We start from the raw sequence: 56,765 nt of genomic DNA on the forward strand, positions 1-56,765 counted from the left end.
CACCTTACGGAGATGAAATTTCAGGCAAGATCATGCAGAAGCAGATGGAAGCTACAGACATTCTGCTGGGCAGGAAAACCTATGATATTTTTGCGTCTTACTGGCCCCAACATGCAGATTACTGGCCGGGCATCAATGATGTTAAAAAGTACGTGCTCTCCAATACCATTAAAAAGTCCGACTGGAATAATACAGAATTTCTTACAAGCGTAGCCGATATTGAAAAACTCAAAAACTCGGAAGGTGGCGACATCAAAGTTTGGGGCAGTGGCGAACTTGTTCAATTGCTGCTGAAACACGACCTGGTAGACGAGCTTTGGCTCAAAACTTACCCGGTACTGCTTGGTAAAGGAAAAAAACTGTTTAACGATGAAGCTACTCCCGCAGCATTTGAATTAACAGAAAGCACCGTTACACCAGATGGGGTGATCTTTGCCAATTACAAACGGGCAGGTGAAGTTAAGACCGGCACTATTGGAGCTTAACATTATAGTTGCTTTCCCTTGTAATGAACAATTATTCGCCAAAAAGGATTCGCGTCATTTCCGCATAGTTGTTTAGGAAATGTTTGGTAACCATGTAGTGTTCGGTTTCTTCGTAGCGCACCTGTTTGATGCCAGAATCATCCAACTGGTAAATGGTAGCGCCCGGATAAGCTAATAAAATGGGGGAGTGGGTAGCGATTATAAATTGCGAATTTTCATTTACCAATGTATTGATAAGCGAGAGTGCCGCCATTTGTCGGTTTGGCGATAAGGCGGCCTCCGGTTCGTCAAATATATAAAGTCCGTTGCCGGTAAGCCTGTTAGTTAGCGTAGCCATGAACGATTCACCATGCGAGCATTCATGAAGTGATCTTACACCGTATTGTCTTTCAAATGTATCCCGATCTTTTTCGCTTTCATAGGCATTTTCCATATAGGTAGCCAGGTTGTAATAACTTTCGGCGCGCAGAAAGAAATAATCGGTTGGCTTTTTGAAGCTTTTAATCCCGGTTAAATAGTTGAAAAGCTCCGATGAATTATTATGTGTTTGAAACTGTGCGTTTTTTGAGCCGCCCTCGGTACTGAAACCCATCTGCAAAGCGATAGCCTCTATCAACGTTGATTTTCCCGAACCATTTTCGCCGATGATAAAAGTAATATCGGGATGGAACTTCAATGAGTTTAAATTCCTGATAGCCGGGATCTGAAATGGATAGGTATTGAAAGATGGCACCATCTCACGTTTCAGTTGGATTTCTTTAAGGAAAGGTTTGGCTTCCATGGTAGGGTAAAGATAGGGATTCGGACTCGATGCTGTAAGGACGATACTTCAGGCTGTTTTTAAAATGACATTTTCAACTAAATCCTCTATGAAAGAAATTGCTTTTGTTTCTTTTATAGTTATCGTATTTGGATGGGCAGCGGTATTTCTAAAATTGAGTTTTTCATCTAAGATTTTTCTAATATCGTTTGAGATGATTTTACCAACTCTTAAAAGTTCAATGAAATCTGATTCTTTTATATCCGAGAAGTCTTCCTTTTTTGCTACAACTATTTTTTTGTATTTACCATGAGATTGGATAGCGCTGTTGAACATAGTTAATTTTCCATTCAGAACTACTTCATATATTGCATCCATTGTTAAGAGCCAAGTCATGACTATTGAAGCCCTATAACATTTTGTTTCGAAGCAAATCACAGCTTCCTCTAAAAACTGTTTTTGTTCTGAGCTTGTTAACTTGGGCAGTAGGTTGCGTAACGCTGTGGATATGTTTTGCGAATGTTGGTTTTCTAAATAAAGATTATCGAGTTCTTTCTTGATTGTCCTATGAAAAGTATATGAAGTGTCTTTTTTGAGAAAAATGGGATTTCTTCCTTCGGAGAGTTTTATAAAATAGTGAGCGACATTTGCTGGGACTTTTAAGTTTTCCTCAATAAAGCAGTTTTTTATCTCTGTTGAGGTAAAAACATTTTTGTTATTTACAACATTGTAAAAGTAAGAAACCAACTTGGTTTGTTCTATTTGCGAAAGTGAATCAAATGAATCAGTTCTATCTATAAAATTACTTATTGTCATTTACGTTTTGATTTTTCTTCATTTTATGCTCTATCTGATTTTCTCCCAGAATGGTGATTTTAAGGTTGTTACGATCTGATGTGTCAACATATTGGTCTTTTCGACTTATATTTCCTAAAGCAGAATGTATATCAGGAACAGGTAATCCGATTTCTTTGTAACAAGTATATATAGTATTGATGCCTATATTGGAGACTTGTAAATGCTTTTCCAAATAATACACAATTATTAAAATAACCTTTGAAGAAGTGGTGACATTATATTGGTTATAAAAGTTTTTTAAACTTTCCTTTCCCGATGGATATAGATTTAGATCATTTACTAAAGTATAACTTGGCAAGCTTGAAGGTTTCCCCTTTGTCTTAGCTGGCACATCTTTAGAATTTTTTTGTTCAATTTCAGATACTCCAGATTGAGTTTTAATGTTCTTTTTTTTGGAAATATGCCTTGCTGATCCCTTTTCTTTATTATTTATGAGATTTTGTAAATAGGTTAGATTTTCTCCTCTAAATTTAATCTCAGAGTCGTTTATAGTCACAAAATAGTTTTTAAATAAACTTCTCCAATTTTTAGAAAAATTAGAAACATGTGAATCAGTTTTTCTTTTGGACATATATCTTTCGTACACTTTTTCTTTTGTAAATGTTTTTTTGGAAAAATCGCTTTCGTAAAAAGCGTAAATTAAAATCCATTMCGACTCCGAACAGTTAACATTCATTTCGACATCATTCAGATGTGGGAATTGTGATGAGTTTTCGTCAATAAGCATTTTTTTATGGCCAATCTCATTCACTTGAGTAGGTTCAGATTCATTTAAATTGGGGACGTCAAATTGTTCTGTATCTGAAATGTCTATGCTTCCTAACTGATTGTAGATGACGTTTTGATTACCTGTTAAATTTTGAATTAACCCTTTAATTCCTTCTTTGCCCACTTCATTTGTCAATGAGACTTCACAGAAAAGCTCATCTTTTGTACGCTTATAAACAACAGTATTTTTATCTGTTTCCTTTTCTTTCGTTTCAATTCTTACAGGAGTTCCGCACTGAAAGCAAAACTTAGAATCTTTTATCACTAAAGAATTGCAAGAGGAACATTTTACTCGTGTCCCACAGTTAAAACAGAAATTGATTCGTTAGGAATAAGCGTCGTACAAGTTGAACAGTTTATGAAGCTCATATTAATGATATTATGATTATGAACGAATATACTTTGAAATAATAACAATTACAATGTCAGTGTTTTATCCTCGCATCTAACGCCCATAATCGTGAGACTACAGGCATAGATTTAATCCTCTGGCTTTTCCTTAGCATCAGCCATCCTTACAATCCTTGGCTGAAAACTTGCCAGTACATCAACCAAATCATGCTGGGCGGCCATTACGGTATGGATATCTTTGTATACCATCGGTGCCTCGTCAAGGTCGCTTCCTATTAAGGTGATGCGTTTAGCTACAAGATTGGCGGCAACTGCTGCCGGATCTACAGTTTTAAAAGCAGCGCTTCGGCTCATTAAACGGCCTGCACCATGCGATGCCGAGTTGATAGAAGCTGCATCTCCTTTACCGCGCACCACAAAGCCGGGTGTACTCATACTGCCGGGAATAATACCCAATACGCCTTCGCCGGCAGGGGTTGCACCTTTTCGGTGTACCATTACTTCGGTACCATCGGCAAGCTGTTCTTTCCAGGCAAAATTGTGATGGTTTTCAATCATCATTACCGGTTTAAGGTTAAGCGCACGTGCTATCTTGTTATGGATCTCGTGGTGGTTGGCGCTGGCATAATCGCCGGCCAGGTTCATGGCAATCCAGTATTCCTGCCCTTCGTCATTATCTAAATTTAACCATGCCAAATGTTTGGCTTCCTGCGGAAGTTTGGTTTTGCTCATGGCAATTTTTGAGTAATGGTCGGCAATGTTACCCCCAAACCCGCGAGAGCCTGAATGCGACAACAATGCCAAATAACTACCCGCCGGGATACCTTCAAGCGCGCCTTCGGCAACGGTGAGCTCACCCCATTCCACAAAGTGGTTACCGGTTCCTGATGTTCCCAACTGGGCATAGGCTTTATCCTTCAGGTTACGGATCACCTTGGTTTCGCTCCATGTCGGCCTGTCGAATAGCGAGGTGTCAAAATGCGTTTTGGTAACCCCGCCAATACCAAAGTTGGTATGGTTAAGCAAAAGACCTTTAAGCATATCGGTTTCGGTATCAACCACACCGGCAGGCAAATCAAAAATGCTCAGGCACATACGGCAGGCAATATCCACCCCAACCGCAAAAGGGATAATGGTATTGGCAGTTGTAGCCAATACACCACCAATCGGTAGCCCGTAACCCTGGTGCGCATCGGGCATTAAGGCACCTGCAATAGCTATGGGTAATTTAACAGCTGTTTTCATCTGCGCCAATGCACCAACCTCAATATGTTCAATACCATAAACCGGGAAATCGGCTATCTCCTGTTTCAGGGCGAAGTTGGTTCGTGGCTGTTTCATGAATTTGCCTTCTTTACGCAGATCAATCACAGCTTCGGCCAGGTTCTTGAACTTACCGCCTTTTTTAAGGGCGTAGGGCATCGGATCGTCAATAAGGGCTTCCAGATTGGCCAGAATCTGTTCTTTATCCATTACGCCATGTTTTAACAGGCCATTGGCCACACGGCTAAAGTTCTCTAATATTTTTACGTCGTTAATACCTAATGAGGTTAGTTCGTTGTTGCTTATTTTTATCTTTTCCATAGCGCTCCTGAACCTCCGCCAATTGGCGGAGGAGTTTCTTGATTAGCTGCTTTTGTTATTTAATGATACAAAGTAAAATTGCAACTGCGCAATGTATTTGCGTAGTGAAAAATAATTTAATAATATTATAAAAAAAATGGTCGTTGTTTATGCCGTCATCGTCAGTGAGCATCAGGGAAATCCGGAAAATAAACGTGATGACCTATAAAATATATTTTAACGATAGTGCGCGGGGGCCGCGTTAGTGATAGGAGCGGATACCGGCCTTGTGGCTAATGCCTGTGCAGTATGAGCGGATAGCACGGCCGCAGGCAACGCCCATATTTCTAAAATGACCAAAAAATATACTTAATAATCAATGATTTACAATTATGTTATTATTGGGTACGAAGCAATCCCCAGCAAGCAGAGCAGCTATGCAAATCTCCCTGTACAGTTCGCGATTGCTTCGTACCTCGCAATGACGGGTGGTAAACATCCGAAATCCCAAATCAAAATATGCCCGTAAACCGCAACGCCCTTATCCGCTACCGAACTATCGACAGCTGCCTGCAAAACCGCCGCAAACAATGGACACTTGACGACCTGATTGAAGCCTGCTCCGAAGCCTTGTACGAGTACCAGGGTATCGACAGCGGGGTAAGCCGCCGCACCGTACAGGCTGATATTGAGATGATGCGCAGTAATAAGCTGGGGTATGAAGCGCCCATTGTGGTGGTTGAAAAAAAATACTATACCTATTCGGATAAAAGTTACAGTATCAATAACATCCCGCTCAATAACCAGGATATGCAGGTGCTTAGCGAGGTGGCCGGTTTGCTGGGCCAGTTTAAAGGCCTGGGCCATTTTGCCGATCTTAATGAAATGGTAACCAAACTGGAAGATAAGATCTACAGCCAGAAAACACACAGGACGCCCGTGGTCGATTTTGAAAAGAATGACAACCTGAAGGGTTTGGAGTGGATAGAGATCATCCGCAAGGCTATTGTGGCTAAGAATACGCTGTGCGTTACTTACCAATCATTTAAGGCCCGGGAGGCCAGTACGTTTTGCTTCAGCGCTTATTTGTTGAAGGAGTACCGGAACCGCTGGTTTGCACTGGGGGTATCACATATCAGGAATAAGCCGCTGCTTACATTGGCACTTGACAGGATCCAGACCGTTGAGGTGCATGCCGACGAATACATTGAAAATACCCGGATCAACCTTGCCACCTATTATAACGATGTGCTGGGCGTAACCAAATCGCCGGGGCAGCGCGACGGTGAAGTTATTTTTTGGGTAGATGATAAAAACGCTCCGTATGTTGTTACTAAGCCATTGCACCACACGCAAAAAATACTGAAGATTACGGCAGATGGAACTATATTCAGTATCAAGGTGATCATGAATTTTGAGCTGGAACGTGAGTTGCTTGGTTTTGGGCCTAAATTGAAGGTGCTTGGTCCGCGGATATTGGTTAAGCAAATGAGGGACTTGCTTCGCAAATCATTGGATCAGTATTCGGGTGATAGCCCTATCCCGCATGGAAGGAATTTGAGTAGCCTGCTGAATTCATAAATTCGAGAGTTTATTTATCTTGGTTCTATTATGTTAACTGAAAAAGAAACCACCAGGCTAAGCAAGTTTTTAAGCCTGGTATTACGCCACCAACCCGAACTGATAGGCGTTAAGCTTGATGAACAGGGATGGATTGCTGTTGATGAATTGCTGCAGAAAGCAGGTGCACATGGTAACATTATTACGCCAGAAGTATTAAACCATATAGTTGAAACCAATGCTAAAAGGCGTTTCGCGTTTGATGATACGCGGCAAAAGATCCGCGCCAGCCAGGGCCATTCGGTTGAAGTAGAGCTTGGTTATGAACCACAAACGCCTCCTGATGTGCTGTATCACGGCACTGGAAGCCAATCGGTTGAAGCCATTTTTCAAGCAGGGATCGAAAAGCAGAGCCGGCAACATGTACACTTGAGCAGCGATCTGGAAACAGCAGTAAAGGTTGGTCAGCGGCATGGTAAGCCTGTAGTGTTAACGGTTGCGGCAGGGGAGATGCACCACTTGGGATACAAGTTTTATCTGTCGGAAAATAAGGTGTGGCTTACTGACTTTGTACCGACAGATTTTATCAGAAAATACTGATTTAAGCCTGCGCAATCCGAAATCGAACATCCGAATTTCGAAATTTGAAAATGACATTGTCTTGACTTTTGTACCAAAATAGTCGAAACTTTATTTTTAAAAACGCTTGCAGTTTATGTAGCAAAGCTGTTACATTTAGGAAATTGTAAACTGAAATGCCAAAACACATCCTGATTATTTACGTATTGGTTGCCTGCTGTATCATGGGCATTATGATCAACTCATTTGTAAAATGCTGGTTAAGCAAAAGGGCTGAGCAAAGGCGGATGCTGAAGCCTGTTAACCGTTCTTAACCGTTTACCCTTTTTTAGAGCAGGCTCCGTGATCAAAACAGAGCCTGCTGAAAAGTATCCTTTATGTTTTTCCATTGATGTGCACAAGAGGGCTTACCAGGCTTATAATATCCGCATTTAAAACTCCCGCGATTAAAATAAGCCGCTCGAGTGTAAGGCCAGTATAACCGAGTTCAAGCTTGCTGTAAGTGTTTTGGGAGATGAAAAGTCGCCCCGCCATATATTCCTGCGAATAATTCCTGTTTTCCCTTAACGTTCTGATATTATCTGTTATCTGCTTAACTCTAATCCTGATCTCCTCATGAGGTATGCTAATTTTTTTCATATATTATATTAATAATATAAATTATATCAAATTACGAAATTTTTATAACGTTGGATTTTACGAAGTTTCATTAATACCTATACCTATAAAACAGTAACGCGGGCGATCTTAAAAAAAACATGAGGCTGAATCATATATCAAATTGACAACCCTTGGTGTGTGTTACCTGTAAATTGAAATTTAGCCGATAATATTTATACAAAAATGGGTTAACATGATTTTTGAAAAAAAAACATGTAATTAATTGATTGTTAGATATATAAATAAATATTAACCCTGAATTGTGTTAACCCTGTTAACCCCCCTTTGTTAATAGAGTCAATCTAACCCAAAACTATATATCGCTTAAGTATCTGGATAAGTCAAAAAAAACGAGGCTGATCATGATTTATGTTACAGACTCGCTTTTGTTCTTAAGGTACACCGGAGCTGTTTTCTAAAATTCATCAAAAGCAAAGGTTTCGGTTTCAATTTCAATAGGTTTCCTTGACAGCATTTCTGGGCGGATACTGGCCAGGTACACAAATGGGGCTACAATAATAGCCGCTTGTTTCAGATCGTCTATCATCAGGTGATCGTAATTGCCTATATTACTGTATTGTGTGGTGGGGACGATCAATAAAGCATTGATAACGGCGATGATATCCATAAATAGCGTAAAAACCGCATTCCGAAAGCGTATAAACACTACACTATCAGGGTGTTTTTATTGTCAATTTTATTTTCTCTAATTAAAGCCGGTTAACAGGGTTATCATATTATAGTTTATTAAACTAATGGACAAGCCCTATTTCGGAGCATCCGTGTGAACTAATCAATATCAATTTATATAAACCTTAAATTACAACCTATGTCTTTTTTAAAAAACCTGTGGGACCATGTAAAATCCCTGTTCCACAACGCTTCAGACGTTGTGCATGAAATCATTACTGTAGCCGACAAAGTTGCTAACACACTTAAAAATATAGAGGCAAGCGAAGCCGGACAATTTTTGGAAACAACACTCGAAACCCTGGTGCCGGCGTCAGCAGTAATTGTGGATGGTATTAAAACATGGTTACCCAAAGTGGTTACCGAATTGAATTGGGCCGTACAGGAAGACGGCAAGACAGATAAGGAAAAGATAGCCGACGCTGTAACTTATTTAGCAAAGTTGAAAGGTGCAAATCCCGATGCTTACGCAAGTCAGCTAAACACTTTAAATGCCCTCATCCAAAAATGGATGTCAGATCAGCAAGGTGCCGGACTTAATATTCAGCAGGCACTTACTATTAGCCAGGTAAACCATAACCCTGATCTGGTTTCGTCCTAACAAAATTGAAACCTTAATCACAACACTACGATTAACACTTACGAGGTTTGGAAAACTTCGTAAGTGTTCACTATTCTGATTTTTTGATAATTTCTCTTACTATGTCATCAAGTTCAAGGGCCGACATGGTAATGAATTTTGCCAATTCGGTCGCATCAGGATTGTGATCAAGGTGATCTCCCAACAGGTCAGCAAGCCCCATGATACGGGCAACGGGAGCGCGTACAATATGGGCCTGGGTCCAGGCAATTTCCTTTAACTGGATGTTTTGCTTTTCAACAGCGCTTACGTGATCTTTTAATTGGGTAACATCCCGTTCAATCGAGATCCAATGGGTTGTTTTGCCTGTATTATCCCTAACCGGCGACACTGATTTACTGCTCCAGTATCGTTCGCCATTCTTTTTGTAGTTAATAACTTCAACTTCAAAAGGCCCGTTGTGCTCAAAGGTGTCAATCATCTCGCCCGTATCAGGCAAGGGATTGTTAGCGCCCCATAAAATATCGATGAAGGTATCTGTAACCTCCCATTGGCTGTAGCCGGTGATATATGTAAAGGCTTCATTTACATATACAATTTTTCGTTGTAGATTGCTATTTGGGTCGGCCTCAACAATTACTACTGCATCCGTAGCATACCGCAATGCCGACTCGGTAAGTCTGAGCCATTGCTCCTCTTCTTTTTGGCGGGTGGTATCCTGCATCGCCCCGATAACCCTTATTGGGGTACCTGTAGTGGAGTCCCTGACAATAAACGCCCGGTCAAACACGTGCTTATATTTTCCATCTGCGCATAAAAAGCGGTAGCTCAACTGTAATAGGGTGTCACCGTTTTTTAATGCTTTGTTTATTTGTTTGTTAATTAAGTCAAGATCGGCGGGGTGAAGTTTGTTTTTCAGCCATTTATTTACATCCCTGGTCTCATTCAATTGATGTCCAAATACATGGCTCATGCCGTAGTTATATACAATGGTATCGTTTGCTATATCCCAATCCCAAATGGTATCACTGGTAGCCTGCGCAACGGTTTCAAAGCGATTATTGCTTTGCTGCAGGCCGTTAAACAGCATGGGCAGTAATATGGCAATAACAGTGCATAGTATGATCAGGTTGCTTGATACAGCTATCCACGAACCAAGTGTGTATTGCAAGCTAATGCCGTTTTTTAATAGATTGAAATGGATACAAATCCCTACTGATACGCATATAACTGCATTGGCGTACACCGTACAAAATGGATGCTCGCCATGAAAAACCAGCAGGCAAAAAAAGGTCAGTGCCAGTAAATACAATAGCCCTGGCCCATACCAGCCAAGGTAATAGAGTAAGCCAACTGCTAAAAGGTATAGCAAACCAATAAACCATGACTTGCGCGCCTTAATACTCATGCCCGGTAACAATACTGAAGCGGTAATGCTAACTACAATAAATATATCAAAAGCAGCCAGCATATACAGGTGACTAATAATACTCATATACACACCCGGCACCAGCGCTATCAGGAACAGCGGGAACAGGTATATCATCATGGTGGCAAATAATTTGTTGCTCCAATAGGGAAGGCCGTGTAACTGGGCCGAATCGCCCGAACAGTTTTGGGTAATAGTACTTTTGTGGGCCTGCCAGATGCGCATCAGTTTTTTCTTCTTACTGAAATGTCAATTAATCTACTACTTTGTTGTTGGACGGGCCGTACGGTATATAACGCAAGGGCAATGTAAGGCAAAAGGTAAGGCATAGATGTAGTACCGTCAGTTTACTAATATATTGAATAAACACATAGGTTGTACGGGCTTTGATGTTGTTATGTAACAATGTGCTATAATGTTTAATTTAATTCTTGTTATTTATGCTCATAATGAGATATTTATGAGGTTTAACTGTCTGTGTTTTTCTGTTTGCCTGACATTAATACTGCTTTTAATCATGTAAAATTATGAAAAGGATACTCATATTAGCTTTTATTCTTATTGGTAGCGCTTTTGTTAGAGGTGTATCGGCTCAGCAAACCGGTAATAAGCTTCCGCGTTTATTGATCAGGCTGGATGATATCGGTATGAACCATTCTGTAAATATGGCCATGCTCAAGGCTGCACAAACGGGTATGCCGCTTTCGGCTTCGGTGCAGTTTGCATGTCCCTGGTACCAGGAGGCCGTTGAAATATTGAAGCAATATCCTAATGTTACGGTCGGGGTTCATCTTACGCTCACATCCGAATGGAAAAATTACCGCTGGGGACCGGTAACCGGTCGTACGGCTGTTCCAAGCCTGGTTGATTCAAACGGGTATTTTCCGCAATCAACAAGGGCGTTTGCTAAAAGCGGGTATAAGCTCAGCGAAATCGAAACCGAATTATCGGCACAAATAGAAAGGGCGCAGGCATCAGGATTAAAAATAACCTATATCGATCCGCATATGGGTATAGCACTTTCCACTCCCGAATTACGGGCCCTTACCGAAAAGCTGGCGCACAAATATAAACTTGCCATATCAACCTTAAGCAGCGTAACTTACTTCGGCGAAACTTATAAGGAAATGTGGGGCGAGCCTATCGCCACGAAAAAGGAAGCATTTTTGGCATACATAACCAAATTAAACCCTGATAAGCCTAATATGATGGTGCTGCATACTGCTACTCCAAGCCCCGAAATGGATGTATTGGTGGATATGAACAGTAACATGATGAACTCAAAAGAAGGTAAGCCGCTTACCAGTCTGCACCGCCAAACTGAACTCAGCGCTTTGCTCTCGCCGGAGTTTGCAGCCATGATCGGCAAAAAGTTTCAACTTATTAATTATGATCAGTTGCTTGCAGGTAAGGATATCAGCGTACTTAAACCTGTCGACAATAAATAGATACTTTATTTTTTTGAAACGGCGATTACAACAATGCCGCCAATAACAAATAATCCGCCAAGGTAAGGTGGCCAGTTAACAGTTTTTTCCCTGTCTGCCGATACCTGTATTGGGCCGGCATCAATGATCTTTTCTTTTTTGGTGTAAGTAAAGCCAGTCCAGATGAGCATGGCCGCGCCAACGATGATAAGCAGGATCCCTATAGTTTTGTTCATGGTTTTATGATTGGGCTACTTTACATGAATGAATTTTACGGCCATTTGTTTTAATTTATCGCCTTGGCTGCTATATAAAGTTTTTTAGCTTTCAACTTTTCTTTAGATTAGAAGCCTGAATCCGGAACGGTTAACCTTTGGCCGGATTTTTCGCTAACAGCCTGAAAATTAGTTACCATAGATGCAAGATGATTTGATACTGGAAACCATATCGGTTACCAAAAACTTTTTTGGAGATAAGTCTTCGGGTGTTAATAACGTTACCATTTTCATTCCGAAGGGAAAGGTAACGGCTATAGTTGGCGAAAGCGGCAGCGGGAAAACTACATTGTTAAATCTATTATACGGTACGTTGGAACCCGATCATGGCGAGGTGTTTTTTAAGGAAGAACAGGTGTTAAGCAGGGAGAAAGGATTACAGCAGGCCCACAAAGTTATGCGGATGGTAACCCAGCATGACAACGACCTTGACCCGCGCGTATCAGTATGGGATACCATAAGTGAGGGGCTGCCCGCCGAAGATCAAAGCCACGCCATACGCCACGTTACCGAAGCATTGAACCTTTTAAATATTTATCCGCTTAGGGAAATGCCATTTGGTAAACTAAGCGGGGGCGAGAAGCAACGGGTAACTATCGCCAGGGCATTGATCAGTCGCCCCGAAGTTTTGCTCCTTGATGAACCCTTTAACCAGGTTGATGCTACCTATCGTGAAGGATTACAGCATGATATCAGGTACATAGTAAAGGAATGGAAAGTTACTGTAGTATTGGTGTCGCATGATCCTGCCGAGATCCTTTCTATGGCCGATGAGCTGATCGTGCTCAAAGAAGGCGAGATAGTGGAAAATGGAAGCCCCGAGCAGTTATATCATTCGCCTAAGCTGATGTACACGGCGCAGATCCTTGCCAGTTGTACCCGGCTAACATCGGCCCAGGCAAAAGTTTGTGGCATAAAAAGTAAACGTAGTGTTGTTGTTGTTTATGCAGAACATATTAAAATAAGTAGTTTAGGTAGCAAGTGGCTGGTGAAAATGGTATTGTTCAAAGGTTTTTTTGAGGAACTCATAGTTGAAAAAGATGACCTGACATTACGGGTGCTCAATTACGACAGGCGTAAATACCCCGTTGGGAGTAAAGTGGGTATCAGCATCAGTAAATATTTTGAGTTTGGGAAGTGGGAGAGTTGATTTATACTCTTGTTTCTTTGGAATTTTTAAATAAACATGTCATCGAGGACGAACGATGAAGCAATCGCACGGAAGCTAGGCCGTTCTGTATAGTATGCGATTGCCACGCTATCGCTCGCAATGACATGGTTTTTATTTTTTGTTCCAGCACTTGTTGTCACTTCGCCACCGCTAATTCTTCTGTTTTCGCCTTCCTGTATTTCGATAGATTGATCAGTAACACACTGCTCAATATTACAACCAGCCCTAAAACCTGTATTAAATTCACGTGTTCGCCTGCAAAAATCACGCCCAGCAATACAGCTATCACTGGGTTAACGTATGCGTATGTACCAACCTGGGTAGCAGGTCTCACCTGTAAAAGCCATACATATGCGCTAAATGCTGCTATCGACCCAAATACAATCAAATAGGCTAAAGCATACCAGCTGTGCGCCGGTATGGCGTTCCATTGAACTTTGCCCATCTCGTTATTTAAAAAGCTTGATGGCAGGAAGAACATACCCGCTGCAAGCATTTGCCATGCAGTATTCACCGATACAGAACCTTTGGTGTTATAATGTTTGGAATATAATGAACCCGAAGCCCAACCCAACGTACCAAATAATAGTAATATCATTCCCGGTAGTTTTGATGGTCCTGCTGATGAACCAAATACGTCGGCAATCTGGTCCCGGAATAAGAGGATCACACCTATAAAGCCAATGATCAGGCCGGCGATGGTGCTTTTGCTTTTAAAGTTGGTGGCCCAGTTTGGCTTATCAAGCAATACGAACCAAATTGGTGGCGAGGTTACCATAATGGCTACCATAGCGCTCGGTAAAGTTTGTTCGGCCCATATTACTGCGCCGTTACCAATTACTAATAGCAGGAAACCGCTTACTGCCGCATGCAATATGTTTTGCTTTACAAAGATCTTTTCGCCCTTAATTACGCACCACACCATTAATAGCAAACCGGCCGTGACAAACCGTAACGCACCCAGCAACAGCGGCGGGAAACCGGCTACGGCCATTTTTATAAAAAAATAAGTAGAGCCCCATACTATATAAACAGTAGCGAAAGCTATAACAACTAATAGGGGTGATGCGGGTTTTGCGGTTGTGGGTGTCATGGTGTATTTATTTTTCGGGTATTACCAATTGTTGTTGTTCTTTTTTGGTTTCGAGTACTATGGTGGTACGGGTACTCAAAATGTTGGGTATTTTGCTGAAGTTGGTGCGCATTAAATGCATCAGCGATGCCGAATCATAAGTGCGCACTTTTATCAGGTAGCAATCGTCACCGGCTATATGGTGTACTTCCTGTACTTCGGGTATTTTTGCAAGTTCGCTTGATGTAGCGTCGCTTCCGGGGCCATCTGCGGCACGCATAAAAATAAAAGCCAGCAGTTTTTGTTGCAGCGCTATCGGGTTAATGCGTGTGGTGTATTGTTGGATCACGTTTTTCTGTTCCAGCTTTTTTACACGCTCCAGTATGCCTGAAGGCGCCATGCCAAGCTCGCGGGCAAGGTCGGCATTGGAGATCCGGGCATTTTCCTGCATCAATCGTAAGATGTGCAGGTCGGTTTTATCTAAAATGATTTCTGGTTCGTTAATCATACAGTAATATTCGTTATTAATTGAATAAAATTCAAGTATTTTTAATTAAAATGAATTTAATTCGACAAAAGTGTCTTTATGGTGTTTAAACATCGTTGTTTAAGTTGGGGGCCTGATTAAATAAAATGCCGTTTTTACTGTCAGAAATGGCTTTTATGTACTAAATAGATTTTTTTGAAAAAAATTAAAATGTTTTTAAATCACAATCGTCTTTATCTTTAAATAGGATAAAGAAATTGACAACAGCGATAATGCCCCAGGACAAAAACAGCCACATCATACAAACAATTGCTTCGTATGGTAAAAGCCTGTTGGGATTTATTCGCCGGAGGGTAAAAAACGATGCCGATGCCGAGGATATACTCCAGGACGTTTGGTACCAGTTTAGCGCTGTTATTAATTCTGAACCGATTGAACAAACCAGCGCCTGGCTATACCGGGTGGCCCGGAACAAAATAACTGACAAGCATAAAAAAAAGACAGAAACCCTGCTTGATGATATGCTGGCCGATGGTGAAGATTATGATGATGAGGCTCCGGACTTTAAAGCCATACTCCTTACCGAAGCTACCACTCCCGAAACCGAGTATTTGCGCAACCTTTTTTGGGAGCAGTTATTTTTTGCGCTGGATGAATTGCCCGAAGAACAAAAACAGGTATTTGTTTGGCATGAGCTTGAAGATATCCCCTTTGAGGAAATTGCCAAACGTACCGGGCTAAATACCAACACGCTGGTATCAAGAAAACGTTATGCGGTATTACACTTACGCAAACGACTTGCCCAGCTTTACCGTGAAATTACTGAATATTAAAAATTAAGACATTATATAACATGAAACCATTTTTTTATAAAAGGCGATTTTTTTTCATCCCGCTTGGGGTGATCGCTTGCCTGGCCGTCATTAGCTTTATAGTGATGCAGCTTTGGAATAATTTACTGCCGGATATTTTACATGTAACAACCATTACTTACTGGCAGGCTGTAGGCATATTTATTTTATGCAAGATTTTGTTTGGCTTTGGTAAAGGCGGCCCTAAAAGCGGTGGAGGTGCCCCCTGGATGCGCGGACGTATGGCCGAGCGGTTTAAAAATATGAGTCCCGAAGACAGAGATAAATTCCGTGCGCAGTGGGAAGACCGCATGTGCGGATGGAAAGGCCGTGGGCATGGCAGGTTTGGCCGTGACTGGGACGATTTTAATACCACGGTTAACGAAGAGAAGAAAGCCGAATAAACAGAAAGATTGGCTTATATGAGATTTGTTAATCGGTTGTATTAACAATCAGGATATTAGCTTTAAGCTTTATATAATTTAATATTTATTTACCCCACAATAGCTTTACAATGGATGTACTGGTATTTGCAACAAGCGTAAGACAAAAACGGCAGGTGAGCCGGGTGCAAAATTTATTGACTAAAGTACCAGCCATTGCCCAATGGAATTTTGACCTTGAAGATTGCGATAATATTTTACGTGTGGAGGCAAAGGATATTTCACCTCGTTATATCGAATCGCTGTTGCAAAAAGCCGGCATCCATTGCCAGGAACTGGAATATTAATAAACTACAAGAATTTTAGTTAAGTGATTGTTTGGCGGCCCGGCTTATTTTTTTGCCGGGCTGTTTATTTCAATCCAATAGCCATCCGGATCCTGGAAATACAATTGCAATACCCCATCTGCACGATAGGTAGGTTCTTTACTGTCGCCTTTCCAGTTTGAGTAAGGGACCTTCATTTGGTCAAGTGTTTTTGCAAACTCTTTTACCGACGAAACAGTGAAGCAAAGGTGTACTCCCTTAACCTGTTTTTCGTTACGGTCGGCTTGTATAACGTGAAGTTTTACATTGTTGCCAAGGCTGTACCATTGATGTACGGTATCAGCAAACGGATTGTCGACCTTTTTGAGGTGTAATACTTTGGTGTAAAATTCAGTGCTTTTTTTAAGGTTACTGGTGGTAATGGCAATGTGATCAACCACGGGCGAGATATCAGTACCGTTTTGAGCTTTACAAACTGCAGGTAAAAGCACAGTTATTGACAGCAGTAAAGTGGTTATTTTAACTGTTTTAATGATTATTGATGGCGATCTCATATTTAGGATTGGTAATTTAAATGCCTAAATATATAGGTTTAGCATTGTGGTTTATACAATGCACAAATAAATTACACAAATCCATTTAATGAAAGCTGAATATTAATTTTTCCTCTTCAAGGTTAATACAATCAGTGTTGTGTATGTTCCAGTCATTAATATCAATAAGGCCCGGATGGGTCCTGTAATGACTGTCATCAACAGGGCATTTAACCACGTATCCGATATCTTTAATCAGCACAATTATTGGTCTTGCACCGCAAATCTTGCAGCAGTTGCAATCAACCGATCCTGGTATATTTACATAACCCCTCATACTTCATCCAGCGTTTAATAAAATTTTTAATTGCGATTAGTTATCAGGTCGTTCAACTTAGTGAAGGTATTTATCGTATTTTATCCCAAAATGGTAAAAAAATCCTGATTGAGATTAAAATCCTCCATAAATATAATACGTAGGAAATTAAATTTATGTTACCGTGTTCAGCTATTTATTATTTATTTAAKGGGTAATAATAGTTTGTTCTTATTTTGTAGGGGCGTTTACGATAAATTAAGCCCTGAAAATAGCTATGGAACAATATAAACTAMATATCAATTATACGGTTAAAGGCCGTAAATGGTTATACATCTCTACTGTTATTATATGGTTCGGTTTAATTTTGCAAATAACCATATCAATTTCAGCTTACTTAAAATAGGGGCGAAGCCTTGCCGGTAGCCTGGTACAACTATTTAGTTATTTTACAATCCTGAGCAATTTACTTGCAGCTATATGTCTTACTTTTTTGTTTAAAACCAATAGCCGTTTAGGGAAATACATTTTTCAGCCACGTGTTTTAAGCGCTATTGCTTTATATATCACTATAGTAGGCTTGGTTTATAATCTGGTGCTCCGCAGCTTGTGGCATCCCGAAGGTTTATTTAAGCTGGCTGATGAATTGCTGCACTCCGTAAACCCGGTTGTGTTTGTAGTGTGTTGGTTAGCATGCTTACCAAAAGCAAATTTAAAATGGATACAGGCTTTAAACTGGCTTTGGTTTCCTCTAATCTATTCAGTATATGTATTTATCCGTGGTAGTATCAGCCATTTGTACCCTTATCCATTTTTGAATATCGATAAATTGGGGTTGATACAGGTTGTTATAAATTCATTACTCATGCTTATTGCATTCCTGCTCATCGGCTTTCTGTTTGTTTGGATCAACCGGATCATGTCAAAACAGAAGTCCGAACTTATAGGGTAGCTTGTTACTTGATTAAAGTGCTGCTGTAACATTCCTTTTACCGTGGTTTTGTTTTATTCTTATGGCATGATAAGTGATTAGTTGTATTCATATCTATTAAAACTTATAAATCATTTGCTATGAAAATCACTGTTTCACGCTCAATTGCACTGTTAATATTAGCCGCAATGGGTTTTACAAGCTGTTCTGCCGAATATCGCGAACGCCGCAAGCACCGCCACGATGAAAGGGTTCGTGTACACGAACGTGTAGTTATACATAACTAAATAAGGTAAATACAATAAAAGAGGCCGTGCTTTATCAGCACGGCCTCTTTTATTGTATGGCGATTAAAAACCGGGATCGTTTTATCTAAAAATCAATCGTTCCAGAGGTGCTTATGGTGAAGATTATTTTCCAGTTTGTTTTTAATAAAAAGGTCGTCTTTATGCAAAATGCAATCGCCGTGATTGATATCTTCTTCAGAAGTAACTTTGATGATACTGCCTGATATTTGTTCAACTATGCTTGATAGTGTGAGGAGCTCTGCGTCGGGTATTTGAACGGTTAATATTGCCATGGGTAGATGATGTGTTTTTTGATAATTCAAAAATATGGCAATAAAATTTACCCAATGTTTTATGAAAGTAAAATTTAAATAACCTTTATTTTACAAATGTGTCAACAATATTAATTCGCGGATTTAGTTACCAGCACCCAGTCGACAATGGTTTTGGCATCCCCTGCTTTTATTTTGTTAACTGTATTTTCCGACAGGCCATGGTAAGGCTTCGTAACCTTGTTAACACCACCCGGATAACCACCGCCTAAAGCGAAATTAAGGATGATGAATTTTTTATTATCAAAAGCCCAGCGGCCATATTTTTCGACCATAGCTTTGGTTACTGTATAAGTTACTTTACCGTCAACTTTAAAAACAAGGCTCTCCGGCGACCAATCGACCGAATATACATGCCATTGTGTAACATCAATCCTCGCCGGGAAAAATACACGTTTCGCAAGCGGTGTATTACCAAAGTAGCCCGGTCCGTGTAAAGCGTGGCTCACCCAGCTTGAGTCGCCAACAGTTTCCATGACGTCAATTTCGCCGCAATCGGGCCATTTACCGTTGCCCAATGCCCAAAAAGCAGGCCATAAACCGGCGCCCGATGCCATTTTCATTCTGCAGGAGGCGGTTCCATAAGTAAATTCCATTTTAGCTCGGGTGTTAATCCGTCCCGAAATAAAATCATATTTCCGTTGCTCTTTGCTGGTAAAGCCAGGCTGATACAGGGCCTTTAAAACCAAAGCGCCGTTTGTAGCTCCTTCGTCTTTGCCATCGATCATATAAATAGTAGCCGCCGAATCAACGTAAGCCTGCTGTTCGTCATTAACGGTATGGCCTGTAACTTCAACGTTCCATTGATTCCTGTTGAGGGTTGGTCTATTAAAATTTTCAAAGAAAACAGTATCCGTTTTGGGCTGCTTTTGTGCAAATACCTGTGCTGCTGTTAAAAGGCTTGCTGCTAACAGCAAATGTTTTAATTTCATTTTTTGATGATGTGAGATGAGGGTTTAAAAGTATATAAATTGGATGAAACGAATTTAGGGTTTCAGAATTGAGATTATAATTTTACAAAGAGGGGTGGAGGTAGCCGGGGACAACACTTTTGTCATCCTTAGTTTTGAGGGTCTACGGACTCTGAAGGAGAAATGACATTTTCACAACGTCATGTTGAATTTATTTCAACACCTCACTTGCTAAGCCATCATGCTAAGCAAATCGCCTACCTTTCTTGTGGGGTGCTGAAGCAAGTTCTATGACCGGATTTAACATGGGTATCATACTGAGCCTGTCGAAGCATGGTGGGCAGGCCTCTCCGCGCGTGTCTTCGACAGGCTCAAACTGACCCTCCCTTTTTAGTCGTTTGACCTTCAGAGTTCGCCAGATTTATACACTCAGCATGCCCCCTATTTTTATTATGTAATGGGTAGCGATAGTTCAACGTGACAAAGTTTTTGAACCCAATCCTGAATCCCTCCGCAATTTTACCCTTCAATTACCTTTACTTTTTTAAATTGCAGTCTTATAAATGTTTATATGCACAATAGTGGCTTTTTAAAGGTGTTCGCGATCATTGCGTTTATTAGTTTATTATTTGATTGGTACATCCACTCCGGCCTTAAAACCCTAACTGCCGACTGGCCATCAAACCTGTGGCGCAATGTTGTTTTGTGGGGATACTTAATCGTGTCTGTAGGGGTAACTGCATTGTTTTTACTGGGCTTTGGCGCTTTTAGCACAGCAAGCGGCATGCGTCCTTTCCACGAATGGATGCTGAGCTTGTTCCTTACTTTCTTTATTACTAAACTTTTCTTTATCATCATACTTTCCCTTGGCGATCTTGGACGTTTTTTTACAGGGATTTTCAATTTGATTAGTGGCTCGGGCGCTACAAAGGGGGAATCAGCTTTTCCCGGCAGGCGTAAATTTATCAGCGAGATAGCGGTATTGGTAGCTGCCGTGCCTTTTACTTCCTTCTTTTATGCAATGTTTAAGGGTAAATACGATTACAGGCTGCATAAAACCACGCTTTATTTTGAAGATCTGCCTGATGCGTTTGACGGCTTTACTATTACTCAGCTCTCCGATATTCATTCGGGAAGTTTTGACAATACAGCAGCTATGCAACGTGGTATTGACCTGGCTAAAGCCCAGAAAAGCGATCTGTTTGTTTTTACCGGTGACCTGGTAAATAATGCAGCGTCAGAAATTGAACCTTATATTGAAAGGTTCGGGCAGATCAAAGCCCCTTATGGGCAGTTTTCTATTTTGGGAAACCACGATTACGGCGATTACATTCATTGGGATAGTGAACAGGAAAAAGCAGCCAATCTGGATAAGCTTAAACAACACCACAAAGCTTTAGATTATCGCCTGCTATTGGATGAAAATGTGACTATTGAAAAAGACGGACAAAAGATCTCGCTCATCGGGATCCAAAACTGGGGCAGAGGTTTTATAAAGGTAGGCGATCTGAAAAAAGCACTTGAGGGGGTACCCCAAGATGCCTTTAAAATACTGCTCTCACATGATCCTACACATTGGGAGGAGCAAGTGCGCTACAATCCTACCACTATTCATCTTACATTGTCAGGACACACGCATGGAGCACAGTTCGGTGTAGAGATCCCCGGGTTTAGATGGAGCCCTGTAAAATACCGTTATCTCGATTGGGCCGGTCTTGCCAATGAAAAGAACCGTTACTTATATGTGAACCGCGGTTTCGGCTTCCTGGCATTTTCGGGCAGGTTAGGTATTTGGCCGGAGGTTACGGTTATTGAGTTGAAGAAAAAGGTAGCTTAAGCTTGCAAAAAGCGTTTGATATTTTGGGATCCTTATTTATGGCAAGGTTTTTATGCTTTTATACAAAGTATTTAAAACTAAAATTATGGCAACTAACAATATAAAAAGGATAAACAAGCATGATCCGCAGGTACAGCACCAGCATAGCAATGCCTGGGAGGTGATGAAGCCCTTCGTGCATTTTGGCGTGAAAGCAACTGCTACTATTGCTCGTGCACTTATCTCCATTATAAAACACATCCCCAAGCCCGACTCTCATAAACCGGCTCAGCAAACAGGTGGTAAGATCATCAAGATATAAAACGGTGAAACCGGTCAACAGCTGACCGGTTTTTTTTTGCGGTTATTTACCGTTATTTAACGGTGCAAAATTCGGTGTTTTCACGGATTGCAGCGATGTTTTTTAATACCGAAATTTAGGTGTTGGTTAAAATGCATATATACAAAATGCCATTATTTATAAAAGGCTGCTAATGTTGCCTTTTAGTAATTGAATAATATTTAAAACCTAAACCTTAACCTTGTCTTACACCCGCCTGTCCGGCGGGTGTTTTTTGTTTTATACCAGTTCAAATTAATAAGCGTTCAGTAAGCAGCTTTGTTGTTTAAATTACAATTTGTACTTACTTTCACCCGCAATGAATCATCTGTTTACCGGTTACAAAAGGCTTCAAAAATTAATATTCCCGGCGCTGTTATTTTCTGCTACATTATCAAAAGCGCAGGTTTTTGGTGGTAACCCGCCGTCAATAAATTGGAAACAGGTAAACACATCACCTGCCCGGGTAATATTTCCGGCTGGTTTGGATTCGGCAGGGTTGCGGGTTGCTAATATCGTTCAGCAAATGAACGGTTTGGTGAGGCCAACAATCGGGTTTAAGCAAAAACAGATTAGTATTGTATTGCAAAATCAAACTACCATAGCCAACGGTTATGTGGGATTGGCACCCTTCAGAAGCGAGTTTTATTTAACCCCCGAACAAAATAGTTTTGACATAGGCAGCTTGCCGTGGCCGCAACAGTTGGCCATTCATGAGTACAGGCATGTGCAGCAGTACAATAATTTTAATGTAGGCCTTTCGCATTTTCTCCGCATAATTTTTGGCGAGGGTGGTCAAGCGTTAGGTAACGATCTTGCCGTACCCAATTGGTTTTTTGAAGGTGACGCTGTATTTAACGAAACCCTGGTGAGCGAACAGGGCCGGGGCAGACTGCCTTATTTTTTTACCGGTTATCGTGCATTATGGGCTGCGGATAAAAACTACAGCTATATGAAACTCCGCAATGGTTCGTACCGCGATTATGTACCTGATCATTACCCTTTGGGGTATATGATGGTGGCCTATGGCCGGGAAAAATATGGCAGCGAGCTGTGGAAGAATGTGACACATGATGCCGCGGCTTATCGTGGCGGGTTTTATCCTTTTCAATGGGCTGTTAAAAAATATACCGGCGAAAGTTTTAAAACATTTTCAAATAATGGGTTCAGTTATTTCAAAGAGCAATTTGCTGAAGATAATACTCAGCCGGTTGTCGAACGAAAGAAACACTTTGATGCCAACCGGCAATACCCGGCGTTTGTAAATGATAGTACGCTTATTTATGCTAAAAATACCTATGACGATTTACCAGCTTTTTTCACTAAAACGGGTGATAAGGAAGTAAAGCTCAGCACCCGTTCTTATTCGTTGGATAGCTATTTTGATTATAATAACGGTAAAGTAATTTATGCATCCTATCGGCCAGACTTGCGCTGGGGCTACCGTAACTACAGCGAATTGATGCTGCTTGATACACAAACAGGACAGGAACATCGCATTACATCAAAGGCAAAATACTTTTCGCCAGCTTTTAGTGCTGATGGCCAAAGCATTGTTGCTGTACAGGTTGATCCCTCGGGTACAAGCCAGCTGCATATTTTAGATACCGCAGGCAAACTGAAAAACGAAATCCCAAACCCTCAAGGGCTGTTTTATACCTATCCAAAGTTTTATAGCGAGGGAAAACTACTATCAGCAGCGCGTAATAAGGATGGCAAAATAGGCATCGCTCTTACAGAGATCGCTACTGGTAAAACCGATTATCTAACGCCACTGAGTTATCGCCCTATCGGTTTTATCGCCCTGAAAAAAGATAAGCTTTACTTTACCCAAACTGATGGTGAAAACGACCGCCTGTTTATGATGATGCTTGCCGATAAAAGCGTTTTCGAGATGCTGCCGACAGGTAACAACAGTGGCATAGGCTATTATCAACCTGCTGTAAGCGACAATAAACTGGCTTGGGTAGGTTTTACTGCCGATGGTTATCGTATTAATCAGGCTAATAGAAAGGATCTGAAATGGATAGCAGCAGGTGGCGATTATGCACGTTATTTGCCTGAGCTGGGTATCACCGCGCTTAAAAAAGATTCGGCTGCCAATATGGTTGCAGGGATAGCAGATAAGCCATTGCCGGTTACCAATTATTCAAAAGCACACGGTTTGTTTAATTTTCACAGCATCATCCCTAACATCAGCGATCCTAATTATTCGTTTGCTATTACTGGTGAGAATGTGCTGAATACTTTCCAGTCCGAACTATCTTTTGATTACAATACCAACGAAGGTTATAAGCAATTTGGCTTTGATGCCATCTACGGTGCATTGTTCCCTTATATCTCGGTCGGGGCAGATTACACGCTTGACAGGAGGAGCTTTTACAAAGGACAATACGTTTACTGGAACGAAACTGCAGTGCATGGCGGTTTACGTGTGCCATTAAACTTTAGCGAAGGCAAACGCATAACAGGCCTTACCTTTGGCAGTGATCTGTATTTTAACAGTATCAACTTTCAGCAGGCTTACAAAAACCGCTTTGCCGACCGGTCGTATAGTTACCTTAATAATTACATCAGCTTCAATAACCAAACTCAGCAGGCGCAAAAAAACATCTATCCACGGTTTGCACAAAGTATTGGGGTTAATTACAAATCGGCAATTTCGGGCTCAGGGGCAATACAGTTGTTAGCAACAGGTTCGTTTTATTTCCCCGGTCTATTTGTGAACCACAACTTTGTGATCAGCCTGGCGCACCAGCAAAAGGGCAAGGATAATGTGATCAGTTTCTCTAATGATTTTCCTTTCTCCAAAGGTTATACTGCCGAAAACCTGGATAATATGAATAAGGTAGGTTTAACCTATCATTTACCGATAGCTTATCCCGATGCGGGCTTTGGTAACCTGTTTTACCTTTTGCGACTGCGCGGGGCATTGTTTTTTGATTATACCCATGCCAACGCCTCCAACTTTTTTACCGATGGCAGCAGTTTTAAACAAAACTTCAGATCGGCAGGAGGGACGCTGTATTTCGATACGAAATTCTTTAACCAAAACAGTATCACATTTGGCATCAGGTACAGCCGGTTGCTGGATGAGGACTTTTTTGGAGGAACGGGACGAAACAGGATAGAACTGGTTTTACCGGTTACGTTTTTTTAGAAGTAACCTAAAAAAACCGTCATTGCGAGGAACGAAGCAATCCCCTACTTACAGAGCCACTCTGTATAGCTCGCGATTGCTTCGTTCCTCGCAATGACGGCTTTTATATTGCACCATTTTAAAGACGCTTCAACTATTCGCCAGCCTAATCAATTCCTTGACCCGGTCAACTCCGGTTACGTCGATACTGTATTCATCGCCGGCTTCAGCGCTCATCATGATGCTTTCGTTATGAAACTTCATTTTACTCGCAACCTTGATCCTGGCCGACGAATGAACTTCCTTTACCCCTGTAAAATGGATCAGGTCGGCCACGTTGGCTTCACTTACACCGCTTCCGGGCATAATGCTGATACGGTCTGCTGCTTGTTCAACAAGGCGGTGTAAGTTGCTGGCGCCTTCGATAGCGGTACTTTTGCCTCCGGAGGTAAGGACGCGTTCACAGCCCATTTCGATGATTTCTTCAAGTGCTTTATGCTGATCTGCACACATATCAAAAGCACGGTGAAAAGTTACACCTAATCCCCATTGCCTGGCGAGGCGCACCATTTCGGTACAGCGCTCTATATCTATGGTGCCATCTTCGTTAAGGATACCAATCACAACGCCATCACATCCGGCATCAATACAATACCTGATGTCGGCCATCATGAGATTATACTCCATCTCATTGTACAAAAAGTCGCCTCCACGCGGACGGATGAGCACATAAAGCTTGATATGGAGCAGGCTGCGGGCCATTAATATGGTGCCGTGTGAGGGAGTGGTGCCGCCCTCCTTTAAATTTTCGCAAAGTTCAACACGTACAGCGCCGCCCTCCTGGGCCGCAAGGGCCGATGTAACCGAATTAGCACAAACTTCGAGCGATACGGGTTGATACATTTTTCTTTTATGTTTTTTAGTTCATGGATCATAGTTGATAGTTCATAGCCGGATTCGTCTATTTAGTCCAACATCCTAATAGCTTTTCGCCATAAACCATGATCTATCAACCATGAACCAAATAATTTCTATTTATAATAACTCTTTCCCGGTATTAACAGGTCCTGCTGCTGTGCATTACAAACGGCGTATGAAAAACCGCTTTGTATAGCATAAGCACCATATTCTCCTTTTTTGTTGATAGCTAAAAATCCAACCTGGATCTTTTTGGCTATTTCCGGCTTCTTTTTAATGATGCGGTTTACAGCTTCTTTGCAGGCATCTTCGGGCGATAAACCCTGGCGCATCAGCTCAACTACTAAAAAGCTGCCCACATTGCGGATCACTTCTTCACCAACACCTGTTGAGGTTGCGCCGCCAACTTCATTATCGACATAAAGGCCGGCTCCTATAATAGGACTGTCGCCAACACGGCCATGCAGTTTAAAGGCCATACCGCTGGTAGTGCATCCACCCGAAATATTGCCTTTAGCATCAATAGCCAGCATGCCAATAGTATCGTGATTATATTTATTGCCCGGTTTGCCTCCGTTTTCAATATTCATTACGGGGCTGTACTGGGCTTTTTTTAGCCATTCCTTCCAGATTTTTTCTGTTTCGGGAGTTAGCAGTTTTTCTTTTTTCATACCCTGCTCAACGGCAAACTGGGTAGCACCTTCGCCAACCAGCATTACGTGAGGTGTTTTTTCCATTACCAAACGGGCTACCGAAATGGGGTGGGCTATGTTTTCCATGGCAGCTACTGAACCGCAATTGCCAAACTCATCCATAATACATGAGTCGAGGGTTACGTGACCGTCACGGTCGGGCAGACCTGTACGACCCACAGTATGGTTAGTAATATCTTCGGCTTCGGGGATGCGTGCACCCGTCTCAATGGCGTCAAGCGCGCGGCCTCCGGCTGATAACACTTTCCAGGCACCTTTATTAGCAATGATACCAAAATCCCAGGTGGAGATAACAATAGGATAACCGCCCTCGGGTTTGGCAATGACAGTTTTTGCTATGGCAGATTTAGAAAGCGCTGCAAATGAAGCACCTGCGGCGGATAATTTGATGAACTTACGGCGGTTGTACATACCGCTAATATATAAAAAACAGCTATAAAAACCGTTTGGTTATGGCTGGATGACTGTTGTGCTATTCAAAATCGCGCTGGCAATTAAAACAATGCCATGCTTTGCGGCTGTAAAACGGAAATATCATCAATAAAAATGAAACGATGGCCGTAAACCAGTGAACCTTTTTTTCAGTCGCGGAACCGTATCGAACGTTGGTAGAACCACAATATGGACAGATCACTGCGTTAAGCGTTTCATCATCAATTTCAATGTGGTCCTGGTCGTGCAGATCGCCTTCGGCGGCTAAAATTTCACGGCAGCGCTCCAGGTCGCGTTCAAATATTTTTAGCTTGATGCCACCCACAGCCTGGTTGTAAAGCGGGTTGGAGCCGATAGTGTTTTCATCAGCAATAAAGCAGGGAATGCCATAGCCCTCCAGTTTGCTGCGGATGATATGTGCCAGCATAACATCGTAATAGGTTTCAAACGTTATGATCTTTTCTTCGGGTTGAACAGCCATGGTTGTAGATAAATATTGATCAAAGGTAAATTGTTTTTTGTTTAATTTGGACGCCATGAACCGCATCGACCGAATATCAGCTATTTTGATCCAACTACAATCACGCAGGGTGGTGAAAGCCGGCGATATTGCCGATAGGTTCAACATCAGTCTGCGTACCGTTTACCGCGATATCAAAACGCTTGAAGAAGCGGGAATCCCACTGATAGGTGAAGCCGGCGTTGGTTACTCCATTATGGACGGTTACCGCCTGCCCCCGGTTATGTTTACGCGAGAGGAAGCCACCGCTTTTTTAACCGCCGAAAAATTTGTTGAAAAGCTTACTGATACTTCAACCATGGCACAGTATCAATCGGCCATGTACAAAGTGCGGGCCATCCTGAAATCATCCGAAAAGGATGCTTTGGAAAATCTTGACGGCAGCATCGAGGTGCTGAAAAGCCACAGCCAAAAACGTGCAGGAAGCACCGATCATATCCAAACCATACTGGATTGTATCGTATGTAAAAAGATCATGTGCATTGACTACTTCGCAGCCCACTCGCAGGAAAATACCAAACGCGACGTAGAGCCGGTGGGTGTGTTTTTCCTGGATAGTTTCTGGCACTTGATAGCTTACTGCCGCCTCCGCAATGACTACCGCGATTTTAGGTTGGACCGTATTAAAAAGCTTGCGGTAACGGATAAAAGTTATGTGAACAGCAAACACCCTACGTTAAAAGATTATATTGATAAAATGGCTTGCGAAAAGCAGCTTGAGCAGGTGGTGATCAAAGTTGACAAGGAGATCCATAGCTATTTGGATCATCAAAAATATTACGGTGGTTTTGTGTCGGAAAACACTATCGGCAATAAAATTGAGATGACTTTCCTTACCATGTCCATTGAAGGGTTTGCCCGCTGGTATATGACCTTTGGCGATCGTGCTGAGATCATCAAACCCGATACCCTGTTGCAGCGTGTGCGGGAAATCACCGCAACCATCAGCCAAAAAATAAATTAATTTTCATTTGCTTTTTTCCTGCTGACATAAGGTTGTCACCAGCGCATTGTTACTTTGTTTCATAATAGCAAGGACGGGGCTTTTATTGGTCATGTTTTTGCGGGTAATTTAAACCATACACTTATGAAACATTGGATAATAGTAGTATCAAAAGATCACATTAGTCGGGGTATTTCCGGGGGCTTTATTCAGGCTAATCATGGTAAGCTTGCACCGCTTAAACGTATGGCGGTTGGCGACTGGGTAGCGGTATACTCTCCTAAGCAAAAGATGAACGGCGATGAACCTTTGCGGGCCTTTACTGCCATTGGCCAGGTGAGGGATGAAGATATCTATCAAAAGCAAATGGCTATTGATTTTACGCCTTATCGCCGCAATGTAAATTACTATGAATGTGCCGAGGCGCCGATAGTCCCGATGATTGACGAGCTTGGTTTTATCACCAATAAAAAAGCGTGGAGTTACAACTTAAGGTTTGGTTTTTTTGAAGTTCCCGGCACTGATTTTGAAAAGATAAAAGAGCAGATGATAACCGAAGATAAACCACTACTAAATAAAGCTACATTATGGAAAAACTAACAGTAAATGTGCAGGTAAAATTTAAAGCACCGATGGCAAAAGTTTGGCAGGGCCTTACTGATCCTGCTTTGGTAAAAGAGTACTTTTTTGGCACCGATCTCGAGTCGAGCTGGAGAGTAGGGGAGCCCATTAAATTCAGTGGAGAATGGAACGGGCATAAGTACGAGGACCACGGGACTATCCTGGATATAGATTCCGGCACGTTTGTAAAATACAGCTACTGGAGCAGCATGAGTGGCACCGAAGACAAGCCCGAAAACTATGCCAACATCACCTACAACTTAACCGAAAATAATGGTGAAACGGAACTTACCGTTACCCAGGATAATGTTAAAAATGAGGAAGCCAAAGCACATTCGGAACAAAACTGGAAAGGGCTTTTTGAAGAATTGAGAAAACTGATTGAGTAATTGTAACGGTGAACCTATAATTTATATAATCATTATAATTATTTGTTTAAAAGTTAATTATATATCAATATAACAAATAGTAATACCCCCTGATATGGATAAAATAACAATGAAAGGCTTCTTTTTAGTCGGAATTTCGGTGCGCACTACAAATCAGAACGGACAGGCGATGAAAGACATTGGCGGCCTCTGGAACTGGTTTATGAGTGAGCATGTTTTACAGCAGGTAGTAAACCGCCTCAGTGATGATATTTATTGTGTGTACACCGATTATGAAAGCGATAAGGATGGCTTTTATACCACCGTACTTGGGTGCAGGGTAGCTACCAAAGATAATATCCCCGAAGGGTTGATCTGCATTACCGTACCTCCCGGAAATTATAACCGCTATATAGCCAAGGGTGCGCTGCCGCAATCTGTAGGAGAAACCTGGCACCAAATCTGGACAAGTGATATCGACAGGAGATATATGGCTGATTTTGACGTGTATGGCGACAGGTCACAGAATCCAGCTGATGCTGAAGTAGAGGTTTTTGTTGGGGTGAATTGATGATATTATAACCGCGTCATTGCGAGGCACGAAGCAATCCCCGATTAGCAAGTCGACTTTGTATAGTTCGCGATTGCTTCGTGCCTTGCAATGACGATTCCAAGAAGTCACAAATCAAAAAAAGGGAAGAAGCAAAAGCTTTTTCCCTTCCAGAAAATTCTGTAAATTATAAAATTCTGCAAATTCTGATCCTGATTACCGGCTAAAAGTCAATCGCTTGCCAGCTTTACCTTCAATAAGCTTTCCGTTAGCATAAGCCAAATTACCTGATATCAACGTGCAAGCTATCTGGGATCGGAAGGTATCACCTTCAAATGGGCTCCAGTTGCACTTATATAAGATGTTGTTTTTGTTTACGTTCCAGGGTTTGTTTAAGTTAACCAGTACTAAATCGGCCCAGTAACCTTCGCGGATGAAGCCGCGTTTTTCTATTTGGAAAAGGATGGCTACGTTATGCGCCATTTTTTCTACTATTTGTTCAAGGCTGATCTTGCCATGGTGGTACAATTCTAACATGGCGGGTAAGGCATGTTGAACTAAGGGGCCACCGGAAGGGGCCTGCAGGTAAGGTTGCCCTTTTTCTTCGATGGTGTGAGGGGCATGGTCGGTAGCAATAACATCAATACGGCCGTCCAATACTGCTTTCAAAATTCCGTCGCGATCGGCCTCTGTTTTTACTGCCGGGTTCCACTTAATATAGTTGCCTTTTGTTTCATAATCGGCATCGGTAAACCATAGGTGATGGATGCAGGCTTCAGCAGTAATACGTTTATCTTTTAATGGTGTGGTGTTGTCAAAAAGATGTGTTTCGCGCTCGGTAGAAATATGTAAAATATGCAGGCGCGTCTTGTGTTTTTTGGCGAGCTCAATCGCCATTGATGACGACAAATAACAAGCCTCTGCACTCCTGATCTTAGGGTGTAAACGCACCGGGATATTTTCACCAAGCAGTTGTTTGTAATGGGCAAGATTGCTCTTGATCGTAGCCTCATCTTCGCAGTGAGTAGCGATCAGCGTGGGGGCTTGAGCGAAGAGTTTTTCGAGTGTGTTGGGATCGTCAACCAGCATGTTTCCGGTAGAGGATCCCATGAAAACTTTAATACCGCAAACGTTGTTGATATCGGTACGCAAAACCTCATCTAAATTGTTATTGGAGGCACCCATAAAAAACGAATAATTAGCCAACGAATTTCGCGATGCGATCTGATATTTATCCTCCAATAATTCCTGGGTTAGGGTGTTGGGTACGGTGTTTGGCATCTCCATAAATGAGGTGATCCCGCCCGCCACAGCAGCTCTTGATTCGGTATAAATATCGGCCTTGTAAGTCAAACCCGGCTCACGGAAATGTACCTGGTCGTCAATGCAACCGGGGAGTAAATGCAGGCCTTCAGCGTTAATGATTTCGTCGGCTTGTTGGTCAATTACCGAGTCAATACGATCTATCAAACCATCTTTGATCAATACATCGGCAACGTATTGTTTATGCTCGTTAACTATGGTGGCTGCTTTTATCAGGATTGTAGACATGGGTTTGATTTCGGATTTGGGGTTTTCGATTTCGGATTTATTTATAATAATTATAACAGGTCAAACTTACGAAGTTTTTAAAACTTCATAAGTTTGGGTGGGAAACGTAATTACATTTCGGCAAATGCTTCCTCAGTAGGGAACTCACCTAAACTTCTGTAAATAGCTTTGCCATTTGCTTCGCTATCTTCAACTGCCCATTTAGCCATGGCGTACATCACCGGCCGCAAACCCATACCTGTTTCACTGAGCCGGTAGCTTACGTAAGGCGGCACAACTGGTTTGGATTCCCTAATGATGATACCATCTGCTTCCAACTGTTTCAAGTGTTGGATCAGCATTTTTTCGGTAATGGCCGGGATAGATTTTCTTAGTTCGCTGTAACGTTTGCTGCCTGTTAGCAGGTGAAATAAAATAATGGGCTTCCAGTATCCACCTACGCGTTCCATGACATAAGTCACCGGGCATTCATTAAAAGCGGCTTGTTTGTTTTCCTGTATGGTTGAGCTTTCTTTTATCGCAGTCATGATGATACATACTTTAGGGTAAGTACTTGTAAAAAAGTAAGTGTAAAAATACCTTTGTCATCAACAAAAAACAAGTAATCATGAAAATTATAGTAACAGGTTCAATAGGTAATATAAGCAAACCGTTAACACAAACTTTGGTTGCCGCAGGGCACAACGTAACAGTAATCAGCAGCAGTGCAGATAAAGTAGCAGATATTGAAGCGCTGGGCGCTAAAGCAGCAATTGGCTCACTGATCGATGCCGATTTTTTAACCGAAACATTTACCGGTGCCGATGCGCTTTACGCTATGGTACCACCAAGCTTTAGTGCCGAAAGCTTAAGAGCATATCAAAATGAAACCGGTAAAAGTTATGCACAGGCCATCAAGCGGTCAGGTATAAAAAAGGTTGTTGCGTTAAGCAGTATCGGTGCGCATCTGGATAGCGGAGTGGGCCCGATAAAAGGAATCCACGATGTTGAAGGTATTTTGAGCGGGCTGGATGGTGTAGCCGTGAAATTTATTCGCGCACCGTTCTTCTATATCAATTTTTACAGCAACATTCCGCTTATCAAACACCAGGGGATAATCGGCTCAAACTACCCTGCTGATGCAAGACTGATCATGGTACATCCTACTGATATTGCAGCTGCAGTCGCCGAAGAATTGCTGCAGGATTTTAGCGGTAAAAGCGTACGCTACATTGTAAGCGATGATTCAACAACCGGTGAGGTAGCTGCTGTTTTAGGCGAGGCTATTGGTAACCCCGGCTTGCCATGGATTGAATTTACTGATGAGCAGCTTGCCGAAGGCTTATTGCAGGCAGGTGTTCCTCCCGAAATGACCCGCAACTTTGTTGAAATGGGCACCGCAGTACGGAGTGCAAAGATTTGGGAAGATTATGATAAGCATAAACCTGCCACAGCCGGTAAGGTTAGTTTGGCTGATTTTGCTAAGGAGTTTGCAGGAGTGTATAATGCCTGATTTTTTTAGATATCCCACATAAATCCACGTCATTGCGAGGTACGAAGCAATCCCCGACCTACAGAGCCGCCCTGTATAGTTCGCGATTGCTTCGCACCTCGCAATGACGTTTTTGATGTTTTGACGATTGATATTCGACACTTTTACGCAATCGTCTTGTTTCCTGACTCTTGATTTCTTATCTCTCTCCCCAAAATCCTGACATCACCATGTTTTGGGCAATTGTTCCTACTTCAACAAAAAGCCTATCTTTGCGGCATGGCAGTAACCTTTGAAGATTTTAAATTTAACCGGCAAATTTTGAACGCGATAGCCGATGCCGGTTATACCGAAGCTACGCCTATCCAGCAAAAAGCTATTCCGCCTATTATGAACGGGCAGGACGTGATGGGTATAGCGCAAACCGGCACCGGTAAAACGGCGGCTTATGTGTTGCCTATTATCATGAAGCTGAAATATGCCCAGGGCGATCATGCCCGTGCGCTGATCATTTCACCTACCCGCGAGCTGGCCATGCAGATAGAGGAAAATGTGAAAATATTTGCTGCAAATACCGATTTGCGTGTAGTAGTACTTTATGGAGGCTTAGGCCCAAAAACACAAATAGAGCAGATCAACAAAGGTGTTGATATTATTGTGGCATCTCCCGGTCGTTTCATGGATATCTATCTTGCAGGCCATATCGTAACCAAAACATTGCAGGTGCTGGTTTTGGATGAGGCCGATAAAATGATGGATATGGGCTTTATGCCTCAGATAAACCGCATCCTGGAAGTAGTGCCTGTGAAAAGACAAAACCTGCTTTTTTCGGCCACCATGAGTGAGAAGGTACATCAGCTTTCGGCTAACTTCCTGGAGTTTCCTACTGTTATTGAGGTTACACCACAGGCTACGCCGGCACAAACGGTTAACCAGCACTTATACCATGTGCCCAATATCAAAACCAAAATAAACCTGCTTAAAAAACTGCTCGACATTGAAGGCGACATCACCAAGCTCATTGTGTTTTGTAAAACCCGTGCGGTGGCCGAGGATGTTTATAAATTCCTGACCCGTAAATACGGGGAACAGGAGGTGAAAGTATTGCATGCCAACAAAGGTCAAAATACGCGGATCAACTCCATCAACTCGTTTAAAAACGATGAGGTGAAAATATTGGTAGCTACGGATGTGGCATCGCGCGGTATTGATGTAAGCGATGTAAGCCATGTAATTAACTTTGATGTGCCGGTGGTTTATGAGGATTATGTACATAGGATTGGCCGTACAGGACGTGCCCTGCAGTCGGGAGAGGCTATTACTTTTTGTACGCCATCTGAAGAGTACTATGTAGGCAAAATAGAAAAGCTGATCAAACAAACCATCCCGGTTGAAAAAATTCCTGATGATGTATTTATAGAGGAAACCCCTTACGAAGAACGCCAGGAACAGGCCAAAGAGATCGACTTGCAAAAGCGCAAAGAAGATCCTGACTTTAAAGGCGCTTTCCACGAAAAGAAAAGCCTTAATCAACGCAAAAAATTTGACGCCAATAAAGACAAGTCCAAATATGGCTCAAAGGCAGCAAGGCAGGGTACTGGCCGATCATCCAAAAGCAAAAAAAGACACTAAGCCCAATCAATGAAATTCAGATTTACCCCTTTAAACCTTTTTACTGCGTTTTTGGTAGCCGTTGCTGCCTATGTTTTTATTTACGGAGCAGGCATAGCCGGGCGACCGCTTGAACACTGGGGTGGTACCATTGGCTGGATCTTTTTGTTGTTTGCCTTTGTGGTTTTTGTGATTGATATCATGTTCCGCAACTTTTTTATTGAAACCAAAAAAATATGGATGGTGGAGACATTCTTCATTGTTCTGGTTATAATTATATTCTTACTTGTTAAATAAAAATTGAAATGAAAACCGCTGAAATAAAGCTTACCGTTACGCTTGATGATAATAACGTTCCTGAACATATCCTTTGGGAATCAACGGACTCAACCACCAAAGAAGCCTTGCCTGTAAAATCAATGATGCTTGCCCTTTGGGACCAAAGCTATAAAAATACCCTGCGTATTGACCTTTGGACAAAAGATATGCCTGTTGACGAAATGAAACGCTTTTTCTATGAAACCCTGCAAACCATGGGCGATAGCTTTTTACGTGCAACCGGCGAAAAGAACATTGTTGAGGACCTGCGCGACTATTGTGCCCACTTTGCCGACAAAATGGAGATAACTCAAAAATAACAACCTAAATATGCGCCTTAGCTCAATTTTATCATTTGTAGGCTTTGCCCTGCTATTTGCAGCAACCTATTGCCCCTTGCTGCGGGTATTCCATGTAGCCAGCTGGAATATTTACAAGCTTAACCAACCCTATGGCCTGGTGCTTTTATTGGTCGCTGTTGTTGGCATTATTGTATCGTTCCTTAACCAGGCAAAAATTATGCGTGTTGCTGCCTGGCTGTCACTGACGCTTGTGGTGTTATTGCTGGTTGCAGCTATTTTCAAAGTAAATTCGGCATTCAGCTTTATTCCGTTCAAGGGTGTCAATAAATTTTTAACCAGCCAGCTTAAATTTCAATGGGGCTGGTATGTGATGTTTGCCGGCCCGGTTTTGGCTTTAATGGGTGCTTTAAGCGGCAAACCAAAGGTTTTTATACCAACTGCTGCAGATACTACAACAGTAAATTAATATTCCCGGTGTGTTTAAAGAAAGCCGTGGGTTTACATTACAGCTTTTTTTAAACATATTTGTAATTCAGATTAATACGAATACCTAATGTTAAAGTTTTCCTTCCGCCAGCAGGTTTTAGCGGGCTTTGTAGTATCGATAATCCTTGTTTTTGTGGTTGGTGTTTTATCATACACCAGTATCCGCAAGTTTGAGGATGATAATGTTTGGGTTGATCATACACAAAACGTTATTCGCTCGTCAAATAACCTGTTGCAGCATCTTATCGATGCCGAAACAGGCATGCGTGGTTACGGGGCAACCAACAGAAAGGCATTTCTTGATCCCTATAATGAGGCACTTCCGCGTCTTGGTGTTGATCTGCAGGAGCTGCGCGACCTTACCAAAGACAATCTTGTTCAGCAAGCCCGGATAGATTCGTTAACCTCGCTTGTTGCCTCCCAACGAATTATTCTTAAAGAAGATATTGATACCCGCGAAGCCAAAGGATTAGACTTCATGGTGCAGAACAATATGTTTTTGAATGGCAAGCAAAATATGGACATGATCAGATCGATCATAGCCAACATCATCAAATCGGAAAGCCAATTTTTGCAGGATCGTAAAAAGAGTTCTGAATCAGCCTCTTATACAGCAGTCTTTGTGATTATAGCTGGTTCAGCTGTATTCTTGTTGATCGTCTTAATATTGTTTTTCTACATTCAAAAAACTTTTGATCAGCAAAAGAAAATTGAAGAGGAGATCCGGGTTGCTAACATTGAACTTGGTAAAGTACTTGCCGATAATGAAGCCAAAAACTGGCTGCTTACCGGAACCGGCCAGTTGAATGAAAAAATGCAGGGCCAGCAGGTTGAAAAAGAGTTATCAAATAATATATTAAGCGAAGTTTGTACCTATACAAGTGCTGCGGCGGGTACATTTTACCTGTATAACGAAGCAAACAACAAGCTTGATCTTTATGCCTCGTATGCGTTTCACAATCCAGATTTTATTAAGAAGTCGGTACAAATGACCGAAGGCTGGTTGGGCCAGGTAGCAAAAGATGGCAAAGCTGCTGTCGTAAAAGGTAAACTGAACGATAAGCTTGAGCTTTCATCGTCGGTATTAAAAACCGAACTGGCCGAATCACTTATTATACCTTTCTTTTTTGATAAAAAGCTTAAAGGTGTAATGGAGATTGCTTTTAATGAAGGGATCTCAAAAAATAAATCTGAATATATTTTAGCTATCGCCAATGATATAGGCATAGCGGTTAATACCTCGCAGGCACGCACTATTATGCATGACCTGTACGAGGAAACCCAGCAGCAAGCAGAAGAATTGGAAGCACAACAGGAAGAACTGCGTGTTACCAACGAGGAGCTTGTTCAAAAAACTGAAGAGCTTCAGGCATCAGAAGAAGAACTTCGTGTACAGCAGGAAGAACTGCGCACCACCAATGCCGAACTGGAAGAGAAAGCCAGTTTGCTTGAAGAAAAAAACCAGGCTATTGAACAGGCCCGCCATGCTATTAACCTTAAGGTTGAAGAGCTGGAAACCACAGGCAAGTACAAATCGGAGTTTTTGGCAAACATGAGCCATGAGCTGCGTACGCCGCTTAACAGTATCCTGGTACTGGCGCGTATCCTTAAAGATAACAAACCACTTAACCTTTCTGAAGACCAGATCAAATACGCCAGTGTTATTTTCAACGCCGGTAATGACCTGCTTACTTTGATCAATGATATCCTCGACCTTTCAAAAATTGAATCGGGCAAGCTGGATATGCAGAATGAGGATATTAAGGTAAGCGATATTGTTGGCGATATGGAAATGCTGTTTGCCGAAGTAGCCAGCAACAAAAAGATCAACTATACCACAAGTGTAGCTAAAGAGCTGCCGCAAACCATATTTACCGACAAGGTGCGCCTTGAACAGGTGGTCAAAAACCTTTTAAGTAATGCATTTAAGTTTACGCCCGAAAATGGCTCTATTTCAATAAATGTAAGGCCGGGTGCAAAAGATAAGAGCATCAGCTTTGCCATAAAAGATTCGGGTATCGGGATCCCGGCCGATAAGCAGAAAGTTATATTTGAAGCATTTCAGCAGGCCGATGGTTCAACAAGCCGTAAATATGGTGGTACCGGTTTAGGTTTATCTATAAGTCGCGAGCTTGCTTACCTTTTGGGCGGCAGCATAACCTTGAGCAGTGAGCCGGGTATAGGCAGCGAATTTGTAATTACAGTACCTTATGAAGCCAAAATAACAACGGCTACCGTAACTGAAGATATACTGCCAACTGCCGAAACTTTCAAAGCAACTGCCGAATTTTTAGCACCGGTAAAAGCTGCACAGCGCGAGCCGGGCAGAGAGCCTTTGGTAGTAATTGTCGAGGACGATAAAAACTTTGCCAATATATTGCAGGATTACGCCCGCGAGCATGGTTATAAATCAGTTATGGTGTATGAGGGTACCCGTGCGGTTGAAATTGTTAAAGAAGCCAGACCCGATGCAGTAATATTGGATATCATGCTGCCTGGTAAAGACGGCTGGCAGATACTGAAGGAGTTGAAGAACGATGAGGATACGATGCATATCCCGGTTCACCTGATGTCGGCTGGAGATGCGGCTGCCAACCGTGTACGCAGGGAAGGGGCAATCAACTTCATGAAAAAGCCTATCAATACCGAAACGCTGGATAAGCTTTTTGCCGATATTATGGTACAAAGCGGTACCAGGTTCAAACAGATCCTGCTGGTTGAAGATCATAAAGCCCAAAGCCAGGCATTGAAAGACCTGATGCAAAGCCAGGGTATAACTGTCGATCAGGCTTTTGATGGCGAATCGGCTTTCAGGATGCTGCACGAAAATGAATACCAGTGTGTGATCCTTGATCTTAACCTGCCTGATATCTCTGGACTGGATCTGTTGGATAAGATCAAAGAGGTTGACCGCTTTGCTTCCCTGCCGGTTATTATCAATACAGCCATGGAGCTTGATAAAACATCGGTAAACAGGTTAATGCATTATGCCAATGCTATGGTGGTTAAAACCAATAAATCATCCGACAGGCTGATTGACGAGGTTAACCTGTTCCTGAACAAGATCAGCGAAACTGCAATTGCCCCGGCGGCGCAAGCTTCGCCGGCAGTTCCTGCAAAACCTAAAACATTAACTAAAGGCAAGGATGCTATTAAAGGCAAAAAGGTACTTATTGTTGATGACGATATGCGTAATATTTTTGCGTTGAGCAGCGCCCTGCAAAGCTATGACCTCAATGTAGAGATAGCTAACGACGGGGAAGAGGCCATAACCAAACTGGAAGAAATAAAAGACATAGATATTGTGCTTATGGATATCATGATGCCTAAAATGGATGGCTATGAAGCTACAAGGCATATCCGCAAGCAAAACAAATGGGCTAAATTGCCTGTAATAGCATTAACTGCAAAAGCAATGAAAGACGACCGCGAAAAATGTATAGCGGCTGGTGCTAATGATTATATCACCAAACCGGTTGATATGGATAGGTTAATATCGCTGATGCAGCTTTGGCTTGAAAGTTAGTTATGGATACAGCGCAGGGAATTATATCAAATGCACAGGTTCATGAACTTATTGATATTGTAAGAAAGGTTCATGGGTTTGATTTTTCGGGTTATACCAAAGCATCGTTAAAACGGAGGTTGACCCGGATCATGCTGCTTAACAAGTTTGAGTTTTATGACCTCAAGCATGTGCTTATTAATAATGCAGATTTTTTTCAGGGCTTTCTGGAAGAAATTACGGTTAACGTAACCGAGATGTTCCGCGATCCTTCTTTCTATCGCGCGGTTAATGCCCAGGTTGTTCCGTATCTTTCAACCTATCAGCACGTGAAGATCTGGAGTGCGGGCTGTTCAACAGGCGAAGAGGTTTACTCCATGGCTATCTTGCTTAAAGAGGCCGGTTTGGGCAAAAAATCGTTCATATACGGTACCGATATCAATACCGAAGTTTTAAAGGAGGCCCGCAAAGGAATTTACAGCCTCCGCAATATAAAAAGTTACGCCGAAAACTATCAGTATACTGATTTAAAAGGTTCAATTACCGATCATTTTACTATTTTGTATGACGCTGCATCGGTACACAATGAATTGAAGCAGAATACGTTGTTTTCGGTACATAATTTAATATCTGATACGGTATTTAATGAGTTTCAGATGATAAGTTGCCGGAATGTTTTTATTTATTTTGAAACATACCTGCAGGAACGGATCCTTGACCTATTTTATAAAAGCCTTTGCCCACTGGGTTATTTATGCCTTGGCAGCAAAGAAACTATCCGGTCAGATTCGTTTAAGAGTAAGTTTAAGGTGATCAACCAAAAGGAAAACATTTATCAAAAAGTTGGGACCTGATAAAAAGTTACTGGAGAGATGGCATGCCGCCCAAATAGTGTTATTTGGCGGTTCGGCGGGCTCGTTCAAAATTTTGTTCCGGATCATAAAAGATCTTCCCGAAAAACTGGGAAAAACCGTTATCCTTATCATACACAGAAAGAAAAATTTTTTCAGCGAAATAGAAAAACTGTTTGCTGAAAATAGCCGTATGTACATGCGCGAAATTGAGGACAAGGATATTCTTAAAACGAATACCATGTTTATCGCCCCTGCAAACTATCATACGTTAATAGAAGAAGGCGGTTATTTTAGCCTGGATGTATCGGAACCGGTATGGTATTCAAAACCGTCAATCGATGTTACTTTTGAAAGCGCTGCCGAGGTTTATGGCGATAAGTGTATCGCTATATTGCTTTCGGGGGCCAACCAGGATGGTGCCGAGGGCTTATTAAAATTAAAGAAAAGCGGCAGCCTTACTATAGCGCAGGAGCCAGGCGACGCAGAAATGGCCGAAATGCCAAGGGCAGCTATAAATTTAGGTGCTGCCGAATACGTTTTAACACAGGATGAGATTTTTAAACTTTTACTTTCGTAACAATCAGCAACCCCTAATTAATATTAAATGACCCCTGTTAATATTCTTATTGTTGATGATAGAGAAGAGAACATAATTGCTCTTGAAGCATTGCTTGAACGCGATGATATTAAGATATTCTCTACAACTTCCCCAAACGAGGCCCTTAAAATTGCCTGGGAAACCAATATAGCTATTGCTTTGGTTGATGTGCAGATGCCTGAAATGGACGGTTTTGAGCTGGTTGAAATGCTCAAATCAAACCCGCGTACCAAAGATATCCTTGTGATTTTTGTGACTGCTATTTCAAAAGAAGCCAAGTACGCCGTAAAAGGTCTCGGTACCGGAGCTGTGGATTATCTTTACAAACCCCTTGACCCTTATATTACATCCGCCAAGGTTGATTCATTTGTTCAGCTGGCCCGTACCCAGGCCGAAATCAAGCAAAAAAATGATGACCTGCAGGACTATGCCATTGTTGTAAAAAACTCGGCCGATATTATCTCTTCGGTTGATGCGCAAACTCTCCGTATCGAGAATATCAATCCAACTGTCGAAAAAATAATGGGCTTTAGGCCTGCCGAATTGATTGGCAAAAGTATTGTTGACCTTGCTATTGATGATCATAGGTCGCTGTTTCGCAAAAAGTTGGGCGAGATCATTAAAGACAACCTGAGTTATGCCATTTTTGAATTTAAGTTTGAAACTTTTGATAAAAGAGTGATTTGGGTGGAGTGCCGGGCAGCTTACCGCAATAAAACCATTTTTATCAATATCAGCGATATTTCTCCGCAAAAAAGCTACCAGGAACAGTTGATCAAATCAAAGGAAAACGCGGAATACAGCAAAAAGGTAAAAGAAACCTTTTTGGCCAATATGAGTCACGAACTGCGTACACCGGTTAATGGTATTATTGGTATCACTTCTCTTTTGCGTAAAACAACTCTTACCGATCAGCAAAAAGGTATGCTTGATTTGCTTGATACCTCATCAAAATCATTATTAGGTGTGATCAATGATGTACTTGATATCTCAAAAATTGAAGCGGGTAAATTTAGCATCGTTCGTACGGCAAATAATGTTTATGATATTGTAAATTCGGTTTTTAACCTGCTTAAATTTAAAGCCGACGAAAATAACATCGAGTTTTTGCTGGATATTGAAGATGAAGTACCGCAATACCTCATGCTTGATTCATTGCGCCTGAACCAGATATTGATGAACCTGCTGAGTAACGCCCTTAAGTTTACCGAAAGGGGATACGTAAAGCTTAAGATCATCGTACTTCAAAAACACAATGATAAAGTAAAATTAAAATTCAGTGTTGAGGATACGGGTATAGGGATCCCGGCCGACAGGCTTAACAGGATCTTTGAATCGTTTGAACAGGCAGAAGAAGATACTGTAAGCAAATATGGTGGTACCGGCCTCGGTTTAACCATAGTGAAAAAGCTTGCTGAGTTAAAAGGAGGCGAGCTTACTGTAAGCAGCCAGGTAGGCAGGGGCAGTACATTCAACTTTGTAAACTGGTATACCTTAAGCCTTAAACCCAAAGACAAACTAACCCCAAAAACTGACAAGGTGCTACCGCCGTTTAATAATGTTAAGGTGCTGGTAGCCGAGGATAACATGGTGAACCAATTCATGCTTTCCAAAATATTAAAGGATTGGAACGTAGAGGTTGAGATGGTTGACAACGGCCGTAAAGTGATTGAGAAGCTTACTAATAAAGAGTACGATATTATTTTAATGGATACCCACATGCCCGAAATGAACGGTTACCAGGCAGCCAGAACCATCCGGGTTGATTTTGAGGAGCCAAAACGGAGCATTCCTATCATATCGCTATCGGCAGCAAGTTATGACCATGAGCAGCAGGAAGCATTATCGGCAGGTATGAATGACGTGCTTTCAAAGCCGTTCCAGCCTTTTCAGTTGCATGAAAAAATATCGAGGCTGTTAAAGGTGGATGTTTAAAAATCAAGCCTGGTTTGCCCGACGCCCAATACTTTTGCCTCGTGCTCAAGCAACCATTTTTTGCGCCATACGCCACCGGCGTAGCCTGTGAGGCTGCCATCTGAGCCTATTACCCGGTGACATGGTACAACCACCCACAGGTGATTCCGGCCGTTGGCAGATGCGATGGCCCTTATAGCCAAAGGATTGTTCATCTGGTTTGATTGCTGGGCGTAAGTAATGGTTGCTCCATAAGGAATGCGTAATAACTCATCCCACACCTGTTGCTGAAAGTCACTGCCTTCCTGTTTAATAGGAAAAGTAAATTCTTTTCTGGTACCGGCAAAGTATTCATTTAACTGATCGATAGTGGTTTGCAGTAATTCAGTAGCGGCAGGTTCAATCTCGTAATCTTCGTCACGTATGGATACAGATGCTATAAAGCCGTCTTCTTCAGTAATGCGGGCAATGCCAACCGGCGTGCGGAAATAAGCTACAGGCATGGGTAATTGGTATATTATAATCAAAATTAAGCTAATTTTATTAGCTTGTCAAATGCCTCCCTTCACTGGCGGGTAATTATTACATTTGCGCTCATGAAACTGGTTAACGAAACATGGTATCTGCTAAAAAAAGAGATTTTGCTGGAGTGGCGGGCAAAGTATGCTTTTAATGGCGTTTTGCTGTACGTGGTTTCAACCGTGTTTGTTTGTTACATTTCATTGAACCTTAATCCCGGCTTTTCAAACAGTAGTGGTTACGCGATAGTTTGGAACGTATTGTTTTGGATCATCATGCTGTTTGCATCGGTGAATGCTATAGCCAAAAGCTTCATGCAGGAAAGTAAAAGTCGGTTACTCTATTACTATTCCATTGCCAGCCCGCAGGCCATTATCCTGTCTAAAACAATCTATAATATTTTGCTGATGGCTTTATTGAGCACATTGGCATTAGTGATATTTAAAGTGTTTTTCCCCAATACCTTGGGTGACCCATTATATTATTTCCTTGCTGTTTTATTAGGGAGCATAAGTTTTTCTACTGTGTTCACTATGATCTCGGCTATTGCATCAAAGGCGGGCAATAATGGTACCTTGATGGCTATATTAAGTTTTCCGGTTATTATCCCTGTTATACTGGTGCTTATTAAGTTGAGCAAGAGCGCAATGGATGGGGTAGACCGGAGTTTTTTTTACGGCAACATTGGTGTGTTGTGTGCTATCAATGCCATTGTCGTAGCTACCGCGCTATTACTTTTCCCTTATTTATGGCGCGACTAATTTGCTTGCCTTGCGCTAATTAATTCTTTGCTTTCTTTTATTGATTGAACTGTTGGCTAACGTGTTAGAACGAGGCATGCTCGTGTATTGCGGTAAAACGGCAAATTTCGGCCCTTTTCTTCACATTATTTTCTAATTTCATTTTAATTTGGATTAAGTCTAAATTAGTATTTACTTTTGCTGCCGACTTAACCAAACAACAATGCATGCTAAAACCCTTACTTTAGTTGTACTTTCTTTTTTTGTTTCGGGCGCGGTACTGGCGCAGCAGCCAAACACCTCAACTGCCGAAGATTCACTTAATAACAATACCGTTAAAAGTTCGCTTTTATCAAACACTACCATAGGTGGTTACGGTAATGCTTTTTACCAGTATAATAACAATCAAAAAACGGCCAGGGTTGATCTTGAACGTTTTGTGCTATTTGTTGGTCACAAATTCAGTGATAAGATCTCTTTCTTTTCTGAAACCGAGTTGGAGGACGCCAAAGTAAACGGCGGCGAACCTGGTGGTGAGATCACTATTGAGCAGGCTTACCTGAAATTTAATCTTAACCCTAATCAATACATAGTTGCCGGTTTGTTTTTGCCAAGGATAGGTATCCTGAACGAAAATCACCTGCCAACCACCTTTAACGGTAACGAGCGTAACTATGTAGAAACCTTGATTATCCCGGCCACCTGGCGCGAATTAGGCGTTGGCTTTTATGGTCGCTTAAACAATTTCCCAATAAATTACTCTATTGGATTGATGAACGGTTTAAGTGCCGGTGGTTTTACCCACGGTACCGGCATTGTTGATGGTAGGTTTGAAGGCCGTAACGCAACAGGTACCAACCTTGCCGTTACCGGCGCGCTCCAGTACTATCAAAGCGGCTTCAAAGCCCAGCTATCAGGCTATTACGGTGGTACTGTTGGCATCCGCAAAACAGAGGCTGATAGCCTTGGCTTAAACTCTGGTGTATTTGGTACCCCGGTTGCTATGGGCGAGGGTGATATTCAGTATAACGGACAAGGTTTTTCGGTAAAAGTATTAGGCACCATCCTTTCTATTAAAGATGCCGACAAGATCAACAGGGCTTATGCCAGCAATACCCCTAAAACCGCCTACGGTGCTTACGCCGAAATTGGTTACGACCTGCTTTACCGCAGTAATTATGGCAAAGTAAACGCTCCGCAACTAATTGTTTTTGTGCGTGATGAAAAGCTGGACCTGAATGCCAGTATCCCCTCAAACGGTATAACCGATCAAACGCTAAACAGAAATTTTGTGGTAGCGGGATTAACTTACCTGCCGCTTCGCAATGTGGTGGTTAAGGGCGATGTTAGGCTGGCTCATACCGGCGTGCAAAACCCCGCGCTGATCATTAACCCAAGCCCGGTTGCATTGCCTTACCAAACCAGTAATACTTTAATTAACCTGGGTGTTGGATATTCATTTTAAACTTAAAGATCGTGGATAGAAGAGAATTTGTTAAACAGTCATGTTCACTGTGCCTTGCGGCAGGTGCCGGCATGCTGGTGGGCTCGTTATCGGGCTGCGCTACCTTGCCTGTTTATAAAGCTGCTGTAGCCAACAACACTGTAACCGTTCCTGAAACCATTTTTGGTACAACTAATTTTCAAATGATCCAGCCAAAAAACCAGTATTACAATATCGGTTTAAAAAAGGAGGCTAACGGCACCTACACCGCGCTGCTACTAAAATGCACCCACGCCGATAATCAGCTTACTCCGGTTGGAAATAACGGTTACAAATGCGATTTACACGGCAGTACTTTTAATAACGAAGGCCAGGTAACTGCAGGTCCCGCCGAGCGTCCGCTTAAGAAATATACAACGGAAGTAATCTCCAATCAGATCATAATTCACTTAACTTAATTTTTTTACCATGAAAAATACCTTACTCGGCCTGTCATGCATAGCTGCTGTTGCCCTTAGCAGCTGCGGAAAAGACAAAACACCTGTTCAAAACACAACGGTTGATGAGCAGGAAGTGATAACTCAGTTTGTTAATGTTGTAGGTAATCCTAACTATGTAGATATCCAGGCAAAAGCAACTCTTTTAAATGCATCTATAACTACTTTTTTAACTACACCTACTGATGCTAACCTTGCTGCGGCACGTACTGCCTGGAAAAATACCCGTCAGCCATGGGAACAGGCCGAAGGCTATTTGTTTGGCCCTGTTGAGGATGAGGACTATGATCCAACTATGGATAGCTGGCCTTTGAACAGGGTAGATGTTGACGCCCTTATAAACGGCGGCACTACTATATCTTTGAGTTCTGTTGATGCGCTTGATGGCTTCTCAAAAGGCTTTCACGGTATTGAATATATCATATTTGGCCCTGGCGGTACAAGGAAGGCTGCTGATATTACTGCCCGTCAAAAAGATTACCTGAAGTATACTTCTCAAAGTTTGCTGAACACTACTACCGCTCTTCGCGACAGCTGGGCAGCATCCGGAGCTAATTATGCTGCCAAGATCATCACCGCCGGAAAAGGAAGCAGCGCGTTTGCAACACGTAAAGATTTGTTCATTACAATTGTTGCCAAAATGGCCGGTATTTGTGAGGAAGTAGGCACCGGTAAAATGGAAGAACCTTATGCTAATCGCGATAGCACACTTGATGAGTCGTCATATTCACACAATACGACTGTTGATTTTACCAATAACATACAAGGGATTCTTAACGTGTATAATGCTACATATAACGGAACCAAAGGCACAACAAGTTTAAGTGCTTTAGTAGCGTCAAAAAATGCAGCTTTGGATGCCAAGATCAAAACGCAGGTACAAACAGCTTTATCTGCAATGGCTTTAATTACGCCAACGTTTGAAAAGGCGATATATGATAACCGCGATAAGATCAAAACGACACAAGACGCACTGGCCACGCTGCAGGCTACACTTGAAGGCGATTTGACCACATTTATACAAACAAACATTAAGGACTAATTTTTAAGGTGAAGAAATTAAAGGTTATAGGCGCGTTAGCACTTCTGGTATTGCTGCTGGCAAAATGCCAGAAAGCTGCAGAGTTCCCGGCCGATAAATACGACGAGCGTTTATCTGGCGGTGATGCTACTGTGTTTGATATCACATCGCACGCGTTTAGTAATATGTTTCCCGGACTGTCGGCTTATGATGCCGAAGTACATGGCTTTGGCGACGCGGCTTTCAGCAAGATCTTTGTTACCGCACCTGCGCCTATCAACCCGGGGTTGGGAACTATTTTTAATAATAACTCCTGTATATCGTGTCATCATAATGATGGGATAGGTTTGCCCACGACTGGCGAATCGCGTTCATCATTGCTGGTGCGCATTAGCATCCCGGGTACGGATGCGCATGGTGGGCCGTTGGCTGCACCGGGTTACGGGTTACAGTTACAGGATAAAGCCGTGTATGGCAAAGTACCGGAGTGCAAGGTCAACATCGCTTACGATGATAAGACCTACAGTTTTGCTGATGGTGAAACTTATGCGCTTCGCACACCTACCTACACCCTGAGCAATCTTTATACTACGCTGCCAGCCGGTTACATGCTTTCGCCGCGTTTAGCGCCGCCTATGTTCGGGCTTGGTTTACTTGAATCGATCCCTGAAAGTGAGATCGTGGCCATGGCCGATCCTAACGATAGCAATGGTGATGGTATAAAAGGCCATCCTAACTATGTATGGGATGTAGCAACACAATCGCGCCAATTGGGACGTTTCGGGTGGAAGGCCAATACTGCATCTATCCTTACCCAGGTAGCTGCTGCTTATAACCAGGATATTGGGATCACTAACAAAATATTCCCGGTTGAGAACTCTTTTGGCCAGGCGCAGTATGATGGTTTGCAGGATGATCCTGAATTGCCGGATAGTACGCTTAACGCCGTAAGATTTTATGCGGCTACGCTTGCAGTACCTGCCCGTCGTGATGTTACCGATGCTACCAATAAAAAGGGAGAGCTGTTATTTAAACAGGCAAAGTGCGAAAGCTGTCACCGGCAAACATTAACTACCGGTGTAAACGTAGCCTTTAAACCATTGTCGAACCAGTTGATCCACCCTTACACGGATCTGCTGGTACATGATATGGGGCCAGGCCTTGCGGATAACCGCCCTGACTTTTTAGCCAGTGGGCAAGAGTGGCGCACAGCATCACTTTGGGGTTTAGGCTTGTTTGAAACCGTTAATAACCCAGGCTATTACTTGCATGACGGTCGTGCCCGGACCGTTACCGAAGCCATTATGTGGCATGGCGGTGAGGCAGAGCCGGCAAAAGTTTTCTTCAGCAAACTATCAAAGGCTGATAGGGATGCGATGCTTAAATTTTTGAAAAGCCTGTAGTTTTTCTTCCTGATGATATTTTGAAGCGGCATGAAGTAATTCATGCCGCTTTTTTTTTGTTATCCTATAAAAATCTATGTCATTGCGAGGAGCAGAAAAGGAATGAGCCGGGGCGCGACGTGGCAATCGCATGCTGTACAGAGCGGATTTACTTCCGTGCGGTTGCCACGCCACGCTGCGCAATAACATGTTTTTATTTATTTGTCAGCAACTTTCGACTTGCGCTCGTTTTTAGTGATTGTTTACAATGGACTTACGTTTATAACGTAAGCGAAGGCGATAAACAAAAACAAAGCAACAAAAATTATACGTCAACAATTCATTAACCGTTCATAAAAAATGTGTTTTTTAGTAGATTGAAAAAATATCCTAATTTTATTTAATGCGTTTTTATTGGTTTTTGCTTATTGCGTTTGTATGTCCGCTCATAGTTTCAGCGCAAACCGGTACTATTACAGGTAAGGTAGTGCGGGCTGATACTAAAAGCCCAGTACCCAATGCCAGCGTATTTTTAAATAATGCCACTTATGGTACTTCCACAGCCGAGGATGGGACTTTTACTTTGGCAGGTATAAAGCCCGGACAATACCAGCTGGTAGTTACCGGTGTTAGTATTGAAGAGTACTCCACCACGGTATTAGTTGGTCGGGAGCCCACAAAGTTAAGTATTGAGGTTAACCAAAAAGTGTTGATGCTGCGCGAAGTGGTGATCAGCAGCAGTGCCGACTGGAAAAAGAACTATGAATTGTTCCGGAAGGAATTTGTTGGCGATACCGAAAACGGCAAGGAGTGTAAAGTGACCAATCCGCATATCCTTAATATTATATACCACAGGGGCAAACAGCAGCTGGAAGCATCGGGCGATGAGTTTTTAGTGGTAGAGAACCTGGCGCTGGGCTATCGCACCAAATTTTTGCTGAAGAACTTTTTGTACGATGCCATTGAGCACACGATATCCTATTCGGGAAGTGCTTTGTTCGAAAACCTGCCCGGCAGTGCTGCTCAGAAGAAGCTCTGGAAACAGAAACGAGAGCAGGCTTACTATGGATCCGCTCAACATTTTTACCGATCCCTTTACAAAGGCAAACTAAAAGAAGAAGGATTTGAGGCGCATGATTTTACCAGACAAATTAACCCTGAACGGCCTGAAGAAGCGGTGCTGATGCAGAAGATGAAGAAATACAGGGAAGGCCCGCGCGATTCGGCATTGCGTTACTACAATCTGTCGAAAATGACCAAGTGGTATCGTGAAAACCTGGCCAAGCTGACTTACCAGGAGTTTGAGATCCTGCGTAAAACACCTCAGGACGGCATCTATGCGCTTACTTTTCCCCACTTTTTATACATAGCATATACCAAACGCGAAGAAACTACAGAGTTTAAGGACGTTTACCACCCGCTGGATATGCCCAACTATGAAACCAGCATCATGACCAAATACTCTGGCTATATAGCTTTTGATATGAATGGTATTGTGGTATCAAGCCCAAGCCCGCTTTATGAGGGCTCATGGTCAAAAGCCAAGCTCGGCGATCTGCTGCCGGTTGATTACGAGCCGGGGGATTGATAATTTCAGAAAGACTTTACTTATTTCAAATTATATTTGCCACCACTATTGCGGATATAATTCCTGCTACTATCCTTCATGAAGTATACAAGTTTTTTAATATTAGTCGTTGTTTTTATAACGCAAAGAGTTTGCGCACAGCAAATAGTATTTAAAGATCAAAATTTAAAATCGACCTTGCTGAAAAATGGGTATGATTTTAACAAAGATCATGAAATAGCAGTATCCGAAATTGATACCGTGACAAAATTAAACATAGCCGGAAGCAATATAAAGTGGTTAGATGATTTGAAATATTTTAAAAGCTTGAAAAAGGTCTACGCGATGTCTAACCAGATTGCAAACCTGGATGTGTTTTTTGACAATAATACTATTGAGGAAATTTATATTGGAAAAAACGCTCTCGGGAAAAAGTTAACACTAAAGAACGTTAAAAATTTAAACATTTTAGCCGTTGCGCAAAATAACCTGGATTCGATTGAATTAATTGGCACTGACAATATCAAGCAGCTTTATTTGCAGGGCAACGTATTTAAAAATATCAAATTCAAAAGCTTGGCTAATCTTAGTGCATTAGAGCTGATAGGTAATAAAGAATTAAAAACTATTGATATTAGTTCAAATTCTGCCTTATCCTACCTTAATTTACTTTCAACGGCCGTGTCGCGATTAGATGTTTCGAATAATAAATTGTTGACAACATTGTATGTAGGTGGGACTGTAAAAGTCATAAAGCATGCCAGTCAAACCAATATTAAGGCGGCACCCATTGTAAGAGAGATTCACTGAAATGTGTAATACTTTATGTTTGTCTAAACTTACTGTCGAATCAATGAGCAAATAATTAATTACATTTGCCTGCATAAATCATATGAAGTTTATTTATCAAACATGGTGGAAGGTAGCAGCTGTTTTGCTGGTATTATCTACCTTTTACACCGGCCTGGTTTTCAAAGCGCCAAGGCTTCCAATTATTCACGAAACCATCCGTAATTTGTATTTCCACGTACCTATGTGGATGGGGATGCTCACGGTATTTGTCGTATCGGTTTATTTCAGTATTAAGTACCTGCAAACGGGTAAAGAGGAGCATGACCTTGCCTCGGTTGAGTGTGTTAATACGGGACTGCTGTTTTACAGTTTAGGGCTTTTAACCGGAATGCTATGGGCAAAATATACCTGGGGCGAGTTTTGGAGCGGTGACCCTAAGCAAAACAGTGCGGCCATTGCATTTTTATTGTATTGCGCTTACCTGGTGCTTCGTAATTCTATTGATGAGGAGCAAAAGCGGGCCAAGATCTCGGCCATCTACAACATCTTTGCTTTCCCGATTATGATTGTGCTGATATTTGTTTTACCCCGTTTAACAGATTCATTGCACCCGGGCAGCGGCGGTAACCCGGCATTTGGTAAATACGACCTTGATAACGGCATGAAAATAGCCTTTTACCCGGCCATGTTAGGCTGGAGTTTTATTGCCCTTTGGATAGCAACTATCCGCTACCGCATCCGTTTAATTGAGAATAAGAAGAACGCTATAAATTAAGATGAAGAAATTAACGCTTTTATTGTTGCTGCTTACTTTTTGTACAGTTGTTTTTGCACAACAGAGGCAGCAAGTTGAAATGGCCGACGCCCTGCGCCAATCGGGAAAAATTTACGTAGTTGTAGCAACAATTTCCATAATTTTTGTTGGACTGGCCATTTACCTGTTTACTATAGACCGCAGATTAAAAAAAGTCGAAAACGAAAAGTAGTTCAAATAATATGTTTAAACAATTTAAACATATTTTTCGTGGCGGTGTTGGGTAGTGTATAGAGCACACTAACTAAGAAATATTTGCAATATTGATAAAAATTGTACCAAATTTGCTCACTTTTTTAAGAGATTAATATTTATACAATAGTTATGGCTACGAATATTTTGATTGCCGACCAAGAAACACACTTCTTTAGCGACGTGTGTAAAAACTTCGATCACGCTGCCCAATTCACCAAACACGATGCAGGCCTGCTTGATCAAATTAAATCATGTAACAGTGTTTACCGCTTCCGTTTTCCCATCCGCAGGGGCAACGGTTTCGAGGTAATCGATGCCTGGCGCGTTGAGCACTCGCACCACCAGTCGCCAACCAAGGGCGGTATCCGCTACAGCGAAATGGTGAACGAAGATGAGGTGATGGCCCTTGCCGCACTCATGACCTACAAATGTGCCATTGTTAACGTCCCGTTTGGCGGTGCCAAGGGCGGTATCAAAATAAATCCTAAAAACTACACCGTAAGCGAGCTGGAAAACATCACCCGCCGTTACACAGTTGAGTTGATCAAAAAGAACTTTATTGGCCCAAGCATTGACGTACCTGCACCTGATTATGGATCGGGCGAGCGTGAAATGAGTTGGATTGCTGATACCTATGCTACTATGAACCCTGGTCAGCTGGATGCTATGGGCGCCGTAACCGGTAAACCTATTGCCCTGCACGGTATTGCCGGCAGGAGAGAAGCTACCGGTCGTGGTGTAGCCATTGCTACCCGCGAATGTGTAAGCGTTGGCGAGGATATGCAAAGGATCGGCTTGCTGCCAGGCTTATCAGGCAAAAGGGTAATTGTTCAGGGCCTTGGTAACGTAGGTTACTATTCGGCTAAGTTTTTATCTGAAATGGGGGCAATCATAGTTGGTTTATGTGAGTATGAAGGCGCTATTTATAACGAGAACGGTTTGGACATCGAGGCGGTATTCCAGCATCGGAAGGCTACCGGTTCTATTTTAGGTTACGCTGCGGCAATTCAGGAGTTTACCAATACCATGGAAGGCCTTGAGCAGCCATGTGATATCCTGGTGCCTGCCGCTCTTGAAAATCAAATTACAGAAGCAAACATCCGCAACATACAGGCTAAGATTATTGTTGAAGGCGCTAACGGCCCAACATCGCCCGAAGCCGAAGCTATATTTTATGCCAACGGCGGTATCATTGTACCTGATATGTTTGCCAACGCCGGCGGTGTAACCGTATCATACTTTGAATGGTTAAAGAACCTGAGCCACGTTGCTTTCGGCCGTATTAACCGCAGATTTGAAGAAAACTCTAACCTTAACCTGGTAAACATGGTTGAAGGAATTACAGGTGTAGCTTTAACTCAGATGCAACGTTCAACCATTATTAAAGGAGCATCAGAACTTGAGCTGGTAAACTCGGGGCTGGAAGATACCATGATCCGCTCATACCACGAGATCAGGGAAATTTACAAAAGCAACCCTGAGATTGGTACCTTGCGTAATGCTGCTATGGTTGGCGCTATTAATAAAATAGCGGTATCGTACCAAAATTTAGGTATCTGGCCATAATTAAGGATTTAATAGTTTTATATATAGCGAGGTGGGTTTGAAAAAGCCCACCTCGTTTTTTTTTGTAAGTGATCAAAAAATCAGATATTACGCCAGCTTATCACAGATGAAAAAGATTCTGTTACCCTTACTTGCGCTATTTTGTGTTGTTGGTTCAAAAGCCCAGACCGCCGCTGATTTTGAGCGGTCATTAATGAAAACCCAAAACGGGTTTAAATTAATATACAACAGCAAGTCGCAGTCAATAACGCTCGATATTACATCAGCAAAAATAGATCCTATTGAAGATTCTGACTTTATTAATATCGATCAAAATCCGGTTCAATTTAACCTGATAAATTATTATGCTTCAAATACCGCAAATGATGCATATACAAAGCAGCAGGCCGAATTACTTGATTATTCTGAATATGAATTGAATTATGAGAAGAATGATTTAAAGGTAAAAATCTCAGGGATACATAAAGAATGGGTAACCATAAATAAGAAACTGTTCCTGCTTTGGTATTACAATATGCCGCCTGATAATAAATCAATTTTACAGCAGGTGAATTTAAGCACTTTATGTTTTGCCAATGTTCTTAATATCAGTACCCCGGTTTGTAAAAACGAAGTTTTTGCCAATAAAAAGACAATATTGATGGTATTAGCTAAAACCCTTAAAATGAATAATTTTGAGTTGAATTTAGGAACGTTAAGTAAACAAATCAAGACGAGGAAATGATGCAACTAAAATTAATGCATTCTCCGCGATAGGGATCGTAGCGGATACCGGCCAACGAGTGCAATGCCTGCAGGCGTATGAGTGAAGAGCCCGGGCCGCAGGCATCGCCAATATTCACTTGGCGGCTACAATGGCCAGTTTGTGATTGATTTGACTAACACAAGTTGTCTTTATTGTTCTGCTGTTCGTTATCCTTTCGATTGTCCGTAGATACAGTCTATAGGCAGTCAAATAAATTCCTGGTATGTTATTTCATTTGGCGTTTCAAAAGTGTTACTTTAAAAGTTTATAACTCTCCTGTATTATGATGCAATCTTTCGAACCTTTAAAATATTATTTAGAAACTATTCATACCCTGCAAAATTATTTGGTAGGGTTTGCATTGCTGCAAACTTTGGCATTTTTATATGGTTTAAAAACATTTGGAACCTCAATCTACCCTCTTAAAAAGCAGATTGTATTAGGAATAGCAGTTGCTAATATATTTAATATGGTAGTGTTATTTGTAGCGACGAGGTACGAGGTTAAGATCACAAACTTGTTAATTTCCGGAAATTATAATCTTCATCAAGAATTAGAATCCATTATGTGGCATGCGAACTGGTATCGTAGTTTGATCATAACTGCAATTAATGGGCTCGCGGCGGCTGTGTTTTATATGGTTGCAAGAAAAATGACAACAGTTAAAATAAGCGTGATCAATCAATAGATTTTACAGCCTAATTTTCAAGTCAGCAAACGGCTTCAAATTGTAACCTCGTTCAGGAGCAAGTTTGAAATTTATCAAGAATGATTCTAAATAATACATATGTCTTGTAATAAACATATTTCGCTGCATGTTTTGTATTTTTGCAAATCGTTTTTTAATTATATAAACCGCGGATGAAAAAAAGTGCAATTTTTGGTCTTGTTGTTATCGCTATAGCCATAGCGGTTATCATTAGTGTTTATTCAAGCTCAAGCACCTATGCTTCCTTTGCCGAGGCACAGCAAACCAGCAGCGAACTGCATGTAATAGGCCATTTTAGCAAGGGAAAGGAAATGGTTTATGACGCCACTAAGGATGCCAATTATTTTTCATTTTACATGAAAGATAACAAAGGCGAGGAGCGTAAAGTTGTTTTTACCGGTACAAAGCCCGAAGATTTTGAGCGTTCAGAACAACTTGTACTTACTGGCCAGATGGTTGGCAGCGAGTTTCACGCCTCGAAGATCCTTATGAAATGCCCATCCAAATACACCCAGGATAAGTTAGAAGTTACAGAAGTAAAGGCTAAGCAAGCCAGCATTTAATCATTTTTGATGAATACAGTTTTCAAGGGCGAACACCTTTTACCGGGACAAATCGGCCAGTTTTTTATTGTTCTTTCGTTTGGTGCAGCCCTGCTGTCATTTATAAGTTACTATTTTGCCACTACTGATGATGCCGGCAAGGATAACAGCAGCTGGCAACGTTTAGGCCGTTTAGGCTTTTACGTAAACTCTATTTCCATTTTAGGAATGGGTACCTGCCTGTTCTATGTGCTTTATAACCATTATTTCGAGTATCATTATGCCTGGGCTTACACCTCACGTTCTTTGCCTGTTTATTACCTGGTATCGGGTTTCTGGAACGGACAAGAAGGTGGCTTTTTGCTGTGGGCTTTTTGGCAGGCTGTTTTAGGTAATGTACTTATTGCAAGGGCCAAATCATGGGAGCGTCCTGTGATGACGGTTGTAACCCTGTCGCAAGTGATATTAGGTACTATGGTGCTGGGGATCGATATTTTTGGTCAGCGTATAGGTAGTTCACCATTTTTGCTGTTGCGTAATTCGGGGATCGAAGCCCCTATATTTTCACAGCCTAACTATCTTGAATTTATTAAAGATGGACAGGGTATGAACCCATCGCTGCAAAACTATTGGATGATCATTCACCCACCAACATTGTTCCTTGGTTTCGCATCTATTATAGTTCCATTTGCTTATGCAGTAGCAGGGCTTTGGCAAAAACGTTATAAGGAATGGGTGCAACCTGCTATATCATACGCTTTGTTTGGTTCCATGATATTGGGTACAGGTGTTATCATGGGCTCATTCTGGGCATATGAATCTCTGAATTTTGGCGGGTTCTGGGCATGGGATCCGGTTGAAAACGGTTCGATATTCCCGTGGTTAACTATGGTGGCAGCTTTGCACGTGCTTATCGTGTTTAAGAATACCGGTCACTCATATTTTACAGCCACATTGTTGGTATTGCTGAGCTTTGTATTAGTATGGTACACTTCATTCCTTTCAAGGAGTGGTATTTTGGGCGAAAGTTCTGTTCACGCCTTTACYGATCTTGGTATGTTTTGGCAGTTGGTTATCGGGATCCTGATATTCCTTGTGTTATCTGTTGGGATTTTGGTGTGGAGATGGAAAGAATTACCTATCACAAAAAAAGATGAAGAAACCTACTCTCGCGAATTTTGGATGTTTGTAGGTTCGGTGTTTTTAGGGTTGTCATGTTTTCACCTTATTGTAGTAACATCGGTGCCGGTGTGGAACGCTATGTTTGGCACCAAGATAGCACCTCCGGCCGATGCTGTTAAACATTACAACGTGATCCAGTCATCGTTTGCATTTGTGGTGACTTTACTTACCGGCTTCACTCAATTCCTGAAATATAAAAAGACCGATATTACCAGGTTCTTTATTACTACAGGGGTATACTTCCTGTTTTCTATCTTGATAACTGCGCTTGTTGTTTACTTAACGGGTGTCTATCGCCTTAACTTTGTATTCAATCTGGTAATGTGTGGCTCTGTCTACTCGGTTATTGCCAATGCCAAAGTTTTGATAGATGCCTTTAAGGGCAAGTTCAAGCTGGCCGGCTCGGCAGTGGCGCATTTAGGTTTTGGTTTGCTGATGGTTGGTGCTGTAATAGCGGCAGGTACCAGCAAAATAGTATCTGAAAACGCGAGCGGT

60 protein-coding genes (2 of these 60 only partly in view) are annotated in these 56,765 nt (G+C 41.9%); 41 read left to right on the top strand and 19 right to left on the bottom strand.

From position 1 onward, the window contains the following. Positions 1-485: the 3' portion of a dihydrofolate reductase family protein gene (locus tag AC1DUD_RS23025; protein WP_477378750.1), read on the top strand. 109 nt of this gene lie to the left of the window's left edge; 485 of the gene's 594 nt are visible here — the last part of the coding sequence; the start codon falls outside the window, past its left edge; it ends in the stop codon at positions 483-485. A 31-nt stretch (positions 486-516) separates the two neighbouring features. Here AC1DUD_RS23025 and AC1DUD_RS23030 read toward each other — a convergent pair whose 3' ends face one another. The 4 genes from AC1DUD_RS23030 to AC1DUD_RS23045 form a co-directional block, all read right to left on the bottom strand. Beyond that, complete coding sequence (locus AC1DUD_RS23030) at positions 517-1,266, bottom strand: AAA family ATPase (protein ID WP_477378752.1); 750 nt, start codon at positions 1,264-1,266, stop codon at positions 517-519. A gap of 48 nt (positions 1,267-1,314) precedes the next feature. Further along, positions 1,315-2,061: a hypothetical protein gene (locus AC1DUD_RS23035; protein WP_477378754.1), complete on the bottom strand. Its 747-nt coding sequence runs from the start codon at positions 2,059-2,061 to the stop codon at positions 1,315-1,317. After that, positions 2,048-3,136: a hypothetical protein gene (locus AC1DUD_RS23040; protein ID WP_477378756.1), complete on the bottom strand. Its 1,089-nt coding sequence runs from the start codon at positions 3,134-3,136 to the stop codon at positions 2,048-2,050. Before AC1DUD_RS23040 ends, AC1DUD_RS23035 begins: the two co-directional genes overlap by 14 nt. A 215-nt stretch (positions 3,137-3,351) precedes the next feature. After that, positions 3,352-4,806 carry an RtcB family protein gene (locus AC1DUD_RS23045; RefSeq protein WP_477378758.1) on the bottom strand — a complete coding sequence of 485 codons (1,455 nt, stop codon included), beginning with the start codon at positions 4,804-4,806 and terminating at the stop codon, positions 3,352-3,354. A 498-nt stretch (positions 4,807-5,304) separates the two neighbouring features. Here AC1DUD_RS23045 and AC1DUD_RS23050 point away from each other — a divergent pair, with 498 nt between their 5' ends. Further along, on the top strand, positions 5,305-6,366 hold the full coding sequence (locus tag AC1DUD_RS23050; RefSeq protein WP_477378760.1) for a helix-turn-helix transcriptional regulator: 1,062 nt from the start codon (positions 5,305-5,307) through the stop codon (positions 6,364-6,366). A 30-nt stretch (positions 6,367-6,396) separates the two neighbouring features. Next, on the top strand, positions 6,397-6,945 hold the full coding sequence (locus tag AC1DUD_RS23055) for an RNA 2'-phosphotransferase (protein WP_477378762.1): 549 nt from the start codon (positions 6,397-6,399) through the stop codon (positions 6,943-6,945). 354 nt (positions 6,946-7,299) lie between these two features. Here the strand turns inward: AC1DUD_RS23055 and AC1DUD_RS23060 are convergent, their stop codons facing one another. Both AC1DUD_RS23060 and AC1DUD_RS23065 read right to left on the bottom strand, forming a co-directional pair. Then, positions 7,300-7,563: a helix-turn-helix domain-containing protein gene (locus AC1DUD_RS23060; protein ID WP_477378764.1), complete on the bottom strand. Its 264-nt coding sequence runs from the start codon at positions 7,561-7,563 to the stop codon at positions 7,300-7,302. A 436-nt stretch (positions 7,564-7,999) separates the two neighbouring features. Further along, positions 8,000-8,212 carry a hypothetical protein gene (locus AC1DUD_RS23065; protein ID WP_477378766.1) on the bottom strand — a complete coding sequence of 71 codons (213 nt, stop codon included), beginning with the start codon at positions 8,210-8,212 and terminating at the stop codon, positions 8,000-8,002. Positions 8,213-8,413: 201 nt separating this feature from the next. Between AC1DUD_RS23065 and AC1DUD_RS23070 the strand changes: the two genes are divergently transcribed. After that, positions 8,414-8,875 (top strand): hypothetical protein, encoded by a 462-nt coding sequence (locus AC1DUD_RS23070; protein WP_477378768.1) that lies wholly within the window; start codon positions 8,414-8,416, stop codon positions 8,873-8,875. Positions 8,876-8,945: 70 nt separating this feature from the next. Here the strand turns inward: AC1DUD_RS23070 and AC1DUD_RS23075 are convergent, their stop codons facing one another. After that, on the bottom strand, positions 8,946-10,508 hold the full coding sequence (locus AC1DUD_RS23075; RefSeq protein WP_477378770.1) for a PAS domain-containing protein: 1,563 nt from the start codon (positions 10,506-10,508) through the stop codon (positions 8,946-8,948). A gap of 302 nt (positions 10,509-10,810) precedes the next feature. Between AC1DUD_RS23075 and AC1DUD_RS23080 the strand changes: the two genes are divergently transcribed. Continuing rightward, on the top strand, positions 10,811-11,731 hold the full coding sequence (locus AC1DUD_RS23080; RefSeq protein ID WP_477378772.1) for a ChbG/HpnK family deacetylase: 921 nt from the start codon (positions 10,811-10,813) through the stop codon (positions 11,729-11,731). Positions 11,732-11,736: 5 nt separating this feature from the next. On the opposite strand, the gene AC1DUD_RS23085 is transcribed toward AC1DUD_RS23080, so the two are convergent. Next, positions 11,737-11,946 carry a hypothetical protein gene (locus tag AC1DUD_RS23085; RefSeq protein WP_477378774.1) on the bottom strand — a complete coding sequence of 70 codons (210 nt, stop codon included), beginning with the start codon at positions 11,944-11,946 and terminating at the stop codon, positions 11,737-11,739. A gap of 181 nt (positions 11,947-12,127) precedes the next feature. Here AC1DUD_RS23085 and AC1DUD_RS23090 point away from each other — a divergent pair, with 181 nt between their 5' ends. After that, on the top strand, positions 12,128-13,135 hold the full coding sequence (locus AC1DUD_RS23090; protein ID WP_477378776.1) for an ABC transporter ATP-binding protein: 1,008 nt from the start codon (positions 12,128-12,130) through the stop codon (positions 13,133-13,135). Positions 13,136-13,292: 157 nt separating this feature from the next. Here the strand turns inward: AC1DUD_RS23090 and AC1DUD_RS23095 are convergent, their stop codons facing one another. Together AC1DUD_RS23095 and AC1DUD_RS23100 are read right to left on the bottom strand one after the other, a co-directional pair. Further along, the gene (locus AC1DUD_RS23095; RefSeq protein ID WP_477378778.1) at positions 13,293-14,249 is read right to left on the bottom strand and encodes an EamA family transporter; all 957 of its coding nucleotides are present in this window, start codon (positions 14,247-14,249) and stop codon (positions 13,293-13,295) included. A gap of 7 nt (positions 14,250-14,256) precedes the next feature. Next, on the bottom strand, positions 14,257-14,736 hold the full coding sequence (locus AC1DUD_RS23100; RefSeq protein WP_477378780.1) for an Lrp/AsnC family transcriptional regulator: 480 nt from the start codon (positions 14,734-14,736) through the stop codon (positions 14,257-14,259). A gap of 251 nt (positions 14,737-14,987) precedes the next feature. Between AC1DUD_RS23100 and AC1DUD_RS23105 the strand changes: the two genes are divergently transcribed. The 3 genes from AC1DUD_RS23105 (at position 14,988) to AC1DUD_RS23115 (ending at position 16,296) form a co-directional block, all read left to right on the top strand. After that, positions 14,988-15,548, top strand: coding sequence for an RNA polymerase sigma factor (locus tag AC1DUD_RS23105; RefSeq protein ID WP_477378782.1), 561 nt, complete (start codon positions 14,988-14,990; stop codon positions 15,546-15,548). 20 nt (positions 15,549-15,568) lie between these two features. Further along, positions 15,569-15,970, top strand: coding sequence for a hypothetical protein (locus AC1DUD_RS23110; protein WP_477378784.1), 402 nt, complete (start codon positions 15,569-15,571; stop codon positions 15,968-15,970). Positions 15,971-16,080: 110 nt separating this feature from the next. After that, complete coding sequence (locus AC1DUD_RS23115) at positions 16,081-16,296, top strand: hypothetical protein (RefSeq protein ID WP_330863404.1); 216 nt, start codon at positions 16,081-16,083, stop codon at positions 16,294-16,296. A 44-nt stretch (positions 16,297-16,340) separates the two neighbouring features. On the opposite strand, the gene AC1DUD_RS23120 is transcribed toward AC1DUD_RS23115, so the two are convergent. Then, positions 16,341-16,829 carry a VOC family protein gene (locus AC1DUD_RS23120; protein ID WP_477378787.1) on the bottom strand — a complete coding sequence of 163 codons (489 nt, stop codon included), beginning with the start codon at positions 16,827-16,829 and terminating at the stop codon, positions 16,341-16,343. A gap of 722 nt (positions 16,830-17,551) precedes the next feature. On the opposite strand from AC1DUD_RS23120, the gene AC1DUD_RS23125 reads away from it, so the two are divergent. Both AC1DUD_RS23125 and AC1DUD_RS23130 read left to right on the top strand, forming a co-directional pair. Then, positions 17,552-18,076, top strand: a complete 525-nt coding sequence (locus tag AC1DUD_RS23125; protein ID WP_477378886.1) for a Pr6Pr family membrane protein — start codon at positions 17,552-17,554, stop codon at positions 18,074-18,076. A 119-nt stretch (positions 18,077-18,195) separates the two neighbouring features. Then, a complete protein-coding gene (locus AC1DUD_RS23130; RefSeq protein ID WP_477378789.1) occupies positions 18,196-18,342 on the top strand; it encodes a hypothetical protein in 147 nt (48 codons plus the stop codon). A 92-nt stretch (positions 18,343-18,434) separates the two neighbouring features. Here the strand turns inward: AC1DUD_RS23130 and AC1DUD_RS23135 are convergent, their stop codons facing one another. Together AC1DUD_RS23135 and AC1DUD_RS23140 are read right to left on the bottom strand one after the other, a co-directional pair. Then, a complete protein-coding gene (locus tag AC1DUD_RS23135) occupies positions 18,435-18,635 on the bottom strand; it encodes a hypothetical protein (RefSeq protein WP_477378791.1) in 201 nt (66 codons plus the stop codon). A gap of 110 nt (positions 18,636-18,745) precedes the next feature. After that, complete coding sequence (locus AC1DUD_RS23140) at positions 18,746-19,606, bottom strand: glycoside hydrolase family 16 protein (RefSeq protein WP_477378793.1); 861 nt, start codon at positions 19,604-19,606, stop codon at positions 18,746-18,748. Between the two features lie 550 nt (positions 19,607-20,156). On the opposite strand from AC1DUD_RS23140, the gene AC1DUD_RS23145 reads away from it, so the two are divergent. From AC1DUD_RS23145 to AC1DUD_RS23155, 3 genes are all read left to right on the top strand, one after another. Beyond that, positions 20,157-21,422: a metallophosphoesterase gene (locus tag AC1DUD_RS23145; RefSeq protein WP_477378796.1), complete on the top strand. Its 1,266-nt coding sequence runs from the start codon at positions 20,157-20,159 to the stop codon at positions 21,420-21,422. A gap of 85 nt (positions 21,423-21,507) precedes the next feature. Further along, positions 21,508-21,723, top strand: a complete 216-nt coding sequence (locus tag AC1DUD_RS23150; RefSeq protein WP_477378798.1) for a hypothetical protein — start codon at positions 21,508-21,510, stop codon at positions 21,721-21,723. A gap of 337 nt (positions 21,724-22,060) precedes the next feature. Further along, entirely contained in the window at positions 22,061-24,901 is a 2,841-nt protein-coding gene (locus AC1DUD_RS23155) for a hypothetical protein (RefSeq protein ID WP_477378800.1), read from the top strand. Positions 24,902-25,030: 129 nt separating this feature from the next. Here AC1DUD_RS23155 and AC1DUD_RS23160 read toward each other — a convergent pair whose 3' ends face one another. From AC1DUD_RS23160 to AC1DUD_RS23170, 3 genes are all read right to left on the bottom strand, one after another. Beyond that, positions 25,031-25,783 carry a copper homeostasis protein CutC gene (locus tag AC1DUD_RS23160; RefSeq protein WP_477378802.1) on the bottom strand — a complete coding sequence of 251 codons (753 nt, stop codon included), beginning with the start codon at positions 25,781-25,783 and terminating at the stop codon, positions 25,031-25,033. 128 nt (positions 25,784-25,911) lie between these two features. Continuing rightward, on the bottom strand, positions 25,912-26,922 hold the full coding sequence (locus AC1DUD_RS23165) for a glycosylasparaginase (protein ID WP_477378804.1): 1,011 nt from the start codon (positions 26,920-26,922) through the stop codon (positions 25,912-25,914). Between the two features lie 61 nt (positions 26,923-26,983). Next, the gene (locus AC1DUD_RS23170; RefSeq protein ID WP_330862383.1) at positions 26,984-27,424 is read right to left on the bottom strand and encodes a putative signal transducing protein; all 441 of its coding nucleotides are present in this window, start codon (positions 27,422-27,424) and stop codon (positions 26,984-26,986) included. A 55-nt stretch (positions 27,425-27,479) separates the two neighbouring features. Between AC1DUD_RS23170 and AC1DUD_RS23175 the strand changes: the two genes are divergently transcribed. The 4 genes from AC1DUD_RS23175 to AC1DUD_RS23190 all read left to right on the top strand — a co-directional run bounded on the left by AC1DUD_RS23175 (position 27,480) and on the right by AC1DUD_RS23190 (position 29,966). After that, positions 27,480-28,427, top strand: coding sequence for a helix-turn-helix transcriptional regulator (locus tag AC1DUD_RS23175; RefSeq protein WP_477378807.1), 948 nt, complete (start codon positions 27,480-27,482; stop codon positions 28,425-28,427). Positions 28,428-28,550: 123 nt separating this feature from the next. Beyond that, a complete protein-coding gene (locus AC1DUD_RS23180; RefSeq protein ID WP_477378809.1) occupies positions 28,551-29,006 on the top strand; it encodes an EVE domain-containing protein in 456 nt (151 codons plus the stop codon). After that, positions 28,994-29,416, top strand: coding sequence for an SRPBCC family protein (locus AC1DUD_RS23185; protein ID WP_477378811.1), 423 nt, complete (start codon positions 28,994-28,996; stop codon positions 29,414-29,416). The genes AC1DUD_RS23180 and AC1DUD_RS23185 overlap by 13 nt, the downstream gene beginning before the upstream one ends. A 94-nt stretch (positions 29,417-29,510) precedes the next feature. After that, positions 29,511-29,966 carry a GyrI-like domain-containing protein gene (locus tag AC1DUD_RS23190; protein ID WP_477378814.1) on the top strand — a complete coding sequence of 152 codons (456 nt, stop codon included), beginning with the start codon at positions 29,511-29,513 and terminating at the stop codon, positions 29,964-29,966. A 195-nt stretch (positions 29,967-30,161) separates the two neighbouring features. Here the strand turns inward: AC1DUD_RS23190 and AC1DUD_RS23195 are convergent, their stop codons facing one another. Both AC1DUD_RS23195 and AC1DUD_RS23200 read right to left on the bottom strand, forming a co-directional pair. After that, positions 30,162-31,496 carry a dihydroorotase gene (locus AC1DUD_RS23195; protein WP_477378816.1) on the bottom strand — a complete coding sequence of 445 codons (1,335 nt, stop codon included), beginning with the start codon at positions 31,494-31,496 and terminating at the stop codon, positions 30,162-30,164. 110 nt (positions 31,497-31,606) lie between these two features. Then, positions 31,607-32,023, bottom strand: a complete 417-nt coding sequence (locus AC1DUD_RS23200; RefSeq protein WP_477378818.1) for a winged helix-turn-helix transcriptional regulator — start codon at positions 32,021-32,023, stop codon at positions 31,607-31,609. An 80-nt stretch (positions 32,024-32,103) separates the two neighbouring features. Here AC1DUD_RS23200 and AC1DUD_RS23205 point away from each other — a divergent pair, with 80 nt between their 5' ends. From AC1DUD_RS23205 to AC1DUD_RS23245, 9 genes are all read left to right on the top strand, one after another. Next, positions 32,104-32,988 carry an NmrA family NAD(P)-binding protein gene (locus AC1DUD_RS23205; protein ID WP_477378820.1) on the top strand — a complete coding sequence of 295 codons (885 nt, stop codon included), beginning with the start codon at positions 32,104-32,106 and terminating at the stop codon, positions 32,986-32,988. Between the two features lie 258 nt (positions 32,989-33,246). After that, a complete protein-coding gene (locus AC1DUD_RS23210; RefSeq protein ID WP_477378822.1) occupies positions 33,247-34,599 on the top strand; it encodes a DEAD/DEAH box helicase in 1,353 nt (450 codons plus the stop codon). A 9-nt stretch (positions 34,600-34,608) separates the two neighbouring features. Then, complete coding sequence (locus tag AC1DUD_RS23215) at positions 34,609-34,875, top strand: hypothetical protein (RefSeq protein WP_243480996.1); 267 nt, start codon at positions 34,609-34,611, stop codon at positions 34,873-34,875. A gap of 8 nt (positions 34,876-34,883) precedes the next feature. Beyond that, complete coding sequence (gene gldC, locus AC1DUD_RS23220; protein ID WP_477378825.1) at positions 34,884-35,216, top strand: gliding motility protein GldC; 333 nt, start codon at positions 34,884-34,886, stop codon at positions 35,214-35,216. A gap of 10 nt (positions 35,217-35,226) precedes the next feature. Then, positions 35,227-35,664 (top strand): hypothetical protein, encoded by a 438-nt coding sequence (locus tag AC1DUD_RS23225; RefSeq protein ID WP_477378827.1) that lies wholly within the window; start codon positions 35,227-35,229, stop codon positions 35,662-35,664. A gap of 87 nt (positions 35,665-35,751) precedes the next feature. Then, the gene (locus AC1DUD_RS23230) at positions 35,752-39,210 is read left to right on the top strand and encodes a response regulator (RefSeq protein WP_477378829.1); all 3,459 of its coding nucleotides are present in this window, start codon (positions 35,752-35,754) and stop codon (positions 39,208-39,210) included. A gap of 2 nt (positions 39,211-39,212) precedes the next feature. Then, on the top strand, positions 39,213-40,043 hold the full coding sequence (locus tag AC1DUD_RS23235; protein ID WP_199719352.1) for a CheR family methyltransferase: 831 nt from the start codon (positions 39,213-39,215) through the stop codon (positions 40,041-40,043). Next, positions 40,033-40,620 carry a chemotaxis protein CheB gene (locus AC1DUD_RS23240; protein WP_477378832.1) on the top strand — a complete coding sequence of 196 codons (588 nt, stop codon included), beginning with the start codon at positions 40,033-40,035 and terminating at the stop codon, positions 40,618-40,620. The genes AC1DUD_RS23235 and AC1DUD_RS23240 overlap by 11 nt, the downstream gene beginning before the upstream one ends. Before the next feature lie 27 nt (positions 40,621-40,647). Further along, positions 40,648-42,576: a hybrid sensor histidine kinase/response regulator gene (locus tag AC1DUD_RS23245; RefSeq protein WP_477378834.1), complete on the top strand. Its 1,929-nt coding sequence runs from the start codon at positions 40,648-40,650 to the stop codon at positions 42,574-42,576. On the opposite strand, the gene AC1DUD_RS23250 is transcribed toward AC1DUD_RS23245, so the two are convergent. Further along, the gene (locus AC1DUD_RS23250) at positions 42,573-43,058 is read right to left on the bottom strand and encodes a methylated-DNA--[protein]-cysteine S-methyltransferase (protein ID WP_477378837.1); all 486 of its coding nucleotides are present in this window, start codon (positions 43,056-43,058) and stop codon (positions 42,573-42,575) included. The two genes, AC1DUD_RS23245 and AC1DUD_RS23250, sit on opposite strands and share 4 nt — an antisense overlap. 93 nt (positions 43,059-43,151) lie before the next feature. Between AC1DUD_RS23250 and AC1DUD_RS23255 the strand changes: the two genes are divergently transcribed. The 14 genes from AC1DUD_RS23255 to ccsA (AC1DUD_RS23320) form a co-directional block, all read left to right on the top strand. Then, entirely contained in the window at positions 43,152-43,835 is a 684-nt protein-coding gene (locus tag AC1DUD_RS23255) for a heme exporter protein CcmB (protein WP_477378839.1), read from the top strand. Positions 43,836-44,037: 202 nt separating this feature from the next. Continuing rightward, complete coding sequence (locus tag AC1DUD_RS23260; protein WP_477378841.1) at positions 44,038-45,279, top strand: hypothetical protein; 1,242 nt, start codon at positions 44,038-44,040, stop codon at positions 45,277-45,279. 11 nt (positions 45,280-45,290) lie between these two features. Next, positions 45,291-45,716, top strand: a complete 426-nt coding sequence (locus AC1DUD_RS23265; RefSeq protein ID WP_477378843.1) for a QcrA and Rieske domain-containing protein — start codon at positions 45,291-45,293, stop codon at positions 45,714-45,716. A gap of 10 nt (positions 45,717-45,726) precedes the next feature. After that, a complete protein-coding gene (locus tag AC1DUD_RS23270) occupies positions 45,727-46,797 on the top strand; it encodes an imelysin family protein (RefSeq protein WP_477378845.1) in 1,071 nt (356 codons plus the stop codon). 8 nt (positions 46,798-46,805) lie between these two features. Further along, entirely contained in the window at positions 46,806-48,179 is a 1,374-nt protein-coding gene (locus AC1DUD_RS23275) for a di-heme oxidoreductase family protein (protein WP_477378847.1), read from the top strand. Between the two features lie 382 nt (positions 48,180-48,561). Continuing rightward, positions 48,562-49,746 (top strand): carboxypeptidase-like regulatory domain-containing protein, encoded by a 1,185-nt coding sequence (locus AC1DUD_RS23280; RefSeq protein ID WP_477378850.1) that lies wholly within the window; start codon positions 48,562-48,564, stop codon positions 49,744-49,746. A 78-nt stretch (positions 49,747-49,824) separates the two neighbouring features. Continuing rightward, the gene (locus AC1DUD_RS23285) at positions 49,825-50,535 is read left to right on the top strand and encodes a leucine-rich repeat domain-containing protein (RefSeq protein ID WP_477378852.1); all 711 of its coding nucleotides are present in this window, start codon (positions 49,825-49,827) and stop codon (positions 50,533-50,535) included. A gap of 82 nt (positions 50,536-50,617) precedes the next feature. Next, positions 50,618-51,292, top strand: coding sequence for a cytochrome c biogenesis protein CcsA (gene ccsA / locus AC1DUD_RS23290; protein WP_243480982.1), 675 nt, complete (start codon positions 50,618-50,620; stop codon positions 51,290-51,292). Between the two features lies 1 nt (position 51,293). Then, complete coding sequence (locus tag AC1DUD_RS23295; RefSeq protein ID WP_477378855.1) at positions 51,294-51,503, top strand: CcmD family protein; 210 nt, start codon at positions 51,294-51,296, stop codon at positions 51,501-51,503. Positions 51,504-51,655: 152 nt separating this feature from the next. Further along, the gene (locus AC1DUD_RS23300; RefSeq protein WP_477378857.1) at positions 51,656-53,092 is read left to right on the top strand and encodes a Glu/Leu/Phe/Val family dehydrogenase; all 1,437 of its coding nucleotides are present in this window, start codon (positions 51,656-51,658) and stop codon (positions 53,090-53,092) included. A gap of 106 nt (positions 53,093-53,198) precedes the next feature. Further along, the gene (locus AC1DUD_RS23305) at positions 53,199-53,816 is read left to right on the top strand and encodes a hypothetical protein (protein ID WP_477378859.1); all 618 of its coding nucleotides are present in this window, start codon (positions 53,199-53,201) and stop codon (positions 53,814-53,816) included. A 304-nt stretch (positions 53,817-54,120) separates the two neighbouring features. Then, on the top strand, positions 54,121-54,525 hold the full coding sequence (locus AC1DUD_RS23310; RefSeq protein ID WP_477378861.1) for a hypothetical protein: 405 nt from the start codon (positions 54,121-54,123) through the stop codon (positions 54,523-54,525). 173 nt (positions 54,526-54,698) lie between these two features. Next, on the top strand, positions 54,699-55,109 hold the full coding sequence (locus AC1DUD_RS23315) for a cytochrome c maturation protein CcmE domain-containing protein (protein WP_121227642.1): 411 nt from the start codon (positions 54,699-54,701) through the stop codon (positions 55,107-55,109). Positions 55,110-55,118: 9 nt separating this feature from the next. Beyond that, positions 55,119-56,765, top strand: the 5' portion of a protein-coding gene (ccsA, locus tag AC1DUD_RS23320; protein ID WP_477378864.1) for a cytochrome c biogenesis protein CcsA. 816 nt of this gene lie beyond the right edge of the window; 1,647 of the gene's 2,463 nt are visible here — the first part of the coding sequence; the start codon lies at positions 55,119-55,121; the stop codon falls past the right edge of the window.

The sequence above is a fragment of the Mucilaginibacter sp. P4_A11 genome, from assembly GCF_056402535.1.

What these genes read in the sequence shown, in the direction of transcription:
- AC1DUD_RS23030 (WP_477378752.1), bottom strand. Translation starts at nt 1,266, where the DNA reads ATGGAAGCCAAACCTTTCCTTAAAGAAATCCAACTGAAACGTGAGATG.
- AC1DUD_RS23035 (WP_477378754.1), bottom strand. Translation starts at nt 2,061, where the DNA reads ATGACAATAAGTAATTTTATAGATAGAACTGATTCATTTGATTCACTT.
- AC1DUD_RS23045 (WP_477378758.1), bottom strand. Translation starts at nt 4,806, where the DNA reads ATGGAAAAGATAAAAATAAGCAACAACGAACTAACCTCATTAGGTATT.
- AC1DUD_RS23050 (WP_477378760.1), top strand. Translation starts at nt 5,305, where the DNA reads ATGCCCGTAAACCGCAACGCCCTTATCCGCTACCGAACTATCGACAGC.
- AC1DUD_RS23055 (WP_477378762.1), top strand. Translation starts at nt 6,397, where the DNA reads ATGTTAACTGAAAAAGAAACCACCAGGCTAAGCAAGTTTTTAAGCCTG.
- AC1DUD_RS23060 (WP_477378764.1), bottom strand. Translation starts at nt 7,563, where the DNA reads ATGAAAAAAATTAGCATACCTCATGAGGAGATCAGGATTAGAGTTAAG.
- AC1DUD_RS23065 (WP_477378766.1), bottom strand. Translation starts at nt 8,212, where the DNA reads ATGGATATCATCGCCGTTATCAATGCTTTATTGATCGTCCCCACCACA.
- AC1DUD_RS23070 (WP_477378768.1), top strand. Translation starts at nt 8,414, where the DNA reads ATGTCTTTTTTAAAAAACCTGTGGGACCATGTAAAATCCCTGTTCCAC.
- AC1DUD_RS23075 (WP_477378770.1), bottom strand. Translation starts at nt 10,508, where the DNA reads ATGCGCATCTGGCAGGCCCACAAAAGTACTATTACCCAAAACTGTTCG.
- AC1DUD_RS23080 (WP_477378772.1), top strand. Translation starts at nt 10,811, where the DNA reads ATGAAAAGGATACTCATATTAGCTTTTATTCTTATTGGTAGCGCTTTT.
- AC1DUD_RS23085 (WP_477378774.1), bottom strand. Translation starts at nt 11,946, where the DNA reads ATGAACAAAACTATAGGGATCCTGCTTATCATCGTTGGCGCGGCCATG.
- AC1DUD_RS23090 (WP_477378776.1), top strand. Translation starts at nt 12,128, where the DNA reads ATGCAAGATGATTTGATACTGGAAACCATATCGGTTACCAAAAACTTT.
- AC1DUD_RS23095 (WP_477378778.1), bottom strand. Translation starts at nt 14,249, where the DNA reads ATGACACCCACAACCGCAAAACCCGCATCACCCCTATTAGTTGTTATA.
- AC1DUD_RS23100 (WP_477378780.1), bottom strand. Translation starts at nt 14,736, where the DNA reads ATGATTAACGAACCAGAAATCATTTTAGATAAAACCGACCTGCACATC.
- AC1DUD_RS23105 (WP_477378782.1), top strand. Translation starts at nt 14,988, where the DNA reads ATGCCCCAGGACAAAAACAGCCACATCATACAAACAATTGCTTCGTAT.
- AC1DUD_RS23110 (WP_477378784.1), top strand. Translation starts at nt 15,569, where the DNA reads ATGAAACCATTTTTTTATAAAAGGCGATTTTTTTTCATCCCGCTTGGG.
- AC1DUD_RS23115 (WP_330863404.1), top strand. Translation starts at nt 16,081, where the DNA reads ATGGATGTACTGGTATTTGCAACAAGCGTAAGACAAAAACGGCAGGTG.
- AC1DUD_RS23120 (WP_477378787.1), bottom strand. Translation starts at nt 16,829, where the DNA reads ATGAGATCGCCATCAATAATCATTAAAACAGTTAAAATAACCACTTTA.
- AC1DUD_RS23130 (WP_477378789.1), top strand. Translation starts at nt 18,196, where the DNA reads ATGAAAATCACTGTTTCACGCTCAATTGCACTGTTAATATTAGCCGCA.
- AC1DUD_RS23135 (WP_477378791.1), bottom strand. Translation starts at nt 18,635, where the DNA reads ATGGCAATATTAACCGTTCAAATACCCGACGCAGAGCTCCTCACACTA.
- AC1DUD_RS23140 (WP_477378793.1), bottom strand. Translation starts at nt 19,606, where the DNA reads ATGAAATTAAAACATTTGCTGTTAGCAGCAAGCCTTTTAACAGCAGCA.
- AC1DUD_RS23145 (WP_477378796.1), top strand. Translation starts at nt 20,157, where the DNA reads ATGCACAATAGTGGCTTTTTAAAGGTGTTCGCGATCATTGCGTTTATT.
- AC1DUD_RS23150 (WP_477378798.1), top strand. Translation starts at nt 21,508, where the DNA reads ATGGCAACTAACAATATAAAAAGGATAAACAAGCATGATCCGCAGGTA.
- AC1DUD_RS23155 (WP_477378800.1), top strand. Translation starts at nt 22,061, where the DNA reads ATGAATCATCTGTTTACCGGTTACAAAAGGCTTCAAAAATTAATATTC.
- AC1DUD_RS23160 (WP_477378802.1), bottom strand. Translation starts at nt 25,783, where the DNA reads ATGTATCAACCCGTATCGCTCGAAGTTTGTGCTAATTCGGTTACATCG.
- AC1DUD_RS23165 (WP_477378804.1), bottom strand. Translation starts at nt 26,922, where the DNA reads ATGTACAACCGCCGTAAGTTCATCAAATTATCCGCCGCAGGTGCTTCA.
- AC1DUD_RS23170 (WP_330862383.1), bottom strand. Translation starts at nt 27,424, where the DNA reads ATGGCTGTTCAACCCGAAGAAAAGATCATAACGTTTGAAACCTATTAC.
- AC1DUD_RS23175 (WP_477378807.1), top strand. Translation starts at nt 27,480, where the DNA reads ATGAACCGCATCGACCGAATATCAGCTATTTTGATCCAACTACAATCA.
- AC1DUD_RS23180 (WP_477378809.1), top strand. Translation starts at nt 28,551, where the DNA reads ATGAAACATTGGATAATAGTAGTATCAAAAGATCACATTAGTCGGGGT.
- AC1DUD_RS23185 (WP_477378811.1), top strand. Translation starts at nt 28,994, where the DNA reads ATGGAAAAACTAACAGTAAATGTGCAGGTAAAATTTAAAGCACCGATG.
- AC1DUD_RS23190 (WP_477378814.1), top strand. Translation starts at nt 29,511, where the DNA reads ATGGATAAAATAACAATGAAAGGCTTCTTTTTAGTCGGAATTTCGGTG.
- AC1DUD_RS23195 (WP_477378816.1), bottom strand. Translation starts at nt 31,496, where the DNA reads ATGTCTACAATCCTGATAAAAGCAGCCACCATAGTTAACGAGCATAAA.
- AC1DUD_RS23200 (WP_477378818.1), bottom strand. Translation starts at nt 32,023, where the DNA reads ATGACTGCGATAAAAGAAAGCTCAACCATACAGGAAAACAAACAAGCC.
- AC1DUD_RS23205 (WP_477378820.1), top strand. Translation starts at nt 32,104, where the DNA reads ATGAAAATTATAGTAACAGGTTCAATAGGTAATATAAGCAAACCGTTA.
- AC1DUD_RS23210 (WP_477378822.1), top strand. Translation starts at nt 33,247, where the DNA reads ATGGCAGTAACCTTTGAAGATTTTAAATTTAACCGGCAAATTTTGAAC.
- AC1DUD_RS23215 (WP_243480996.1), top strand. Translation starts at nt 34,609, where the DNA reads ATGAAATTCAGATTTACCCCTTTAAACCTTTTTACTGCGTTTTTGGTA.
- gldC (WP_477378825.1), top strand. Translation starts at nt 34,884, where the DNA reads ATGAAAACCGCTGAAATAAAGCTTACCGTTACGCTTGATGATAATAAC.
- AC1DUD_RS23225 (WP_477378827.1), top strand. Translation starts at nt 35,227, where the DNA reads ATGCGCCTTAGCTCAATTTTATCATTTGTAGGCTTTGCCCTGCTATTT.
- AC1DUD_RS23230 (WP_477378829.1), top strand. Translation starts at nt 35,752, where the DNA reads ATGTTAAAGTTTTCCTTCCGCCAGCAGGTTTTAGCGGGCTTTGTAGTA.
- AC1DUD_RS23235 (WP_199719352.1), top strand. Translation starts at nt 39,213, where the DNA reads ATGGATACAGCGCAGGGAATTATATCAAATGCACAGGTTCATGAACTT.
- AC1DUD_RS23245 (WP_477378834.1), top strand. Translation starts at nt 40,648, where the DNA reads ATGACCCCTGTTAATATTCTTATTGTTGATGATAGAGAAGAGAACATA.
- AC1DUD_RS23250 (WP_477378837.1), bottom strand. Translation starts at nt 43,058, where the DNA reads ATGCCTGTAGCTTATTTCCGCACGCCGGTTGGCATTGCCCGCATTACT.
- AC1DUD_RS23255 (WP_477378839.1), top strand. Translation starts at nt 43,152, where the DNA reads ATGAAACTGGTTAACGAAACATGGTATCTGCTAAAAAAAGAGATTTTG.
- AC1DUD_RS23260 (WP_477378841.1), top strand. Translation starts at nt 44,038, where the DNA reads ATGCATGCTAAAACCCTTACTTTAGTTGTACTTTCTTTTTTTGTTTCG.
- AC1DUD_RS23270 (WP_477378845.1), top strand. Translation starts at nt 45,727, where the DNA reads ATGAAAAATACCTTACTCGGCCTGTCATGCATAGCTGCTGTTGCCCTT.
- AC1DUD_RS23280 (WP_477378850.1), top strand. Translation starts at nt 48,562, where the DNA reads ATGCGTTTTTATTGGTTTTTGCTTATTGCGTTTGTATGTCCGCTCATA.
- AC1DUD_RS23285 (WP_477378852.1), top strand. Translation starts at nt 49,825, where the DNA reads ATGAAGTATACAAGTTTTTTAATATTAGTCGTTGTTTTTATAACGCAA.
- ccsA (WP_243480982.1), top strand. Translation starts at nt 50,618, where the DNA reads ATGAAGTTTATTTATCAAACATGGTGGAAGGTAGCAGCTGTTTTGCTG.
- AC1DUD_RS23295 (WP_477378855.1), top strand. Translation starts at nt 51,294, where the DNA reads ATGAAGAAATTAACGCTTTTATTGTTGCTGCTTACTTTTTGTACAGTT.
- AC1DUD_RS23300 (WP_477378857.1), top strand. Translation starts at nt 51,656, where the DNA reads ATGGCTACGAATATTTTGATTGCCGACCAAGAAACACACTTCTTTAGC.
- AC1DUD_RS23305 (WP_477378859.1), top strand. Translation starts at nt 53,199, where the DNA reads ATGAAAAAGATTCTGTTACCCTTACTTGCGCTATTTTGTGTTGTTGGT.
- AC1DUD_RS23310 (WP_477378861.1), top strand. Translation starts at nt 54,121, where the DNA reads ATGATGCAATCTTTCGAACCTTTAAAATATTATTTAGAAACTATTCAT.
- AC1DUD_RS23315 (WP_121227642.1), top strand. Translation starts at nt 54,699, where the DNA reads ATGAAAAAAAGTGCAATTTTTGGTCTTGTTGTTATCGCTATAGCCATA.